General features: G+C 70.1%; 43 protein-coding genes and 2 pseudogenes (1 of these 45 running past the window's edge). 21 read left to right on the top strand and 24 right to left on the bottom strand.

Annotation, left to right across the window (positions count from 1 at the left end; genetic code table 11):
- Positions 1-1035, top strand: partial view of a type I glutamate--ammonia ligase gene (gene glnA / locus ACFVYE_RS27445; protein WP_361447595.1) — the 3' portion only. 327 nt of this gene lie to the left of the window's left edge; the window shows 1035 of its 1362 coding nt (coding positions 328-1362); the start codon falls outside the window, past its left edge; it ends in the stop codon at positions 1033-1035.
- 82 nt (positions 1036-1117) lie between these two features.
- Here glnA and ACFVYE_RS27440 read toward each other — a convergent pair whose 3' ends face one another.
- The gene (locus ACFVYE_RS27440) at positions 1118-1708 is read right to left on the bottom strand and encodes a TetR family transcriptional regulator (RefSeq protein WP_383973483.1); all 591 of its coding nucleotides are present in this window, start codon (positions 1706-1708) and stop codon (positions 1118-1120) included.
- 410 nt (positions 1709-2118) lie between these two features.
- Between ACFVYE_RS27440 and ACFVYE_RS27435 the strand changes: the two genes are divergently transcribed.
- Positions 2119-2928, top strand: a complete 810-nt coding sequence (locus tag ACFVYE_RS27435) for a putative protein N(5)-glutamine methyltransferase (RefSeq protein WP_383973485.1) — start codon at positions 2119-2121, stop codon at positions 2926-2928.
- 96 nt (positions 2929-3024) lie between these two features.
- On the opposite strand, the gene ACFVYE_RS27430 is transcribed toward ACFVYE_RS27435, so the two are convergent.
- Positions 3025-3537: a pyridoxamine 5'-phosphate oxidase family protein gene (locus tag ACFVYE_RS27430; RefSeq protein WP_389607538.1), complete on the bottom strand. Its 513-nt coding sequence runs from the start codon at positions 3535-3537 to the stop codon at positions 3025-3027.
- Positions 3538-3671: 134 nt separating this feature from the next.
- On the opposite strand from ACFVYE_RS27430, the gene ACFVYE_RS27425 reads away from it, so the two are divergent.
- Positions 3672-6662 (top strand): bifunctional [glutamine synthetase] adenylyltransferase/[glutamine synthetase]-adenylyl-L-tyrosine phosphorylase, encoded by a 2991-nt coding sequence (locus ACFVYE_RS27425; RefSeq protein WP_383973488.1) that lies wholly within the window; start codon positions 3672-3674, stop codon positions 6660-6662.
- A 106-nt stretch (positions 6663-6768) separates the two neighbouring features.
- On the opposite strand, the gene ACFVYE_RS27420 is transcribed toward ACFVYE_RS27425, so the two are convergent.
- Complete coding sequence (locus ACFVYE_RS27420; protein WP_389607537.1) at positions 6769-7401, bottom strand: TetR/AcrR family transcriptional regulator C-terminal domain-containing protein; 633 nt, start codon at positions 7399-7401, stop codon at positions 6769-6771.
- 152 nt (positions 7402-7553) lie between these two features.
- Here ACFVYE_RS27420 and ACFVYE_RS27415 point away from each other — a divergent pair, with 152 nt between their 5' ends.
- Together ACFVYE_RS27415 and ACFVYE_RS27410 are read left to right on the top strand one after the other, a co-directional pair.
- A complete protein-coding gene (locus tag ACFVYE_RS27415) occupies positions 7554-9026 on the top strand; it encodes an APC family permease (RefSeq protein ID WP_389607536.1) in 1473 nt (490 codons plus the stop codon).
- Between the two features lie 11 nt (positions 9027-9037).
- Positions 9038-10636: an amidohydrolase gene (locus tag ACFVYE_RS27410; protein ID WP_389607535.1), complete on the top strand. Its 1599-nt coding sequence runs from the start codon at positions 9038-9040 to the stop codon at positions 10634-10636.
- A 135-nt stretch (positions 10637-10771) separates the two neighbouring features.
- On the opposite strand, the gene ACFVYE_RS27405 is transcribed toward ACFVYE_RS27410, so the two are convergent.
- Together ACFVYE_RS27405 and ACFVYE_RS27400 are read right to left on the bottom strand one after the other, a co-directional pair.
- A complete protein-coding gene (locus ACFVYE_RS27405; RefSeq protein WP_383973496.1) occupies positions 10772-11746 on the bottom strand; it encodes a phosphatase PAP2 family protein in 975 nt (324 codons plus the stop codon).
- An 87-nt stretch (positions 11747-11833) separates the two neighbouring features.
- Positions 11834-12901: a LacI family DNA-binding transcriptional regulator gene (locus ACFVYE_RS27400; protein ID WP_382947706.1), complete on the bottom strand. Its 1068-nt coding sequence runs from the start codon at positions 12899-12901 to the stop codon at positions 11834-11836.
- Positions 12902-13257: 356 nt separating this feature from the next.
- On the opposite strand from ACFVYE_RS27400, the gene ACFVYE_RS27395 reads away from it, so the two are divergent.
- From ACFVYE_RS27395 to ACFVYE_RS27355, 9 genes and pseudogenes are all read left to right on the top strand, one after another.
- Positions 13258-14532 carry an extracellular solute-binding protein gene (locus tag ACFVYE_RS27395; protein WP_383973498.1) on the top strand — a complete coding sequence of 425 codons (1275 nt, stop codon included), beginning with the start codon at positions 13258-13260 and terminating at the stop codon, positions 14530-14532.
- A gap of 19 nt (positions 14533-14551) precedes the next feature.
- Positions 14552-15568, top strand: coding sequence for a carbohydrate ABC transporter permease (locus ACFVYE_RS27390; protein ID WP_389607534.1), 1017 nt, complete (start codon positions 14552-14554; stop codon positions 15566-15568).
- Entirely contained in the window at positions 15565-16458 is an 894-nt protein-coding gene (locus tag ACFVYE_RS27385) for a sugar ABC transporter permease (protein WP_383974490.1), read from the top strand. Before ACFVYE_RS27390 ends, ACFVYE_RS27385 begins: the two co-directional genes overlap by 4 nt.
- A gap of 100 nt (positions 16459-16558) precedes the next feature.
- On the top strand, positions 16559-18235 hold the full coding sequence (locus ACFVYE_RS27380; protein WP_383974492.1) for a glycoside hydrolase family 13 protein: 1677 nt from the start codon (positions 16559-16561) through the stop codon (positions 18233-18235).
- Positions 18220-19278 (top strand): LacI family DNA-binding transcriptional regulator, encoded by a 1059-nt coding sequence (locus ACFVYE_RS27375; protein WP_383974495.1) that lies wholly within the window; start codon positions 18220-18222, stop codon positions 19276-19278. Before ACFVYE_RS27380 ends, ACFVYE_RS27375 begins: the two co-directional genes overlap by 16 nt.
- A gap of 412 nt (positions 19279-19690) precedes the next feature.
- Positions 19691-21130, top strand: a pseudogene (locus ACFVYE_RS27370) (alpha-amylase family protein); the annotation flags it as partial.
- Between the two features lie 325 nt (positions 21131-21455).
- Entirely contained in the window at positions 21456-26768 is a 5313-nt protein-coding gene (gene pulA / locus ACFVYE_RS27365; RefSeq protein ID WP_383974497.1) for a pullulanase-type alpha-1,6-glucosidase, read from the top strand.
- Positions 26769-26959: 191 nt separating this feature from the next.
- Positions 26960-28996: an ATP-binding protein gene (locus ACFVYE_RS27360; protein WP_383974499.1), complete on the top strand. Its 2037-nt coding sequence runs from the start codon at positions 26960-26962 to the stop codon at positions 28994-28996.
- Between the two features lie 124 nt (positions 28997-29120).
- The gene (locus ACFVYE_RS27355) at positions 29121-29471 is read left to right on the top strand and encodes a 5-carboxymethyl-2-hydroxymuconate Delta-isomerase (RefSeq protein WP_383974511.1); all 351 of its coding nucleotides are present in this window, start codon (positions 29121-29123) and stop codon (positions 29469-29471) included.
- Between the two features lie 12 nt (positions 29472-29483).
- Here the strand turns inward: ACFVYE_RS27355 and ACFVYE_RS27350 are convergent, their stop codons facing one another.
- The 6 genes from ACFVYE_RS27350 to ACFVYE_RS27325 form a co-directional block, all read right to left on the bottom strand.
- A complete protein-coding gene (locus ACFVYE_RS27350) occupies positions 29484-30206 on the bottom strand; it encodes a TetR/AcrR family transcriptional regulator (RefSeq protein ID WP_383974502.1) in 723 nt (240 codons plus the stop codon).
- An 86-nt stretch (positions 30207-30292) separates the two neighbouring features.
- Positions 30293-31375 (bottom strand): PDR/VanB family oxidoreductase, encoded by a 1083-nt coding sequence (locus ACFVYE_RS27345; protein WP_383974505.1) that lies wholly within the window; start codon positions 31373-31375, stop codon positions 30293-30295.
- A 2-nt stretch (positions 31376-31377) separates the two neighbouring features.
- A complete protein-coding gene (locus ACFVYE_RS27340; protein ID WP_383974508.1) occupies positions 31378-32283 on the bottom strand; it encodes a metal-dependent hydrolase in 906 nt (301 codons plus the stop codon).
- Between the two features lie 196 nt (positions 32284-32479).
- On the bottom strand, positions 32480-32806 hold the full coding sequence (locus ACFVYE_RS27335) for a hypothetical protein (protein ID WP_383975572.1): 327 nt from the start codon (positions 32804-32806) through the stop codon (positions 32480-32482).
- Between the two features lie 561 nt (positions 32807-33367).
- Positions 33368-35317: a hypothetical protein gene (locus tag ACFVYE_RS27330; RefSeq protein ID WP_389607533.1), complete on the bottom strand. Its 1950-nt coding sequence runs from the start codon at positions 35315-35317 to the stop codon at positions 33368-33370.
- A gap of 71 nt (positions 35318-35388) precedes the next feature.
- On the bottom strand, positions 35389-38514 hold the full coding sequence (locus ACFVYE_RS27325; protein WP_389607532.1) for an alpha-N-acetylglucosaminidase TIM-barrel domain-containing protein: 3126 nt from the start codon (positions 38512-38514) through the stop codon (positions 35389-35391).
- 164 nt (positions 38515-38678) lie between these two features.
- On the opposite strand from ACFVYE_RS27325, the gene ACFVYE_RS27320 reads away from it, so the two are divergent.
- Complete coding sequence (locus ACFVYE_RS27320; RefSeq protein WP_383975563.1) at positions 38679-39149, top strand: hypothetical protein; 471 nt, start codon at positions 38679-38681, stop codon at positions 39147-39149.
- A gap of 43 nt (positions 39150-39192) precedes the next feature.
- Here ACFVYE_RS27320 and ACFVYE_RS27315 read toward each other — a convergent pair whose 3' ends face one another.
- Together ACFVYE_RS27315 and ACFVYE_RS27310 are read right to left on the bottom strand one after the other, a co-directional pair.
- The gene (locus ACFVYE_RS27315; protein WP_383975560.1) at positions 39193-40671 is read right to left on the bottom strand and encodes a DUF1996 domain-containing protein; all 1479 of its coding nucleotides are present in this window, start codon (positions 40669-40671) and stop codon (positions 39193-39195) included.
- A 129-nt stretch (positions 40672-40800) separates the two neighbouring features.
- Positions 40801-41352 carry a carboxymuconolactone decarboxylase family protein gene (locus tag ACFVYE_RS27310; RefSeq protein WP_389607531.1) on the bottom strand — a complete coding sequence of 184 codons (552 nt, stop codon included), beginning with the start codon at positions 41350-41352 and terminating at the stop codon, positions 40801-40803.
- 81 nt (positions 41353-41433) lie between these two features.
- Here ACFVYE_RS27310 and ACFVYE_RS27305 point away from each other — a divergent pair, with 81 nt between their 5' ends.
- Positions 41434-41937 (top strand): MarR family winged helix-turn-helix transcriptional regulator, encoded by a 504-nt coding sequence (locus tag ACFVYE_RS27305; RefSeq protein WP_383975555.1) that lies wholly within the window; start codon positions 41434-41436, stop codon positions 41935-41937.
- Positions 41938-42153: 216 nt separating this feature from the next.
- Here the strand turns inward: ACFVYE_RS27305 and ACFVYE_RS27300 are convergent, their stop codons facing one another.
- Both ACFVYE_RS27300 and ACFVYE_RS27295 read right to left on the bottom strand, forming a co-directional pair.
- Entirely contained in the window at positions 42154-42801 is a 648-nt protein-coding gene (locus ACFVYE_RS27300) for a LuxR C-terminal-related transcriptional regulator (protein WP_383975552.1), read from the bottom strand.
- Positions 42786-44054 (bottom strand): sensor histidine kinase, encoded by a 1269-nt coding sequence (locus ACFVYE_RS27295; protein WP_383975549.1) that lies wholly within the window; start codon positions 44052-44054, stop codon positions 42786-42788. Before ACFVYE_RS27295 ends, ACFVYE_RS27300 begins: the two co-directional genes overlap by 16 nt.
- A 286-nt stretch (positions 44055-44340) precedes the next feature.
- Here ACFVYE_RS27295 and ACFVYE_RS27290 point away from each other — a divergent pair, with 286 nt between their 5' ends.
- Complete coding sequence (locus ACFVYE_RS27290) at positions 44341-46497, top strand: MMPL family transporter (RefSeq protein WP_383975546.1); 2157 nt, start codon at positions 44341-44343, stop codon at positions 46495-46497.
- A gap of 70 nt (positions 46498-46567) precedes the next feature.
- Here ACFVYE_RS27290 and ACFVYE_RS27285 read toward each other — a convergent pair whose 3' ends face one another.
- The 5 genes and pseudogenes from ACFVYE_RS27285 to ACFVYE_RS27265 all read right to left on the bottom strand — a co-directional run bounded on the left by ACFVYE_RS27285 (position 46568) and on the right by ACFVYE_RS27265 (position 51617).
- Entirely contained in the window at positions 46568-47188 is a 621-nt protein-coding gene (locus ACFVYE_RS27285) for a winged helix-turn-helix domain-containing protein (protein ID WP_383975544.1), read from the bottom strand.
- A gap of 343 nt (positions 47189-47531) precedes the next feature.
- A pseudogene (locus ACFVYE_RS27280) lies at positions 47532-47690 on the bottom strand (DUF6891 domain-containing protein); the annotation flags it as partial.
- A 123-nt stretch (positions 47691-47813) separates the two neighbouring features.
- Entirely contained in the window at positions 47814-48848 is a 1035-nt protein-coding gene (glnII, locus tag ACFVYE_RS27275) for a glutamine synthetase (protein ID WP_383976868.1), read from the bottom strand.
- Positions 48849-48996: 148 nt separating this feature from the next.
- On the bottom strand, positions 48997-50130 hold the full coding sequence (locus ACFVYE_RS27270; protein ID WP_383976866.1) for a hypothetical protein: 1134 nt from the start codon (positions 50128-50130) through the stop codon (positions 48997-48999).
- Positions 50127-51617: a hypothetical protein gene (locus ACFVYE_RS27265; protein ID WP_383976865.1), complete on the bottom strand. Its 1491-nt coding sequence runs from the start codon at positions 51615-51617 to the stop codon at positions 50127-50129. The genes ACFVYE_RS27270 and ACFVYE_RS27265 overlap by 4 nt, the downstream gene beginning before the upstream one ends.
- Positions 51618-51826: 209 nt before the next feature.
- On the opposite strand from ACFVYE_RS27265, the gene ACFVYE_RS27260 reads away from it, so the two are divergent.
- Positions 51827-52738: a Gfo/Idh/MocA family protein gene (locus ACFVYE_RS27260; RefSeq protein ID WP_383976863.1), complete on the top strand. Its 912-nt coding sequence runs from the start codon at positions 51827-51829 to the stop codon at positions 52736-52738.
- A gap of 111 nt (positions 52739-52849) precedes the next feature.
- On the opposite strand, the gene ACFVYE_RS27255 is transcribed toward ACFVYE_RS27260, so the two are convergent.
- The gene (locus tag ACFVYE_RS27255) at positions 52850-53299 is read right to left on the bottom strand and encodes a MarR family transcriptional regulator (RefSeq protein ID WP_383976862.1); all 450 of its coding nucleotides are present in this window, start codon (positions 53297-53299) and stop codon (positions 52850-52852) included.
- Positions 53300-53381: 82 nt separating this feature from the next.
- Between ACFVYE_RS27255 and ACFVYE_RS27250 the strand changes: the two genes are divergently transcribed.
- A complete protein-coding gene (locus ACFVYE_RS27250) occupies positions 53382-54236 on the top strand; it encodes an alpha/beta fold hydrolase (protein WP_383976860.1) in 855 nt (284 codons plus the stop codon).
- Between the two features lie 16 nt (positions 54237-54252).
- Here the strand turns inward: ACFVYE_RS27250 and ACFVYE_RS27245 are convergent, their stop codons facing one another.
- Entirely contained in the window at positions 54253-54612 is a 360-nt protein-coding gene (locus ACFVYE_RS27245; protein WP_383976858.1) for an arsenate reductase family protein, read from the bottom strand.
- Between the two features lie 120 nt (positions 54613-54732).
- Here ACFVYE_RS27245 and ACFVYE_RS27240 point away from each other — a divergent pair, with 120 nt between their 5' ends.
- A complete protein-coding gene (locus tag ACFVYE_RS27240; protein ID WP_093897585.1) occupies positions 54733-55002 on the top strand; it encodes a hypothetical protein in 270 nt (89 codons plus the stop codon).
- A 97-nt stretch (positions 55003-55099) separates the two neighbouring features.
- Here ACFVYE_RS27240 and ACFVYE_RS27235 read toward each other — a convergent pair whose 3' ends face one another.
- A complete protein-coding gene (locus tag ACFVYE_RS27235) occupies positions 55100-55558 on the bottom strand; it encodes a hypothetical protein (protein ID WP_383976856.1) in 459 nt (152 codons plus the stop codon).
- Between the two features lie 167 nt (positions 55559-55725).
- On the opposite strand from ACFVYE_RS27235, the gene ACFVYE_RS27230 reads away from it, so the two are divergent.
- The gene (locus tag ACFVYE_RS27230; RefSeq protein ID WP_383976855.1) at positions 55726-56211 is read left to right on the top strand and encodes a hypothetical protein; all 486 of its coding nucleotides are present in this window, start codon (positions 55726-55728) and stop codon (positions 56209-56211) included.
- A gap of 130 nt (positions 56212-56341) precedes the next feature.
- Here the strand turns inward: ACFVYE_RS27230 and ACFVYE_RS27225 are convergent, their stop codons facing one another.
- Entirely contained in the window at positions 56342-57247 is a 906-nt protein-coding gene (locus ACFVYE_RS27225) for a helix-turn-helix transcriptional regulator (RefSeq protein WP_383976853.1), read from the bottom strand.
- Between the last annotated feature and the right edge of the window lie 424 nt (positions 57248-57671).

The raw sequence follows: 57671 nt of genomic DNA, 5'->3' as shown, positions 1-57671 counted from the left end.
GTCCTCAAGCGCATCCTCGCCAAGACCTCCGACCTGGGCTTCACCTTCTACACCCACCCGGAGATCGAGTTCTTCCTGCTGAAGAACAAGCCGGTCGACGGCAGCCGTCCCACCCCCGCCGACAGCTCCGGCTATTTCGACCACACCCCGCAGAACGTCGGCATGGACTTCCGCCGCCAGGCGATCACCATGCTCGAATCGATGGGTATCTCGGTCGAGTTCAGCCATCACGAGGGCGCCCCCGGCCAGCAGGAGATCGACCTGCGGTACGCGGACGCGCTCTCCACCGCCGACAACATCATGACCTTCCGCCTGGTGATGAAGCAGGTCGCGCTGGAGCAGGGCGTGCAGGCGACGTTCATGCCGAAGCCGTTCTCCGAGTACCCCGGCTCGGGCATGCACACCCATCTCTCCCTCTTCGAGGGCGACCGCAACGCCTTCTACGAGTCGGGCGCCGAGTACCAGCTGTCCAAGGTCGGCCGCTCCTTCATCGCCGGTCTGCTCACCCACGCCGCGGAGATCTCCGCCGTGACGAACCAGTGGGTCAACTCCTACAAGCGCATCTGGGGCGGCTCCTCCCGCGCCGCGGGCGCCGGCGGTGAGGCCCCCTCGTACATCTGCTGGGGCCACAACAACCGCTCCGCGCTCATCCGTGTCCCGATGTACAAGCCCGGCAAGACCGGCTCCGCCCGCGTCGAGGTCCGCTCCATCGACTCCGGCGCCAACCCCTACCTGACGTACGCGGTGCTGCTCGCCGCAGGCCTCAAGGGCATAGAGGAGGGCTACGAACTCCCGGCCGGCGCCGACGACGACGTCTGGGCCCTGTCCGACGCCGAGCGCCGCGCGATGGGCATCGAACCCCTGCCGCAGAACCTCGGCGAGGCGATCTCGCTGATGGAGAAGAGCGAACTGGTCGCCGAGACGCTCGGCGAGCACGTCTTCGACTTCTTTCTGCGCAACAAGAAGCAGGAGTGGGAGGAGTACCGCAGCGAGGTCACCGCCTTCGAGCTGAAGGCACTGCTGCCGGTGCTGTAACCGCGGGCCGGCGCTGTCCGGGCGAACGCAAATGGCTTCGGGCCGACGGTCTCGCACCGTCGGCCCGAAGCCGTGTCCCGGCTCAGTCGAACCGGCAGGCCATCTCGTCCAGGATCTCGTCGATCACCTCGGCGGGCTCCCGGGCCAGGTCCTCCTCGATCCACATGCGCATGGCGATCCGCAGCGAGGAGAGGAACGCCGCGGCCAGGACCAGGGGGCGGATCGGGTTCTTTGACGGGCCCTGGCGGGACGCCACGGCCTCGGCCAAGTCCCGTTCCAGGGCTGCGTGGTTGGCGAGCTGCCGGGCGAGCAGTGAGGGGTGCTGCATCGCCAGCCTGGTCCGCAGGGCCCACTCGCGTTCCGGTGGTGCGACCCGTTCGGCGAACTGTGTCATGGCCGCCCGCAGCGCCGCCCATGCGGTCTCCTCGGCGGGCCGGTCGCGCACGGTCCGGACGAGATCCCTGATCTGCTGCTCCTCACCGTGGAGGAGGGCGTCCTCCTTGCCCGTGAAGTAGTTGGAGAACGTTCTGCGGGAGATCCCGGCCGCGTCCGCGACCGCCTCCACCGTGACGTGATCGAAGCCGTGCTCGACGGTCAGCCGCAATGTCGCCTCGTGCACGGCCTGCCTGGTGGCTTCTTTCTTGCGTTCCCGCAGTCCCACAGAGCTCTCCATGGGTTCATTATCGCTGCGACGAGAATAATTGCGCAGTGAGCAAAATTGTTCAGCCGTGCCCGCCGTGCCGCCACCTATGCCGCGACCGCCGCCACCCACGCCGCACGCACCATGGACGAGTCCGCGGCCGCCCCCGGGTATCAGGTGACCTCCACCCGGGCCACGGCGGCGGAACGCCACTGGCAGTGCCGGCGCCTCCCCGAGACATTTCCAGCAAGTGGCCTTCCCGGCCGAAGCATCGCCCGAGGCGCGGCTGGGGTAGTGTGACCCATCCCAACACGGGGACCGACCAAGGAGGTGAGACCCATTACCGCTGTATCAGGCTGGGTGCTCACCCCTCACGATCGCGTGGTCGACCCGACATAATCGACCGCGGAGCGCCCATCGGCTTTCCCGAAAGGCTCCGCTTCATGTCGGTTTCCGCTTCACCGCTCGCCGTTTCCTCCATCGTCACCACACTCCGCGCCGCCGGCTGCGTATTCGCCGAGGACGAGGCGGAGTTGATCGTCTCCACGGCCGCCGGCCACACCGAACTCGCGGCCATGGTCGAACGGCGGGCCGCCGGACTGCCCCTCGAACACGTCCTCGGCTGGGCCGAGTTCAGCGGTCTTCGGATCGCCGTGGACCCCGGCGTCTTCGTACCCCGTCGCCGCACCGAGTTCCTGGTCCGGCAGGCCGCCGCCCTCGCCGGGCCCGGGGCGGTCGTCGTCGACCTCTGCTGCGGTTCGGGAGCCCTGGGCACCGCGCTCGCCGCAACGCTCGACCGGATCGAACTGCACGCCGCCGACGTCGAACCCGCAGCCGTACGGTGCGCCCGCCGCAACATCGGCGACGCGGGCCGGGTGTACGAGGGCGACCTCTTCGAGCCGCTGCCCGGCTCACTGCACGGCCGGGTGGAGATTCTGCTCGCCAATGTGCCGTACGTACCGACGCAGGACGTCGAGCTGCTCCCCCCGGAAGCCCGTATCCATGAGCCGCGCGTCGCACTCGACGGCGGCCGGGACGGCCTCGACGTCCTGCGGCGGGTCACCGCCGAGGCCCCGCGATGGCTGGCGCCGGGCGGGCATCTGCTGGTCGAGACGAGCGAACGGCAGGCGGCACGGGCCGAGGAGACCGTCGCCCGCAGCGGCCTGATCCCGCGCGTCGTCACCTCCGCCGAGCTGTACGCGACCGTCGTCATCGCGACCAGGCCGGGACCTTCGGCCCCTTCCAGGGGCTGAGACGCCGTGCTGCCCGGGCGTTGCGAGCGCACCGCCCGGGCACCGTCGTCGTGCCGGAACCGTTCCATGGGCGTGAGGGTGAACGGGCCCCGCCGATCAGCTGAACCGCCACCGCGTCTGGCTGTACGTGGCGCCCTTGCCGAAGCCGAAGACCGTACGCGGTGACACCTCGAAAACCAACGCCGCACGGCCCGCGTGCCGGAACGTGCCGTCCTGGACGTCGAAGTGCCATTCGGGGCCGTACTTCGACTCCCAGGCCGCGGCCAGCCGGTTCAGCCGGTCTCTGTCCGTCACACGCTCCGCCCGGCCCTCGACCACCACGTCGATCCCCTCCGACAGGGTGTTGTCACCGGTGGTCAGTACCACTTCCGGGTTGGCGGCGAGATTCCGGCCCTTGCGTTCCGACGCGCCCGTGCAGAAGTACAGCGCGCCCTTTGACCACACCCCGATCAGCGGGGTCACATGCGGGCGGCCGTCCGGACGGACCGTGCTCAGCCAGTACATCTCCGCCCTGGTCAGAAGCTCCTTCGCCGCCGACCACGGGCTGGCCGTCGCGCTCTCGTGGCTGTAACGGGTATCCAGCTCGGCGAAGGGTTCGAATCCGGACATGAGGGCCTCCCGGTCGGGTCCTTGAAGCGATCGTGCCCCCGAAGTGCGGACGGCGCACCCGCTACGAATTCATCGGTACGAGGCTAGGCTCGGAACGCTGGAGTGTGTGTGGACGGCGAGCAGGAGAGCACGGAATGACGACGGTGCCGGGGCGCAGGAGCAGTACATTCACCCGACTGCTGCGGCACGGTTTCATCGACCCCTCCGCCGCCGAGCGGCTCCTCGACCTGCCCGAGCTGTCGTCCGTACGCTCCGATCCGGTGCTGCTCGACGCCCTCGGGGCCACCGCCGACCCCGATCTGGCGCTGCGCGGCGTCGTCCGGCTGGTGGAGGCGGAGGAGCCGGACGAACGGCAGGTCCTCCTGGACACCCTCGTCACCGCCAAACCGCTGCGGGACCGGCTGCTCGGGGTGCTCGGGGCGTCCGAGGCGCTCGGTGACCATCTCGCCCGCCACCCCCGCGACTGGCATGCGCTCGTCACCTACGAGGCCACCGATCTGCACCCCGGGGTGGCCGAATTCGAGCAGGGGCTCGCCGGGGCCGACGACCCCGACTCGCTGCGCGTCGCCTACCGCAGGTGCCTGCTGGCCATAGCGGCCCGCGACGTGTGCGGTACGACGGACGTCGCCGAGGCCGCCGCCGAACTGGCCGACCTGGCCACGGCGACCCTGCGGGCGGCGCTCGCCATCGCCCGTACGGCCGCACCCTCCGACGCCGCCCAGTGCCGGCTCGCCGTCATCGCGATGGGCAAGTGCGGTGGGCACGAGCTGAACTATGTCTCCGACGTCGACGTCATCTTCGTCGCGGAACCGGTCGACGGCTACGAGGAGAGCGCAGCCGTGCAGGCCGCCACCCGGCTGGCCGCGCACATGATGCGGATCTGCTCCGACACGACCGTCGAGGGCACCATCTGGCCCGTCGACGCCAACCTCCGTCCCGAGGGCCGCAACGGGCCCCTCGTACGGACGCTGTCCTCGCACCTCGCGTACTACCAGCGCTGGGCCAAGACCTGGGAGTTCCAGGCGCTCCTCAAGGCCCGGCCGGTGGCCGGCGACCCCGAACTGGGCGCGGAGTACGTCGAGGCCGTCTCGCCGCTCGTATGGCAGGCCGCGGACCGCGAGAACTTCGTCGCCGACGTACAGAAGATGCGCCGCCGAGTCGTCGACAACATCCCCGCCGACCGCGTCGACCGCGAGATCAAGCTCGGTCCCGGCGGGCTGCGGGACGTCGAATTCGCCGTACAGCTGCTCCAGCTGGTGCACGGCCGCAGTGACGCCACCCTGCGCAGCGGCACCACCCTGGAGGCCCTTCGGGCGCTCGCCGCGGGCGGCTACGTGGGGCGGGTGGACGCCGCGCAGCTGGACGACGCGTACCGCTTCCTGCGCGCCATGGAGCACCGGATCCAGCTCTACCGGCTGCGCCGCACCCATCTGGTCCCGGAGGACGAGGCCGATCTGCGGCGGCTCGGGCGCTCCCTCGGGATGCGTACGGACCCGCTCACCGAACTCAACCAGGCGTGGAAGCGGCACGCCTCCGTGGTGCGGCGGCTGCACGAGAAACTGTTCTACCGGCCGCTGCTCGACGCCGTCGCCCAGCTCGCGCCCGGCGAGTCCAGGCTCAGCGCGAAAGCGGCGGGGCACCGGCTCGAAGCGCTCGGCTACGCCGATCCGGCCGCCGCGCTGCGGCACCTGGAGGCACTGTCGTCCGGGGTGTCCCGCAAGGCCGCCATCCAGCGCACCCTGCTGCCGGTGCTGCTCGGGTGGTTCGCGGACTCCGCCGATCCGGACGCCGGGCTGCTCGGCTTCCGCAAGGTGTCCGACGCACTCGGCAAGACCCCCTGGTACCTGCGGCTGCTGAGGGACGAGGGCGCGGCCGCGGAGAACCTCGCCCGGGTGCTCTCGGCCGGCCGGCTCGCCCCCGACCTGCTGCTCCGTGCGCCCGAGGCGGTGGCGATCCTCGGCGATCCGCAGGGGCTGAAGCCGCGCAGCCGGGAGCACCTGGAGCAGGAGGTGCTGGCCGCGGTGGGGCGTGCGGAGGGTGCCGAATCCGCCGTCTCCGTGGTCCGTGGGGTGCGTCGGCGCGAGCTGTTCCGGACCACGGCCGCGGACCTCATCGGCTCGTACGGCACGGAGGAGAGCCCCGCCGAGGAGGACCCCGGGGCCCTCGTCGACCGGGTCGGCAACGCTGTCACCGATCTCAACGCCGTCACGATCGCGGGCGCCTTGCGCGCCGTCGTACGCGAACAGTGGGGGGACACCCTTCCCACCCGGTTCGCCGTGATCGGCATGGGCCGTTTCGGCGGACACGAGCTCGGATACGGCTCCGACGCCGATGTGCTGTTCGTCCACTCACCGCGCGAGGGCGTCGACGAGCAGGAGGCGGGCCGGGCCGCGAACCAGGTGGTGTCCGAGATGCGGAGACTGCTGCAACTGCCCACCGCCGACCCGCCGTTGATCATCGACGCGGATCTGCGGCCGGAGGGCAAGAGCGGGCCGCTGGTGCGTACGCTGAGGTCGTACGAGGCCTATTACCGGCGATGGTCGCTGGTCTGGGAGAGCCAGGCACTGCTGCGCGCCGAGCCGATGGCCGGTGACGAGGAACTCGGCCGTGACTTCATCGAGTTGATCGATCTGCTGCGCTACCCGATGGAGGGCCTCGGGGAGGACGCGGTCCGCGAGATCCGCCGCCTGAAGGCCCGGATGGAGTCCGAACGGCTGCCGCGCGGCGCCGACCCGACGCTCCACACCAAGCTGGGGCGCGGCGGGCTGAGCGATGTCGAGTGGACGGTCCAGCTGATGCAGATGCAGCACGGCTGGGTGGAACCGGGGCTGCGGACGACCCGTACCCGCGAGGCGCTGGCCGCGGCGCGCGCGGCGGAGCTGATCTCGGGCGAGGACGCGCAGACGCTGGACGAGGCGTGGGTGCTGGCGACGCGGGTCCGCAATGCGGTGATGCTGGTGCGGGGGCGGCCGGGCGACACGTTTCCGTCGGGGCCGCGTGAACTCACGGCGGTGGGGCGGTACTTGGGGTATGAGCCGGGGCATGTCGGGGACATGCTGGACGACTACCGGCGGATTACGCGGCGGGCGCGCGCAGTGGTGGAGGAGCGGTTCTACGGGGCGTGAGGGGTGGCCGCTGCGGCGCGGGGCCCTTCTCGGGGCTTCCGCCCCGGGCCCCGGTCATCGAGCGCCGGACCGGCTCGGCTCTGCCCGGCGCGCTGAAAAGGCGTCCTCAAGCGCCGGATCGGCTTGATGCGTCCTCCGCGTCCAGGAGTGTGCGGCAATGTCCGATGAACGCGCCCAGCGCCAGTTCGAACGCCGCGTCCGCCCGGCCCGTGCCCACCGCGGCCAGGGCCTCCGCGAGGCGGGGTGTCGTGATGTCGTCGGGGAGTTCCCACATCGTCTCCGGGGCCGCCAGGTCCAGCGCCGAGCCCAGGACCAGATTCTCCAGGGCGATGATCACCGTCATCACCTCGGTCATGGCGAAGCCGACGCCCAGCAGCAGCCGTACCGCGCGCTCGTACTGCTCCAGGACCTTCGGGGCGCGCACCGGTGACGTCGTCAGCAGTGGGATCACGTGCGGGTGGGCTGCGAACGCGGCGCGGTAGGAGCGGGCCCAGGCCGTCATGGCCGCATCCCACGGCTCCAGGTCGAGGGTCGCGGAGTCGATCGCCGCGCAGACGCGTTCCCGGACGAGCTCGACGACCCCGCCCCTTCCGTCCACATGGTGGTAGAGCGACCCGGTCTGTACCCCGAGCCGTCGGGCTATCTGCGGGACGCTGAACCGGCCCTGCTCGTCGATGAGTTCGAGCGCCGTGGTGGTGATGCGCTCCCGGTCGAGCAGCGCCGTGCGCGGCCGTCCCATGTGCGGTTCTCCTGACGTAGGTCTGCACGCAAGTCTGCCGAGAGGTCTTCCCGGATGCCCTGGGGCGAGGCTACATTGCGCAAACCGAAAGCCTTTAGGTTTCTGGTTCACGGTCCCTGCCCCGCCAGTCGCAGAAGGGCTCCCCTTTTCGTATGTCTGCGCCCACCCTCAGGAGAGGCACCCTCGGCACCGCCGACATCGCCTTCTTCGTCATCTCGGCCGCCGCCCCGCTCACGGTGATGGCCGGAGTCGCTCCCATCGCCATCCTGCTCGGCGGCATCGGTGCCCCCGTCGGCTATCTGCTGGCGGGCATCACCCTCGCGGTCTTCGCCGTCGGGTTCACCACGATGAGCCGCCATGTCCGCAGCGGCGGCGCGTTCTACGCGTACATCACCCGGGGGATGGGCCGCCCCATCGGCATCGCCGCCGCCCTGCTCGCGATGCTCGGCTACAACGGCATGGAGATCGGCGTCTACGGGCTCCTCGGATCGGCCACCGCCGACACCGCCCAGGCCCTGTGGGGCATCGACCTTCCGTGGCTGCCGATCTCCCTCGCCGGGCTGCTGCTCATCTGGTACGGAGGCTTCCGCTCCATCGACTTCGGCGCAAAGGTCCTCGGGGTGCTGCTCGTCGCCGAGACCGGCATCCTCGTCCTGCTCGCGGGCGGTGTGCTGCTGGACGGCGGAGCCGACGGGATCTCGCTCGCCTCGTTCGCGCCCGGCAATGTCCTCGTACCCGGCATGGCGGCCGTACTGGCCTGCGCCTTCGCCGCGTTCACCGGCTTCGAGTCCACGGTGATCTACCGGCGCGAGGCACGGAACCCGGACCGCACCGTCCCGCGCGCCACCTATATCGCCGTCGCGTTCCTCGGACTCTTCTACTCGTTCGTCGTCTGGACCGTCATCCAGGCATTCGGCGACGCACAGGTCGTCAAGGCCGCCGCCACCGACCCGGGCGGACTGTTCTTCTCCGCCATCACCCACTACGTCGGCGGCTGGGCCGCGGACCTGATGCACATCCTCATCGTCACCAGCGTGCTCGCCTCGCTGCTCGCCTTCCACAACGCCATCAACCGGTACGGGCTCTCGCTCGCCGAGGAGGGTGTGCTGCCCGCCGCCCTCGGCCGCATCCACCCCCGGCACCGTTCTCCGTACGTGGCCGGTCTCGCCCAGATCGCGCTCGGCGCCGTGATCGTCATCGGCTTCGCGGCGGCCGGCGCCGACCCGTACTCGCAGCTGCTGCTCTGGGTCAACACCCCGGGAATGATCGGCCTGATGGTGCTCCAGCTGCTCGCGGCGATCGCCGTGCCGCTGTTCTTCCGGCGGTTCGAGCACGGCGAGGGCAGGCTCCGTACCGTCGTCGCGCCGGTCGTCGCGGCCGTGCTGCTGGCCGCCGCGATCGTCCTGGTCACGGACAACGTCGATCTGTTCTCCGGGGCCTCGACCGGCGTCAACATCGTGCTCGTCTCGCTGGTGCCCGCGGTCTTCCTGATCGGGCTCGTGCTCGCGCACCGGCTGAAGCGCACCAGACCCGAGGTGTACGCCCGGTTCGCGGCCGAGCCGTCACCGCCGGAGGGGGCCGTGACCGTCCCCGGCCCCGCCACATCCGCCTCCACCACCCTTTAAGGAGTCCCACCGTGCCCGCAGCCGATCTCCTCCTCACCGGAGCCCGTGTCCGCACCCTCGACCCGGCCCGGCCCGAAGCCACCGCCGTGGCGGTCAAGGACGGGGTGATCACCGCCGTCGGAGACGAGGCCGAACTGCGCGAGTGGCACGGGACCGGCACGGAGAGAGTCGACCTGGCCGGGGCCACCCTCACGCCCGGCCTGGTCGATGCGCACAGCCACCCCGTCTGGGGCCTGGAGATGGCCACCGGCACGGACCTCACCGCCGTCCGCGACCTCGACCAACTGCGCGCCGCACTCGCCGGGGCCGAACGGACCGAGGGCTGGGTCATCGCCTGGGGCCTGGACCACAACGCCTTCGGCGGCCGGCCCGTCGACCGGGCCCTCATCGAGGACGCCATCGGTGGCGCACCCGCCTTCATCCGGCTCTACGACGGGCACTCCGCCCTGGTCAGCGGCGCGGCCCTGGAACGCGCCGGGATCGCGGGCCCCCGAACCTTCGCCCAGCGCTCCACCGTCGTCTGCGACCCCGACGGGCGTCCCACCGGCCATCTGATCGAGCACGCCGCGATGGATCTGGTCGCCGGACTGCTGCCCAGGCCCTCGTACGCCGAGCGACGCACCCGCCTCGTGGAACTCCTCTCCCGCATGGCCGCCACCGGTCTGACCGGGGCTCATGTGATGGACCTCGGCGACGGTTCCGTGCCCGAACTGCTGGCCGCGGTGGAGGAGGAGACGGATCTGCCGGTGCGGCTCCGGCTGGCCCCCTGGTGCATGCCGGGCGCCGGCAAGGAGGCTCTGGAGGAGCTGGTACGTGTGCAGAGCGAGGCGGGCCGGCTCTGGCGGGTCGGCGGCGTGAAGTTCTTCATGGACGGCACCGTCGAGGGCGGCACCGCGTGGCTGGAACACGCCGACTGCCACGGGGAGGGCACCGAGGCGTTCTGGCCGGACCCGCAGGTGTACACCGCCGCTGTTCACCATCTGCACCACGCCGGGGTGGGAACCGCCACGCACGCCATCGGGGACGCGGCCGTGCGGCATGTGCTGGACACGGTGGAGACGCTGGGGGAGAGCGGCCGGCTCCGCCACCGCATCGAGCACATCGAGACCGTGCCGCAGGGCCTGGCCGCCCGGTTCGCCTCGCTCGGGGTGATCGCCTCGATGCAGCCGACGCACACCGCGTACACCCGTGCCGACCACACCGACGAGTGGTCGAAACGGCTCGGCGACGAGCGGGCCGGCCGGGCCTGGCGCTGCCGGGACCTGCGCGACGCCGGGGCGTATCTGGCGCTGGGCTCGGACTGGCCGATCGCCCACTACGACGTACGACAGGTGCTGGCCACGGCCCGGCTGCGACGGCTGCCCGGGGCGTACGACACCGAGCCGGTCACTGCCGAGCAGGCGCTGACGGGGCTGATGGCACTGGAGGGATGCACATCGCACGCCGCGGTCGCTGTCGGGGAGCAGGGCGTCGCGGGGCGGATCGCCGTGGGATACCGGGCTGATCTGACGGCGCTCGGGGTGGACCCTGTGCTTGCCCCGGCGGACGAGGTGGGGGAGGCACCTGTGAGGGTCACGGTGTGCGGGGGGCGTGTGGTGCACAGGGGGTGAGGTGGGGCGGGGCGGCGTGGAGGGGGTGGGCGCCTGCGGCGGGCCTGTTCCCCTGCCCGCCCCTTCCCGGCAGCATCGATATGCGGCTCCGCCCGGACCCCGGTCCCCGATCGCCGGAAGGGCTGAAAGATGTCCTCAAACGCCGGACGGGCTCGAATTGCGCGCTGCCGCGTCCGTCGCCGGGCGTTGCGTCCGGATCGGCGTGCCCGCGGACAGGCCGGCCGGCCGCGACCTCCCCCGCAGCAGCGGAACCCGCTTCGGGAGGTGGTGCGGCAGCGAGCCGTACCAGGCGTACGAGATCGCGTAACCGAAGGCCAGACACGTCATGCCACCCAGCGCGTCCAGCCAGAAGTGGTTGGCTGTCGCCACGATCACCAGCAGGGTGACTGCCGGATAGAGCCCTCCCAGGATGCGCGCCCAGGGGGCGGAGGCCAGCGCGAAGACGGTCAGGCCGCACCAGAGCGACCAGCCGATGTGCATCGAGGGCATCGCCGCGTACTGGTTCGACATGTTCTTGAAGTTGCCCGAGGCCATCGATCCCCAGGTCTGATGGACCAGGACGGTGTCGATGAAGTGGCCGCCGTTCATCAGGCGGGGCGGTGCCAGTGGATAGAGGTAGTAGCCGAGCAGTGCTACGGCCGTGGTCGCGAACAGGGCCAGACGGGCCGCCGCGTAACGGCCGGGGTGACGGTGGAACAGCCACACCAGCACACAGACGGTGACGATGAAGTGCAGTGTCGCGTAGTAGTAGTTCATCGACACGATCAGCCATGTCGCGGAATTCACCGCATGGTTGACCGTCCGCTCCACGGCGATGCCCAGGTACGTCTCGACCGACCAGATCCAGTCGGCATTGTGCAGGGCCTCGGCCTGCTGCTCGGGGACGGCGTTGCGCACCAGCGAGTACACCCAGTAACTGGCTGCAATCAGCAGGATTTCGAACCAGATGCGCGGCCGGCGAGGGGATCGCAGGGAACGCAGTCTCGCCGGGCCGCCGTTGCGCCATCCGGCGTTCTGCCCAGCGTTCGCCGTGGGGGCCGCCTCGTCCACGATGGGTGACGGGGTGGCCTCCAACCGGCCTTCCTGTGACGTCACGCTCAATTCACCCATAGGCACAGAGTCTGCCAGAAATGTTCCTTCCGCCCGATCATCCTCCGATCGGTTCGGGGCTGCACATCCGACTGCTGGTACTGCGCGCTAGGAGCGGGCGTGCGATCCTGGAACGGCTCCGGCGGCGGAGGCCGGAGCGGGCCCGGGGCCTGCGGCCGTTGAACCGCGAACGACCAGTTCGGGCATGAAGACGAACTCGCTGTGCGGAGCGGGTGTGCCGCCGATCTCCTCCAGCAGGGTGCGCACGGCGGCCTGGCCCATTGCCGTGACCGGCTGACGGATCGTCGTCAATGGCGGATCGGTGAATGCTATGAGCGGCGAATCGTCGTAACCGACCACCGACAGATCGCGCGGCACCTCCATCGACAGCCGACGGGCGGCCCTGATCGCGCCGAGCGCCATCATGTCGCTCGCGCACACCACCGCCGTGCAACCCCGCTCCATCAGCGCCGACGCGGCGGCCTGCCCGCCCTCCAGGGTGAACAGCGAGTGCTGGATCAGCTCCTCCACCTCGTCCGGGGCGAGGTTCAACTGCTCCTGCACGGTGGAACGGAAGCCCTCGATCTTGCGCAGAACCGGCACGAACCGCTTGGGCCCTACCGCCAGGCCGATCCGCTGATGGCCCAGCGACACGAGATGGGTCACCGCGAGCCGCATCGCGGCCCGGTCGTCCGGCGAGATGAACGGCGCCTGCACCTTGGGCGAGAAGCCGTTGACCAGGACGAACGGGACGCCCTGGGCACGCAGTTGCTCGTAGCGCTGCATATCGGCCGAGGTGTCGGCGTGCAGTCCGGAGACGAAGATGATGCCCGAGACGCCGCGGTCGACCAGCATCTCGGTCAGCTCGTCCTCGGTGGAGCCGCCGGGGGTCTGGGTCGCCAGCACCGGGGTGTAGCCCTGCCGGGTCAGCGCCTGGCCGATGACCTGGGCCAGCGCCGGAAAGATGGGGTTCTCCAGCTCGGGCGTGATCAGCCCGACCAGTCCCGCGCTGCGCCTGCGCAGCCGTACGGGCCGTTCGTAGCCGAGAACGTCGAGCGCGGCGAGAACGGATTCGCGGGTGGCCGCTGCTACGCCGGGCTTGCCGTTCAGTACACGGCTGACCGTCGCTTCGCTGACCCCCGCCTGAGTTGCGATATCGGCAAGCCGTGCGGTCATGGAAGTGGACTGTACCGGGCGTATGTCGGATTGCCCACCATCCGCAGGAATCGGACGACCGTACCTGTGGGCTGGTCCGGGACGACACCGCGGCAAAGTCTTGCAAGGTCTTGCGAGCCCGGTTTGCGGACCGCAGTCGGATCGTCGCACTGCGGGTTCATGGGCTGTGGCCTGCACTGCCAGGGATCGGCGGCTCGCGTCAAGAGGCTTGACGGCAACCGTGCGGACACGCGAATGTAACGATCGCCGAAGCTTGCAGAAATCTTCCGCAAACTCTTTCGGCGTTCTTTCATCCTTGTTACGTTCACGTCGACCCGGCGCCGCGACGGAGCGGTACGGCAGTTGAAGGAGTTCAGATGCGACGTGGCATAACGGCCACCGCCCTGGTCGCGGCCCTGGCGCTTGCGGCGACCGCCTGCGGCAGCGACAGCGAGTCCGACGGCACGAGCAAGAGCTCGGGCGAGCTCTCCGGCACGGTGACGTGGTGGGACACCTCCACCGCGGGCAGCGAGGACAAGGTCTTCAAGAAGATCGCTGAGGACTTCACCAAGCAGCACCCGAAGGTCCACATCAAGTACGTCAACGTGCCCTTCGGTGACGCGCAGAACAAGTTCAAGAACGCGGCCCAGTCCGGCTCCGACGCCCCCGACGTCATCCGCTCCGAGGTCGCCTGGACCCCCGAGTTCGCCGACCTCGGCTACCTGGCCCCGCTCGACGGCACCGCCGCGCTGAAGAACCCGGACGACTTCCTGAAGCAGGCCGCCGCGTCCACCAAGTACAAGGACAAGACGTACGCGGTGCCGCAGGTCATCGACTCCATGGGCATCTTCTACAACAAGAAGATCTTCAAGGAGGCCGGCGTCGAGGTCCCCAAGACCGTCGGCGAGCTGAAGACCGTCTCCGAGAAGATCAAGGACAAGACCGGCAAGACCGGTATGTACCTGCGCGGCGATGACGCGTACTGGTTCCTCTCCTTCCTGTACGGCGAGGGCGGCGACATGGTCGACGCCTCCACCAAGTCCGTCACGATCGACAACCCCGAGGGCGTCAAGGCGATGAAGGTCGTCAAGGACCTCGTCGACTCCGGGGCTGCCAAGACCGATGCCACGGACGGCTGGGAGAACATGCAGGCGTCCTTCAAGGACGGCAAGGTCGCCATGATGATCAACGGCCCGTGGGCCGTCGCCGACACCTACGCCGGCAAGGAGTTCAAGGACAAGGCCAACCTGGGCATCGCCCCGGTCCCGGCCGGCTCCGCCGCGCAGGGCGCCCCGCAGGGCGGTCACAACCTGGCCGTCTACGCGGGCTCGAAGAACCTCGACGCCTCCTACGCGTTCGTCGACTACATGACGTCCGCCGACACCCAGGCCAAGGTCACCAAGGAGCTGAGCCTCCTGCCGACCCGTACCTCCGCCTACGCCAAGCAGGACGTCGTCGACAACGAGATCGTCGGCTTCTTCAAGCCCGTCGTCGAGACCGCCGTCGAGCGCCCCTGGATCCCGGAGACCGGCAGCCTCTTCGCGCCGCTCGTCACCGAGTACACCAAGGTCCTGACCGGCCAGACCACGCCGGAGAAGGCCGTCAAGACGACCGGCGACTCCTACCGCAAGCTCCTCAAGGGCTGGAAGTAACAGGAAGGCAGGCCGGCTGATGGCTGTCCACACCAGCCAGTCGGTGGCGAAGGCCGCGGGCGACGACGTCGCCCGCGGCCGGAGCCGCGGTACTGGCACCCCTCCGCCGCCGAGCAGGCTCCGGCGGGCTCTGTCGACCCACTGGTACGCCTGGACCATGGTCGCCCCGGTCGTCGTCGTGATCGGCGTGATCATCGGCTATCCGCTGGTCCGCGGCATCTACCTGTCGATGACCGATGCCAATGAGCGCAACGTCGAGCGGTCCATCGGTGTCAACCACATGCCCGCCACGTACAAGTTCGTGGGCCTGGACAACTACGCCGACGCCCTCACCGGCAATCAGTTTCTCGGCACGCTCGGGTGGACCCTGGTGTGGACGGTCTCCTGTGTGACCATCACCTTCTGTCTCGGCATGGCCCTCGCCAACATCCTCAACCGCAGGATCGCCGGACGCTCCGCGTACCGGATGGCGCTCATCCTGCCCTGGGCCATCCCCGGCTTCGTCTCCGTCTTCGCCTGGCGCTTCCTCTACAACGAGGACCGCGGGCTGCTCAACAAGATCCTCTCCGGTGGCGGAATCGACGGCATACCGTGGCTGAACGACCCCACCTGGGCCAAGCTCTCCGTCATCGCCGTCAACGTCTGGCTCGGTGTGCCGTTCATGATGGTCGCCCTGCTCGGCGGACTGCAGTCGATCCCCAGCGAGCAGTACGAGGCCGCGGAGATGGACGGCGCCACCGCCTGGCAGCGGTTCCGCCACATCACGCTGCCCGGACTGCGGCCGGTCTCCACCACGGTGATCCTGCTCTCCACCATCTGGACCTTCAACATGTTCCCGGTGATCTACCTGCTGACCCGCGGCGGACCCGGTGAAGCCACCCAGATCCTGGTCACCCAGGCGTACAAGTTCTCCTTCGAGATCAGCCCGCGCGACTTCGCGCAGTCCTCCACCTGGGGCGTGCTGATCCTCGTACTCCTGATGATCTTCGCCGCCGTTTACCGGCGAGTCCTCCGCACACAGGGAGACGACTGGTGACCACCGCCCCCGCAACCACCGTCCCGGCGACCTCCGCACGGCACTCCGCGCGCAAGGTCCGGCTGCGCGGCGAGCGTTCGCCGATCGCCTCCGTCGGGCTGCACCTCACGCTCGTCGTCGCGTCCGTGATCGCCGTCTTCCCCGTGCTGTGGGTCCTGCTCACCTCGCTGAAGCCCGCCGCGTACGCGACCACCACGGACTTCTTCAAAGAGACCACGTTCGAGAACTACACGAACCTGATCCAGAACACGAAGTTCCTCACCTGGTTCGGCAACTCCCTGCTCGTCGCGGGGCTCACCACGCTTCTCGGCGTCATCATCTCCGCCTCCACCGGCTATGCCGTCAGCCGCTTCCGCTTCCCGGGCAAGCGCGGGCTGATGTGGACGCTGCTGGTCACCCAGATGTTCCCGGTCGCCGTCCTCATCGTGCCGATCTACAACATCATGGCGGGCATGGGGCTGCTGAATCAGCCCGCCGGCCTCGTCATCACCTACCTCACCATCTCGGTGCCGTTCTGTGCCTGGATGATGAAGGGCTTCTTCGACACCATCCCGCGCGAGATCGACGAGTCCGGACAGGTCGACGGCCTCACCCCGTTCGGCACGTTCTGGCGGCTCATCCTGCCGCTCGCCAAGCCCGGCCTCGCCGTCACCGCGTTCTACTCCTTCATCACCGCGTGGGGCGAAGTGGCGTACGCCTCCGCCTTCATGGTCGGCGAGGACAACCTCACCCTCGCGGGCGGACTGCAGCTCTTCGTCAACCAGTACGGAGCACAGTGGGGGCCGATGACCGCCGCGTCCGTGCTGATCGCGATACCCGCGGCCCTGGTCTTCCTCTTCGCCCAGCGTCATCTGGTCACCGGCATGTCCGCCGGAGCCGTCAAGGGCTGACGCAGCACGCCCCGTACGACCCGCACGCACCAAGTCACGGCGTCGCCGGAATCCCGACCCGGTCCCGGCGACGCTCCCCACCAGACACCCCAGGGACGACATGACCCAGCACCTCGCTGCCCCCTCCACCGGCACGTCCGACGACGCTCCGGGCCACCGCACCGGCTGGTGGCAGGACGCGGTGATCTACCAGGTCTATCCGCGGAGCTTCGCCGACGGCAACGGCGACGGCATGGGCGATCTCGCAGGCGTACGGGAGAGACTTCCGTATCTCAAGGACCTCGGCGTCGACGCGGTCTGGCTCAGCCCGTTCTACGCGTCCCCGCAGGCCGACGCGGGCTACGACGTCGCCGACTACCGTGCCATCGACCCGATGTTCGGCACCCTGCTGGACGCCGACGCGCTGATCCGGGACGCCCACGACCTGGGCCTGCGGATCATCGTGGACCTGGTGCCCAACCACTCCTCCGACCAGCACGAGTGGTTCAAGCGGGCCCTCGCCGAGGGCCCCGGCTCCGCGCTGCGCGAGCGCTACCACTTCCGCCCCGGCAAGGGCGCGGACGGTGAACTCCCGCCCAACGACTGGGAGTCCATCTTCGGCGGCCCCGCCTGGACCCGGACCGCCGACCCGGACGGCACCCCGGGCGACTGGTACCTCCACCTCTTCGCGCCCGAGCAGCCCGACTTCAACTGGGAACACCCGGCCGTCGCCGACGAGTTCCGCTCGATCCTGCGCTTCTGGCTCGACATGGGTGTCGACGGCTTCCGGGTCGACGTCGCCCACGGCCTCGTCAAGGCCGAGGGCCTGCCCGACCTCGGCACCCACGACCAGCTCAAGCTGCTCGGCAACGACGTCATGCCGTTCTTCGACCAGGACGGGGTCCACGAGATCTACCGCTCCTGGCGCACCATCCTCGACGAGTACCCCGGCGAACGCATCGCCGTCGCCGAGGCCTGGACCCCCACCGTCGAGCGCACCGCCAACTATGTGCGCCCCGACGAGATGCACCAGGCGTTCAACTTCCAGTACCTGTCCACCGCCTGGGACGCCACCGAGCTCCGCAAGGTCATCGACACCTCGCTGGACGCGATGCGGCCGGTGGGCGCCCCCACCACCTGGGTGCTCTCCAACCACGACGTGACCCGGCACACCACCCGGTTCGCCAACCCGCCCGGCCTCGGCACCCAGATCCGCACGGCCGGCGACCGCGAGCTGGGCCTGCGCCGGGCCCGTGCCGCCACCCTGCTGATGCTGGCGCTGCCCGGTTCCGCGTACGTCTACCAGGGCGAGGAGCTCGGCCTGCCCGACGTCACCGACCTGCCCGACGAGGCCCGCCAGGACCCGTCGTTCTTCCGCGCGGACGGCCAGGACGGTTTCCGCGACGGCTGCCGGGTGCCGATTCCGTGGACCCGCGACGGCAGCTCGTACGGCTTCGGCAGCGGCGGCAGCTGGCTGCCCCAGCCCGACAGCTGGAGTGGGCTGAGCGTCGAGGCGCAGACCGGCGAAGCGGGCTCCACGCTGGAGCTGTACCGGGCCGCGATCGCCGCCCGCCGGGTGCACCCGGGGCTCGGCGCCGGCACCGCGGTGGAGTGGCTCCAGGCCCCCGAGGGTCTGCTGATCTTCGCCCGCCCCGGCTTCGTCTGCACCGTCAACACGACAGGCCGTCCGGTACGCATCCCCGTACGCGGCACCGTCCTGCTGTCCAGCACCCCGGTCGCCGCCGACGGCGCCGAGATCGAGCTGCCCGCGGACACCACGGTGTGGTGGACGGTGTGACCGTCCCCCTGCCCAGGGCCGGTGGTGCTCCGAGGCTCTCGGACATCGCCGGCCAGGCAGCGGTCAGCGAGGCGACCGTCAGCCGGGTGCTCAACGGGAAACCGGGCGTCGCGGACACCACGCGTCAACGGGTGCTCGCCGCGCTGGACATCCTCGGCTACGAACGCCCCGTACGGCTGCGCCGGCGCAGCGCCGGGCTGATCGGACTGGTGACGCCCGAGCTCACCAACCCGATCTTCCCGGCGTTCGCGCAGTCCGTCGAACAGGTACTGGCCGGGCACGGCTACACGCCGGTGCTCTGCACCCAGCTGCCCGGCGGTGCCACCGAGGACGAACTCGTCGAGCAGCTCGTCGAACGGGGCGTCGGCGGGATCGTCTTCCTCTCCGGGCTGCACGCCGACATGTCGGCCGACCCGGCCAGGTACGCCGCGCTCACCGACCGCGGCGTGCCGTTCGTCCTGATCAACGGCTACAACGAACGGATCAGCGCCCCGTTCGTCTCGCCCGACGACTCCGCCGCCGTACGGATGGCCGTCGGACACCTCGCCGATCTCGGCCACCGCAGGGTCGGCCTGGCCATCGGGCCGCAGCGCTATGTGCCGGCCCGCCGCAAACGGGAGGGTTTCGTCGAGGCCGCCGTGAACCTGCTGGGCCTGGGCCGCGCCGAGGCCGAACTCCTCGTCTGTTCCACGCTGTTCAGCGTCGAGGGCGGCCAGGTCGCGGCCGGTGCGCTGCTCGACCGGGGGTGCACCGGCATCGTCTGCGGCAGCGACCTGATGGCGCTGGGTGTGGTGCGTGCGGCCCGGGAGCGCGGGCTCGGCGTACCGCGCGATGTGTCGGTGGTCGGCTTCGACGACTCGCAGCTGATCGCGTTCACCGATCCGCCGCTGACGACGGTGCGTCAGCCCGTACAGGCGATGGCGGCGGCCGCGGTGAGCGCCCTGCTGGAGGAGATCGGCGGCAGCCCCGTGCAGCGTACGGAGTATGTGTTCCAGCCGGAGCTTGTGGTACGGGGCTCCACCGCCGCGGTCCGCGGCGTCTGAGGCCCGGCCCGAAGGTGCCCGGGCGTACAGGAGAGGCACCGGGAGTCGGCCCTGAATGGGCCGGCGGGGAGTGAGCGACTCCAGGTGCCTCTCTTGTCCGTGACCGGCCCGGCCGGCCGGGCGCGTGGGGTCCGGGATCACCGGAACCCCCGGCCGACCGGACCGGAGTCGGAAGAAACGTAACAGCGCTGCAATGTTTTGCGTAAGACCTTGCAGGAAGAAAACTGCTGGATTTCGTGGATGTAAGCGGGCGGTGTCCAAAGGGTTGACCGAGGCCGGACGGGCTCGTACGGTCTCCACCGCGGCAAGGTTTGCATTCTTGCAGCAAGAACCTTCAGGAGCCTTGAGGGCAGGGCGCGTTGCCACGTGAGGCTGCACCGTCACCCGCATTTCCCCCACAGCAGGAGGAAACATGGCACGCAGACCACTGTCTGCAGCGCTCGCCCTGATAGCAGGCGCCGCCGCTCTCGTGGCCCCCGCCACGACCGCCCAGGCCTCCACCCCGGGCGACAAGGACGTCACCGCCGTTCTCTTCGAGTGGAAGTTCGACTCCGTGGCCAAGGCGTGCACGGACTCCCTCGGCCCGGCCGGCTACGGCTACGTGCAGGTCTCGCCGCCCCAGGAACACATCCAGGGCGGCCAGTGGTGGACCTCGTACCAGCCGGTCAGCTACAGGATCGCCGGACGGCTCGGCGACCGCGCCTCCTTCGCCAACATGATCAGCACCTGCCACAGCGCGGGTGTCAAGGTCGTCGCCGACTCCGTCATCAACCACATGTCGGCGGGATCGGGCACCGGTACCGGCGGCTCCTCGTACACCAAGTACAACTACCCCGGCGTGTACTCCGCGGCCGACCTGGACGACTGCACCGCGCAGATCAGCAACTACCAGGACCGGGCCAACGTCCAGAACTGCGAACTCGTCGGCCTTGCCGACCTGGACACCGGTGAGGACTACGTCCGCGGCAGGATCGCCGCATACCTCAACGACCTGCTCGCCCTCGGCGTCGACGGCCTGCGCATCGACGCCGCCAAACACATGCCCGCGGCCGACCTCGCCAACATCAAGTCGCGGCTGAGCAACCCCAACGCCTACTGGAAGCAGGAGGCGATCTACGGGGCGGGCGAGGCCGTCTCGCCCGACGAGTACACCGGTACGGGGGACGTCCAGGAGTTCCGCTACGCCCGCAGCCTCAAGCAGGTCTTCAACAACGAGAACCTCGCCTACCTGAAGAACTTCGGCGAGGGCTGGGGCTTCATGCCGTCGTCGAAGGCCGCGGTCTTCGTCGACAACCACGACACCGAGCGCGGCGGCGACACACTGAACTACAAGGACGGTGCCAACTACACCCTCGCCAGTGTCTTCATGCTGGCCTGGCCGTACGGCTCGCCCGACGTCCACTCCGGGTACGAGTGGACCGACAAGGACGCCGGTCCGCCGAGCGGTGGCACAGTGAACGCCTGTTACAGCGACGGCTGGAAGTGCCAGCACGCCTGGCGCGAGATCTCCTCCATGGTCGGCTTCCGCAACACCGCACGAGGTGAGTCCGTCACCGACTGGTGGGACAACGGCGGCGACCAGATCGCGTTCGGCCGCGGCTCCAAGGCGTATGTCGCGATCAACCACGAGGGCTCCTCGCTGACCCGTACGTTCCAGACATCACTGCCCGCCGGTGACTACTGCGACATCCAGTCCGGCAACGGCGTCACCGTCGACGGCTCCGGCCGGTTCACCGCGACGCTCGGCGCCAACACGGCTCTGGCGCTCCAGGTGAACGCCCGTACCTGCGCGGGCGGCGGCACCACGGCCCCGGGCACCAGCACCTCCGGTGCCTCGTTCGGCGTCGACGCCGCTCTCCTCGGGTGACGCGGACTCGTCCGAAACCGTGAGCGGACCGCCCCATTGCCGCGTCACCCTGCGGGGATCACCCCGAAACGCCCCCTCCCCGCGCACCGCCGCCTTCACGTGGGCGTCCGGCCCCGGGAGAGGGGTGCCCGGGGCGGGGGCGTACCAGGGCGATCCCCACGGGACGACGCAGCAGGAGGACGGCTCACCTGCGGTGCAGGACGAGTCCGCGTCGTTCGAGGAGACGCCCCGGTGGGCCCCGCGCCCGCCCCGCCACCCAACCGGTCCGCCCACCCCGAGAACCCCACCCGCACACAAGGAGACCCCGCCCGTGTCCCGTTCCACCCTGAGACGGGGAGTCGTCGCCGCACTCTGCGCGGCGCTCCTCCCCGTCGTCCCGGCGGCGTCCGCGTCCGCCGCGCCGAGACCTCCGGGCCCGCCCTCGGACGCCCGGCTGGCCGCCGAGCCCGCCCGCCACGATCTGACGCGTGAACAGTTCTACTTCGTCATGCCCGACCGGTTCGCGAACGGAGACACCTCCAACGACCGCGGCGGGCTCACCGGTTCACGGCTGGAGACCGGCTACGACCCCACGGACAAGGGGTTCTACCAGGGCGGCGACCTCAAGGGCCTGACCGAGCGGCTCGACTACATCAAGGGTCTCGGCACCACCGCCATCTGGCTCGCCCCGATCTTCAAGAACCGCCCCGTTCAGGGCACCGGAAAGGACGCATCGGCCGGTTACCACGGCTACTGGATCACCGACTTCACCCAGGTCGACCCGCACTTCGGCACCAACGCCGACCTGTCGAAACTGATCGACAGGGCCCACGGCAAGGGCATGAAGGTCTTCTTCGACGTCATCACCAACCACACCGCGGACACCGTCGACTACGCCGAGAAGACCTACGGCTACCGGCCGAAGGGCGCCTACCCGTACCTCGACAAGGACGGCCGCCCGTTCGACGACGGCAAGGGCCTGGCGAAGGTGGACGCGGACTCGTTCCCGTACACACCGAAGAACACGGGGAGCAAGGTCCCGGCCTGGCTCAACGACCCGACGATGTACCACAACCGCGGCGACTCGACCTACGCCGGTGAGTCCACCACGTACGGCGACTTCTCCGGCCTCGACGACCTGTGGACCGAGCGGCCCGAGGTCGTCTCCGGCATGGAGAAGATCTACGAGAAGTGGGTCCGGGACTTCGATATCGACGGCTTCCGGATCGACACCGTCAAACATGTCGACCTGGACTTCTGGACCCAGTGGGCGACCGCCCTCGACGACTACGCGGCCGACCACGGGCGCAAGGACTTCTTCATGTTCGGCGAGGTCTACTCCGCCGACACCGCCATCACCTCGCCCTACGTCACCCGGGGCCGGCTCGACGCGACGCTCGACTTCCCGTTCCAGGAAGCGGCCAGGCAGTACGCCTCGCAGGGCGCCCCGGCCTCGAAGCTCGCCGCCGTCCTCGGTGACGACTACCGGTACACCACCGACAAGGCCAACGCCTACGAGCAGGTCACCTTCCTCGGCAACCACGACATGGGACGCATCGGCTCGTTCCTGAAGCAGGACAACCCGAAGGCCGATGACGCGGAACTCGTCAAGCGCGCACAGCTCGCCGACGAGCTGATGTTCCTCAGTCGCGGCAACCCCGTCGTCTACTACGGCGACGAGCAGGGCTTCACCGGCGCGGGCGGCGACAAGGACGCCCGCCAGACCATGTTCGCCTCGAAGACCGCCGACTACCTCGACGACGACGAGCTGGGCACCGACCGCACCCACGCCTTCGACGCGTACGACACGAAGCACCCGCTCTACCGGAACATCGCCGCGCTCTCCGAGCTGACCAGGAAGAACCCGGCTCTGCGCAACGGCGTCCAGACCGAGCGCCTTGCGGAAGGGTCCGTGTACGCCTTCTCCCGTACGGACCCCGAGCAGGGACACGAGTACGTCGTAGCCACGAACAACGGCAGCGAGGCCAGGACGGTCGAGCTTCCGACGGCCTCGGAAGGGATGAACTTCCGTACGATCTACGGTGGTTCGGCCTCTACCCGTAGCGGTGCCGACAAGAGGATCACCGTCACCGTGCCCGCCCTCTCCAGCATCGTGCTGCGCGCCGGGAAAGCGATGGGCGAACCCGCCGCCAAGCCCTCGATCACCCTCAAGGCCCCGGCCGCCGGAGCCACCGGCACCGTCGAGATCTCCGCCGACGTCGACGGCGGACAGTTGAACCGGGTCGTCTTCGCCGCCCGGACCGGCAACGGGAAGTGGGTCACCCTCGGCTCCGCCGACCACGCCCCGTACAAGGTCACCCAGACCGTTGGCGACACGGTGGCCGCGGGAACCCCCTTGCGGTACAAGGCGGTTGTCGTCGACCGTGCCGGCCGCACCGCGAGTGCCCTCGCCTCCTCCACCGCGGGACAGGCACCCGCTGCCGAGAAGCCCGTCGCGGTCGAGCGCGACTACGCCGTCGTCCACTACAGGCGTACGGACGGCGACTACGACGGCTGGCGGATCCAGGCGGGCGACAAGTCGGCCGGGTTCACCGGGCGGGACGCCTACGGGGCCTTCGCCTGGATCAAGCTCGACGAGGGTGTCTCCTCCCTCCCGTACACCGTGGAGAAGTCCGGCACCGCCGACGGGCCGCAGCGCACCGTCGACCTCGCGAAGACCGGACAGGTCTGGATCGAGCAGGGCAAGGACGGCCAGGCCGACGAGGCCCCCGACGGCGCCTACCCGCCGCAGGACACCACAAAGGCAGTACTGCACTACTACCGGACCGACGGCGACTACGACGGCTGGGGGCTGCACACCTGGACCGGGGCCAAGGACCCCACAGACTGGGCCAAGCCGCTCCAGCCGGTGAAGAAGGACGCCTCCGGCGTCACCTTCGAAGTGCCGCTCACCGACGGCGCCACCTCGCTCAGCTACATCCTGCACAAGGGCGACGAGAAGGACCTCCCCAGCGACCAGTCGCTCGACATCGCCACCTACGGGCACGAGGTCTGGATGCTCGGCGGCACGCCCGGCTATCTGCTGCCGCAGGCCGGCGGCGTACCCACGCCCGACCTCACCAAGGCCGAGGCGCAGTGGATCGACTCCGACACCGTCGTGTGGAAGGTGAAGGCGACCGAAGCCACCAGCCAGCAGCTCGTCTACGCATCGGGCGGCGGCATCTCCGTCGTCGACGGGGCACTCTTTGCCGAGGGGCAGTGGCTGCGGCTCGCACCGTCCGCGCTGACCGACGCGCAGAAGGCGAAGTACCCGCACCTCAAGGACTATCCGGCGTTCACCATCGACGTCCGCGACCGGGACAGGGTGCGTGAGGCGCTGCGCGGCCAGCTGATCGCCACCCAGCGCGCCGCCAACGGCGCCCTGCTCGCCGCCACCGGCGTACAGAGCGCGGGAGTGCTCGACGACCTCTACGGCAAGAACGCGGCCACCGCCTCGCTCGGCCCGGTCTTCGACCACGGCCGCCCCACGCTGTCCGTCTGGGCGCCCACGGCCCGTACCGTCGCCCTCGAACTCGACGGCCGCAGCGTCCCGATGCGCCGCGACGACCGCACCGGCGTCTGGTCCGTCACGGGCACGGAGAAGTGGACGGGCAAGCCCTACCGTTACATCGTGAATGTCTGGGCGCCCACCGTCCAGAAGATCGTCACCAACAAGGTCACGGACCCCTACTCGACCGCCCTGACCACGGACTCCGCGCGCAGCCTCGTGATCGACCTCGACGGCCCCGGCCTCGCGCCGAAGGGCTGGTCCGGGCTGAGGAAGCCCGCCGCCGTCCCGCTGCGTGACGCCCAGATCCAGGAGCTGCACATCCGCGACTTCTCGATCGCGGACCCCACCTCGAAGCACCCCGGCGAATACCTCGCCTTCACCGACACCCGCTCCGACGGGATGAAGCACCTCAAGCAGCTCGCCGACTCCGGCACCAGCTACGTCCATCTGCTGCCCGCCTTCGACATCGGCACCGTCCCCGAGAAGAAGTCCGCCCAGCAGAAGCCGGCCTGCGATCTGTCCGTGTACGCCCCCGACTCCGAGGAGCAGCAGGCCTGCGTGGCGAAGGCCGCGGCGCAGGACGGGTTCAACTGGGGCTACGACCCGCTGCATTACACCGTCCCGGAGGGTTCGTACGCCTCCGACCCGAACGGCACACGGCGGACCGTCGAGTTCCGGCAGATGGTGCAGGGGCTGAACGGCGCGGGACTGCGGACCGTCATGGACGTCGTCTACAACCACACCGTGGCCTCCGGCCAGGACGACAAGTCCGTCCTCGACCGGATCGTGCCCGGCTACTACCAGCGGCTGCTGGAGGACGGCACCGTGGCCACCTCCACCTGCTGCGCCAACACCGCACCCGAGAACACCATGATGGGCAAGCTCGTGGTGGACTCGGTCGTCACCTGGGCCAAGGAGTACAAGGTCGACGGCTTCCGCTTCGACCTGATGGGCCACCACCCCAAGGCCAACATCCTTGCCGTCCGCAAGGCGCTCGACGCGCTGACCGTGGCCAAGGACGGCGTCGACGGCAAGAAGATCATCCTGTACGGGGAGGGCTGGAACTTCGGTGAGATCGCCGACGACGCCCGCTTCGTCCAGGCCACTCAGAAGAACATGGCCGGCACCGGCATCGCCACCTTCTCCGACCGGTCCCGCGACGCCGTCCGCGGCGGCAGCCCCTTCGACGAGGACCCGGGCGTGCAGGGCTTCGCCACCGGCCTCTACACCGACCCCAACGCCTCGGCCGCCAACGGCACGAAGGCCGAACAGAAGGCCCGGCTGCTCCACTACCAGGACCTGATCAAGGTCGGCCTCACCGGCAACCTCGCCGACTACACCTTCACCGACTCCTTCGGCAACACGGTCAAGGGCTCCGGCGTCGACTACAACGGCGCCCCGGCCGGATACGCAGCGGCTCCCGGTGACGCCCTCGCCTACGCCGACGCCCACGACAACGAGTCGCTGTACGACGCACTCGCGTTCAAGCTCCCGGCGGGCACATCAGCGGCGGACCGGGCCCGTATGCAGGTCCTGGCGATGGCGACGGCCACCCTCTCGCAGGGGCCCTCGCTCTCCCAGGCGGGCACCGATCTGCTGCGCTCCAAGTCCCTTGACCGCAACTCGTACGACAGCGGCGACTGGTTCAACGCCCTGCACTGGGACTGCCGCGACGGCAACGGCTTCGGCCGCGGACTGCCCCCGGCAGCCGACAACGGGTCCAAGTGGTCCTATGCCAGGCCGCTGCTGACCGGGGCCGCGCTCAGCCCCGGCTGCGCACAGATCAACGGCACGTCCGCCGCCTACCGGGACCTGCTCACCATCCGCTCCACGGAGAAGGACTTCGACCTCTCCACCACCGAGCAGGTCCAGTCCGCCCTGTCCTTCCCGCTCTCCGGGAAGGACGAGACACCGGGTGTGATCACCATGAGGCTCGGAAAGCTGGTGGTCGTCCTCAACGCGACCCCCGGCACCGAGAACCAGAAGATCGCCGGCCTGGCCGGGCAGCAGTACGTCCTGCATCCCGTCCAGGCTGCGGGCGCGGATTCTACTGTCAAGAAGTCGACGTACGAGAGGAGTTCGGGAAGCTTCACCGTCCCGGGACGCACGGTGGCGGTGTTTTCCCTGAGCTGAGCCGTACGGGACTACGTTGAGAGGCAGCAGCCGCCCGGGAGTGCCGCAGCACCGCACTCCCGGGCGTGCCTTCCTGCCCCTCCCGGCCGGTCCCGGCCCCTTTCCGGTACGCCAGGCGTCCTCCCATGCCTGCGAAGTACGGGAATCGGGGGCCGGGACCGGCCGGTCCACCTGTTTCAGCGACGGTGACCATGGCGAGCAACATCCCCGAGGAGACAACGAGCTTTGTCGGACGGAAAGCGGAACTTGCCAGGCTCGAACACAGCCTCGCCGCACACCGGCTGACCACACTCACGGGCAGCGGCGGTGTCGGCAAGACCAGGCTCGCGGTCCGCGCGGCCCGGCATGCGGCGGCCGGACACCGCGACGGCGCCCGGTGGGCGGATCTCTCACCGCTCCACGACGACGGACTGCTCATCGCGACCGTCTCCGACGCGGTCGGGCTCTCCGACCACACCCTGCGCATGCCCATCGACGCGCTGTGCGAATGGCTCGTCGACAAGGAACTGCTGCTGGTCCTCGACTCGTGCGAGCATCTGCGCTCCGCGTGCGCGCATCTGCTCGGCGAAATCCTCACCACGTCACCCGGCCTCACCGTGCTCACCACCAGCCGGCAGCCCCTGGGCATCAAGGGCGAGCGGCTCGTCGAGGTGGAACCGCTGCCCGTCGGGGGCGCGGCCGACGCACTGACACTGTTCCGGGACCGGGCAGCCGCGGCAGCCCCGGGGCTCGCCCTCGACGCGCCGGGCAACGCCGAGGCCGCCGCCGAGATCTGCCGCCGCCTCGAAGGCATTCCGCTCGCCATCGAACTCGCGGCGGGAGCCCTCTGCCGGGAAACCGTCGAGCAACTCGCCGTACGGATCGGCTCCCGCTTCGACGTACCGACCGATGAATCGCTCCGGCTGCCGCGCCACCGCACCCTGCGCACCGCCATCGGCTGGAGCCACGAGCTGTGCACACCGCTGGAACGGCTGCTCTGGGCCCGGCTGACCGTCCTGCGCGGCGACTTCGACGAGGCCGCGGCCCGCGAGATCTGCGCCGAAGGGCCGCTCACCGAGGACGGTGTGACCGAGGCACTGAACGGCCTGGTCGCCAAGTCGGTTGTCGGACGGGACGGCGTACGGCACCGCATGCTCGACACCATCCGCGAGTACGGACGGATGTGGCTTGCCGAGCTCGGCGAGGAACGGGCCGCCGCCGACCGGCACGCCGCCTGTTTCCTCAGCCTTGCACGCCACGCCCACGCGGGCTGGACCGGCGACGAACAGATCATCTGGTACCACCGCATCGCCGAGTCGCACGCCGACCTGTGTGCCGCCCTCGACCACCTGCTGGCCCATGACACCGGGGCCGCCCAGGAGATGGCGGGCCGGATCGGCTTCTTCTGGTGCTGCTGCGGCCATCTGCCGCAGACCCGTGAATACGCCCAGCGCGCCCTGGACGCCGGACCTGCCGAAGGACCCCACCGCACCCGCGCACTGTGGGTTCTGGGCATCACCGTCATGCTCCAGGGCGACTACCCGGCCGCCCGGCGCCTGGGCAGGGAGTGCACCAGGGCGGCGGCCCGCGACGGGGCCGACGAGGGCATCCTCGCCGCCGCCTATCTGTGCGGCCTCACCCATCTGATGACCGGCCGCCCCGAGGCGAGCCTGCGCCGGATCGACCGGGTACTGAGCACCACCGGCACCGCCACCCCGCTCGAAACGGCCTACCGGCTGCGCTGTCGGCTCATCACCGTCTTCGCCCTCACCGGCCTGGGACGGCTGGACGAGGCGGAGGCGGCGGCCCTGGACCTGCGCGCGGCCTGCGAGGCCCAGGACGAGTGCTGGACCCGTAGTTACGTCGACTACCAACTCGCCCTGATCGCCCTGCTGCAGGGCGACGCAGACGCCTCCGCCGCCCACGCCCGCTCGATGCTCGTGGGCAAACACCGCCTCCGGGACAGCTTCGGTATCGCGCTCGGCCTGGACATTCTGGCCGCGGCGATCGCCGCCCAGGGAGCGGGCGCCCGCGCCGCCCGGGTGTACGGCACGGGACAGGTCTACTGGCGCATGGTCGGCCACCCGCAACGCGGCACCCCGGAACTGGGCCCCCTGCGCGAGGCCTGCGAACGCCAGGCCCGCGCGGCCGTCGGCGACGCCGCCTACCAACGCGCCTTCGAAAGGGGCCGGGCGGACAACGCGGAGGTGGGCCTCGCGGCAGCGCTCCAGGGCGAACTGCTCACGTAGGGCCTGAGGACACCCGGAGCATCCGGATCAAGGAACGAATCCTCTTGTGCGGTCATGCCGATCAGCGTAAATCTGAGGTCCGGCAACCGGCCGTACCCGCTGTACCCGCACCCAGGAGCGCATGATGCCGCAGATCACCGTCGACTACTCCGCAGAGCTCGACGACAGCTTCGACCGCCGCGGCTTCGCACTCGCCCTGCACCCGCTGGTCGCCGAGACGGTCACCACGAAGATCGCCGCCTGCAAGACCCGCTTCCGGCGCGTCGAGGAATTCGTGGCGGGCGACACGGCCACCGGCGACGCGGTCCTGAACATTTCGATCGCCCTGCTGCCCGGCCGTGCCGAAGAGCTCAAGGCACAACTGACCGATTCCGTGCTGGAGCTGCTGGCCGCCCACCTCAAGCCCGTCGACGGTGTCACCGTCCACGCGTCGGCGGAGACCCGCGATCTGGACCCGTCCTACCGCAAGCGCTGAGCAGTAAGGCCGTTACGGCAGCCGCTGCACGGGAACGGCCGGCACGGCGGGCGCCAGAGCGGAGAGCCGGCTCAACAGCTCCCCGAACGGTCCGTCCGCCGGCTCCTGCGCGAAGACCCGTAACACGATGCCCGCCATCTCCGTGTCGTACGCGGCACTCACCGCGGCCAGCGCCGCGAAGTCGTGCACCAGCTGAATCTCCAGCTCCTCGCGCGGGATTCGCCGCCCGTCCAGCCAGATCAGCGCCGTCGACTCGGCCAGCGAAACCCACGACCGCACGACCAACTCCAGCCGCGCCGGGGGATCTTCGACCCCCAGATGGGCCAGGATCTGCTCGTAGGCCGCCTGCCGCACCCCGTCGATCATCGCGTTCGCCGTCGACGACCCGACCGCGGGCCCGCCCCGCATCAGCGCCGAGAACCCCGGACCGTGCTCCTCGACAAAGTCGAAGAACCGCCCCATCACCCTCAACAGCCGTGCCCCGAGCGACCCTTCACGCGGCTCCACGAACCGTGCCGCCAACTCGTCGGCCGCCCGCCGCAGCGCCGCCTCGTACAGGCTCTGCTTCCCCGGGAAGTAGTGATAGACCAACGGCCGCGAGATCCCCGCAGCGGCCGCGATCTCGTCGATCGACACCTCGTCCGGGGAGCGGTGACTGAACAACTCCAGCGCGACACCGATCAACTGCTGCTTGCGCTCCTCGACGCCCATCCTGCGCCGCACCCCGGTCGTCATGGTGGACAGGGTACCCAGTGGGGCCGTGGGGGAGGGGTGGTGGGCCGGGGCCGCTCAGGACGTGGGGCGCCGGCCTGCCCCACCCTTCAGAGATCCAGCACCAGCCGCTCGCCCCGGCAACGCGACACGCAGATCAGCATCGAGTCGTCCCGTTCCGAGTCCGTCAGCAATTCGTCGCGGTGGTCGATCTCGCCCTCCAGGACGCGCTGTTGGCATGTCCCGCAGAAGCCCTGTTCGCAGGAGTACGAGACGTACGGCAGCTCTTCGCGCACCGCGGCCAGTACCGACTGGCCCGCCGCCACCTGGACCGTGCGGCCGGAGCGGTGCAGTTCGACCTCGAAGGGGCCGGAGCCGGCCGAGCACGTGGTCGCTGCCGTGAAGCGTTCCAGATGCAGTGTGCGGCCGGGCGGGAGGGCGGCGGTGACCGCGTCCGTCAGGGGCTCCGGACCGCAGCAGTAGACCGCTGTGCCCTCCGCCGTGTCCGCCAGGGCCGCGGCCGTGTCCGGGTGGCCCGCCTCGTCCCCGGGGACGACTGTCACCCGGTCGCCCTCCGTGCCCAGCTTCTCGATCTCGTCCAGGAACGGCATCGTGGCGCGGGACCGTCCGCCGTACAGCAGCCGCCAGTCGGCGCCCGAGGCCGCGACGGAACGCAGCATCGGCAGGATCGGGGTGATGCCGATGCCGCCCGCGACGAAGAGGTACGCGGGGGCCTCGACGAGGGGGAATCGGTTGCGGGGGGCGCGGACCTCGATCTCCTCGCCCTCGTGGAGCCGGTCGTGGACCTCGCGGGAGCCGCCCCGGCCGTCCTCGACCAGGCGGGTCGCGATGGTGTACGTGTCGGGGTCGGCGGGGTTCCCGCAGAGGGAGTACTGGCGGACCAGCCCGGAGGGCAGCAGGAGGTCCAGGTGCGCGCCGGGCTGCCAGGCGGGCAGGCCGGGTCCCTCCAGGCGGAGTTGGACCACGCCGTCGGCGGGGGCGGTCCGCTCGGTGATGAGCAGACGGCGGGTGGTGGTGGAACGGCGCTCGGAGTGGCCCGAGACCGGATTCTCCAGGGCCGGCAGCGGCCAGAGCGGGGAGCTCTCGATGCGGTGGCGCATGGCCCGCTTCGCGAGCAGCGCGGCGCCGGCGACGAGGACGACGGTGCGCAGGCGGGGCAGGGGGAGGGGCATGGTCAGCTGCTTCCCGTCGTACGGGCCTCGGCGGCCGTGGCCGCGGGCGAGTGGGCGAGATAGTCGACTGCCTGGGCCGTACTGCCCTCCTGCGAGGGGTGGTAGGCGTGACTCAGATAGCGGGGTATGGAGCGCAGCAGATCACCGGTCGCGGGCAGGGTGCCGCGCCTTCCGCTGATGTAGAACTCCTTGAACGACGCCCTGCCGTGCAGCAGGCTCGGGTCGTTCTCCATGAAGAAGCGCGTACCGCGCTGCCAGAGGAAGAGCAGCGCGGCGAATGCCGCGGCCCAGGTCCGTACCCGCCGCCGGTAGCCGCCGTCGACATGCATGAACACATCGAAGGCGACCGAGCGGTGCTCGACCTCCTCCGCGCCGTGCCAGCGCAGCAGATCCAGCATCGTCGGATCGGCGCCGCGCCGGTCCAACTCATCGGCGTTCAGCACCCAGTCGCCGAGGAACGCGGTGTAGTGCTCGATCGCCGCGATCGTCGCCACCCGCTCCATCAGCCACCACTTCCGCGCCCGGCCGGGCGGCAGCGTCCGGTCGCCGAGGAGCTTCTCGAAGAACCAGTCGACCTGTGCGGTGTACGGCGTCGGGTCCAGACCGAGCTGCTTCAGACGGGGCAGGACGTCGTCGTGGGCCTGGGAGTGCACGGCCTCCTGGCCGATGAACCCGATGACGTCCTGGCGCAGTTGCTCGTCGTGGATGTACGGCAGCACCTGTCGGTACACATGGATGAACCAGCGCTCCCCGGCGGGCAGCAGCAGATGGAGCACGTTGATGGTGTGCGTGGCGAACGGGTCGCCCGGTACCCAGTGCAGAGGCGTCTTCTCCCAGGCGAAGGAGACCTTGCGGGCCTTGAGCTGCGTCCGTTCCGAAGCGACCGGCGCCGGCTGCGTGTTAGACATGTTGTCAATGTACTGATGGGTACGTGGGGGGAACAGGGGCGTGCAGCGAATTCCTGCACCGCTGATCGGTGGTCGGGTTCCCGTCTGCCGTGCCGGATTCCCGGCCCGGCCGATCCGGGGCGCACGCGTCGGGCCCGTGGCGGTCCCCCTCGGTGGGGGCGCCACGGGCCCGGGTCATACAGCGGTTCGGACCGGATCAGTGGGAACGGTGCTCCCAGTACCGGTCGTTGTCGTGGTGCCGGCGTCCGTGGTCGCGGTAGCGGTCCTCGTTGTGGCCCCAGCGTCCGTGGTCGCGGTGGCGGTTCTTGCCGTGGCCCCAGCGTCCGTGGTCGCGGTAACGGTCGTTGTCGTGGCCCCAGCGTCCGTGGTCGCGGTGGTCGCGATCCCCGTGCCGGCCGTCCTGGGCCTGCACGGAGTGGGCACCGACAGCGGCGCCGGGGGCGGCGGCCTGGGCCGCGCCGGCTCCGCCCAGCCCGACGATGGCTGCCACACAGACTGCGGCAGCCAAGCGGGAAACATGCATAACGATCTCCTGTCGCAGCAGGCGCCGAAGCGCCTGCTCGGATTGGTCATGGCAACCGTCGCCCCCCGACCACCGCCGATGACTGCACCACGCTCGCCAGGACACCCGATCTGCTGGAATGTCGTTGATCGTGGAACCAACCCTTGTAGGCAGACCGTGGACCTCGCCCAACCCTCCGTTCCATCCCGCGACTTTCGCCCCCGCTCCTCGGCGCACCGCCCCACCTGCCGGTCCTCCACCGAGGTACCGGGGCACGCGTGCCTGGCGGCGACTCCGCGTCCGGATCCACGAGCACGCCGGAAGGCCGGCTCGCTGGGCGCCATGAGGGGGCCGAGTGGCGGATCACGGCGCGCACGGACGCCCACCGGACAAGCTGAACGAGAAGGTGCAGATCTCGGTGATGACGACCGAGCTGCTGCTGCCCGGACGCGCCTCGTGCCCCGGCGGAACATGGATCGGCAGGCCGATTGCGACGATGCCGACACCGACGTCGGACCGCACCGGCCGGGACGGCCACCCGACAAGAAGTACGGGAAACGGCACGGCGGTACGGAAACAAGGTCAGCGCAGGGCGCCCACCCGACTGCCGTCCGTCAGCGTCCCGTTCAGCCGTGCCCGGTCGCCCGCCCTGGCCGGTACGGCGAGGAGACGGCTGTCGGACCGCCCCTCCACCCCGCCCGAGGTGGTCAGCGAGGCGAACTGCTCGCTGCCCGCGGCCAGTACGTACCAGCGTCCGCCGTGCGACTTCCACAGCACCCCGGCCAGCACCCGTGGATCGCGCATCCCGCAGGCCGGTGTGTCCTCGGCCCGGGCCGCGACCGCCCCGGGCGGGCCGCCTGTTGCGACGGACGGAGCCGACGGGGCCTGGAACTGGGCGAGGACCCGGCTTCCGGTGCCGCGCCAGGTCTCCGCCCTGGTGCAGAGCCAGTGCGCGGAGCCGTTGTCCTCGGGCAGCAACTGCTCGGCGAACTGCCAGGAGTTCACCGACCGTACGCCGTGCGAACGGACCGAGAGCAGCAGGCAGGCGGTCCGCGCCCAGCTGTCCCGCTCCGCCCGTCCGGAGACATCGTGCGCCGCTGACGGCGGGCCCGACGTCAGCCGGGCGGGGGTCAGCTCGCCGAGGTCCGTCATCAGACGCGTCGCCGAGCCGTCGCGCAGCTCGATCGCTTCCCAGGCGCGGCAGCTCGCGGCCGTCGCCGGGCTGGTCAGCGCGGCGGTCACGCCGTCGGGGGTGCGGCGCAGCAGCCGCGGGGCGCTGCCCGGCGCGAGCAGATTCCGTACGGAGACCGCATGCACCCAGGGCGCGGTGAGGTAGCGGACCCGGTCGCGCGTACGGCCCGCGATCAGGGCGCCCGCCGAGGCCATGTCCGCACCGTCGACCCGGGCGAAGTCGAGCGCCACGCCCCCGGCCGGAGAGGCGTCACGCGGCTCCGCGTACCGCACGATGCGCAGCCCGTCGTAGAACAGCACCACCGTCGCCCGGTCCACCGATCCCGCGTACAGCAGCTGCGGCGCACCCATCGGCGGGCCGACAGGTGTCCTCGGAGTCGCCGACGCACGCACCGCGCCGTCCGGATGCGCCCATACGGTGAGCGCTCGGCGCAGCAGCCGGGTATCTCCGGCGCGGTCGCCACGGGTGGGCCAGGAGGTGAAATCGGTACGGGGCGAGCGCCGCCAGAACGTCGCCGACACCCGGTGCAACGCACCTGGATCCAGGGCCTGTTCGGCGGCGGCGTTACGGGTGTACGGCGATACGGGCGGAGTGCCGCGCCCCCAGCCGTTGCCCGCCCAGCCGTTGCCGGGCAGCCCCAGCAGCGCCCCGCACACCAGCAGCGCCGCGACGGCCGCCACCGCCGCCTTCGCGTGCTGTCGGCGGCGCAGCAGATCCGGTGGGCGGGCCTGGAGCGAACAGGGGTCGAACTCCGGGGAGTCGAGCAGCGCGTACGGAGCCGAAACGCCCTCCGCCTCCGCGAGTGCCGCATGCGGGTCCGTCACCCCGGCAGCGACGAGCGCCCGCCGCACCTCCGCATCGGGCAGCCGCTCCAGCCCGCGCAGCACGCAGGCGGCGCGGGCGGGAGCGGAGAGGGCCGACAGCACCTGTTCCAGGGCGAGTTCATCCGAACCGCCGGAATGCGGGAACAGCCGCAGCCCCCACACCAGCGGGAGGAGGAGTGTCACCCGGACGCGGCGCAGCGGACGGCTCGCCTCCAGCGCCCCACGCAGCACCCTCCCGCGGACATACGCATAGGACGGATCCACCACCACCGCGCCGGCGGAACTGCGCGGTGGTGGGACGCCGCCCCCGGCCACGCACCCCGCCCTGCGCCCCGACAGCAGTGCCCGCTGGGCCAGGGCGTGCGCCGTCAGAACACGGCGATGGCAGCCGAGGGACGGCGGCAGTACGAGATAGCCGAGCCGGACCAGTCGCGGATAGTGCTCGACGAGCGCGGCCCCGGCCTGCTCCACATCGGCCGGGCCGGCTGCGGAAGATACCTCTGATAGTGGACGCACGTTCAACAGAACGAGCGAATCGTGCGATGGTCACCCCGGTGCGCTCATGTGCGATGCACCGGGGCACCCCCTCACGACAGCTGCCATCCGCTGAACTCGACAGTGCCGCGCAACCCGCTTCCGCCATTCGTCGCGCTCATGAAGATCCCCACGTCCGAGGCCGCCGCCGCGCACGGCACAAGGACCGTGGCCACCACCCGCCAGGTCACCCCGCCGTCGGTGGAGCAGGAACCGGTGCAGTTGCTCCCGGTCCGGGCCAGCCGCAGCAGTACCGGGGCCTTGATACCGGTGATCCGCTGGTACGTGTCCAGCGTGCCGTCGCCATTCGTGTCGTACGACAGCACCACACCGTTGGACGGTGTCACCGCAAGGTTCAGGAACCCGGCGGAGCCCGGGGCCGCGAGGCTGTTGCGCACCACGATGCCCGACCGCGCCCAGCCCCCGGTGTTCTCCTGCGCGTCCACCCTCACCGTCGCGCTCGACCCGTCGGCCCACGCCCCCTCCCGGTACGCCGTGCCGAACTGGGTGGTGCCCTTCCACAGGTCCTGGCCCGCCCCGTTGATCGCGTACCGCTCGCCGAGCTGTCCGAAGACCGCCGCGTTGCTCGTGTACGTACGCCAGCCGGGCGCCGGAGGCGCAGCCATGTACACCGCGCTGCGCTGCAGATCCGTCACCCGTTCCGCGCCGCGCGGTCCGTACGCGGTGCGCAGCTCGTACGGCATCGGCCGCAGAGGTGCGGTCAGCGGCTCGGACGGGGCGGTGACCCGCCAGCTCACCGAGCCCGTACCGCCGGCCGCGACCTCCTCGATGGCGGCGTCGCCCGTCGCGGTGGCGTCGAGGCCCGTGAGCGCGAAGTCGATCCTTCCGGTGGACCGCAGACCGTTCAGGTTGCGGAAGGAGGCCGTCACCGTGCCGGTGCTGCCGGGCGTGAACGCCACCGGATCGGCCAGGACCGTGACGGTGCCCTGGTACGGGGCGGTGGACAGGGTCTCGAACACGCGCTGTGCCGTGCGATGGGCATCGCCCGTCGCGCGTACCGGGAAGCTCGTGGTCCGCCGGGTCCACTCCTCCTCGCCCACGTACCAGTCGAACGGCTTCGCCGCCCTGCCGGCGTCGAGTGCGTCGGTCAGCTCGTCCAAGTACGCCTGCCACTGCGGGAGATGGACCTCGCCCATCAGCCCCTGCCAGTCGCGGTTGGCGTAGTTGCTGAGATTGTCGGCGGCCGTCCGGTCCGCCCAGGTGGTGATCAGGGTGCGCGCCGTCCACTCCAGCCGCACCGCTTCCGCCGGGCTCGTCGCCAGCCGTTTGGCATCCTCCAGCCACGGCCCCAGCAGAAAGGCCCGGTGACAGCCCGACATCGCCTCCGTCAGCCGCATCAGCTTCAGCCAGAGAGCGGCGAGCGTACGGAATCTGTCCCCGTCCTTGTCGGCGTAGGCGGCCCGGAGCTGTGGCTGAAGAATCCGGGAGCGGTTGGCGAGCGCCTGCCGGGCCAGGTCGGTGAGGTCGTAGCGGTAGGTGTCCGAATCGCGAAGGGACGGGCGTACGTCGAGGAGCGCCGCGAACGCCCGGTCGAAACCGGCCGGGTCGAAGGCGAAGTTGACCGAGGAGGTGATGCTGGGGCGACGGGAGAAGAGGGAGTCGACGGGGCGGCCGTCGGTGCTCGTCAGCCGGTACGCGGTGGCGGCAAGCGCGGCGAAGGCCGCCTCGGCCGACCGGTCGCGGCCGCCGTAACGGACCTGCGGGTAATCCCGGAACCATGCAGTCCGGTCGATCTTCTCGGTCCGCCAGGCCAGTTCGCCGAACAGCTCGAACGCGGCCGGATCGCGCTCCGCCGCCTCCGGCATGTACGCCGTGCCGACCAGGGCGCTGCCCGGCTTGTCGCGCCAGGCCGTGAACTTCTCAGTCCAGCGGTCGGTGTTGGCGCCGATCGTCGTACGGCCGCCGAAGTTCGGGATGGTGCCGAAGGCGTACGGAGCTCCGCCCCAGTCCTTCTCCCGGTCGGTGACCGTGTCCAGATCGGAGAGGCCGTCGACGATCAGGATCCGGTCGGTGTCGACCGCCTCCAGCAGGGCCGGTCGCGGATTGGCCTGCCAGCCGAGGATCACCCAGGTCGCGTCCGGGTGCGCGGCATGCAGGGTGGACTCGACGGCACGGGCGGCGTCCGGCACGGGGACGTCACCGGCGGTGCCGCCCTCGTGCAGCAGATCCATCTTGAAGTGGGCCGCCGGGCCGAACAGCTCTTCCTGATGCCGGTAGAAGGCGGCGGCCACCTCGGCGAAGACGGGGGTGCGCGGGTCGAGCCAGTCGGGGCGGCGCAGTCCGTTCCAGGTGCCCTGCGGGACGACCCGCGCCCCCGGGTTACGAGCGACGAAGCCGTCCGGGACCGTGCCGAAGTAGCCGGGGAACACCGGTGCCATGCCCAGCTCCCGCATCCGGTCGGCGATGCGCCGGCCCAGCTCGGCGCGTCGGCCGATCAGCTCGGGGCCGAGCGGACCGCCGTATCCGCTCATGTTCTGGAGCAGCCACCACGGCTGGTGGGAGGGGGCGGGCAGCCAGGTGCGGGCCTCGGTTTCGGTGTAGCCGAAGTCCTGGAGCAGCCGGTGGTAGACCGCCTCCTGCCCGGCGGTGACCAGGACCTCGTTGCAGCCGTGCAGGGCCAGGACGTCGAGCATCCGCTCCCAGCGCGGCCAGTCGGCGTACGGGGCGGTGTAGCCGTCGTGGGTGTCGTTGAAGGCGAACCGGTGCGCGACGGTCGCGGACCGCTCGACGGGGGTGCGGGGTGCCGGCAGCCGGCGGGGGAGGTCGGTGCGGCTTCCGGACCATGAAATGACCCTGTGACAGGTGTACTTGAGGTACCAGTGCGCTCCGGTCAGGGCGGCGGCCGGGGTGGTGGCGGCGATCTCGACCCGCCCGGTGGTGCCGGTGACGCGGAAGCGGTCGGGGGCGTCGCCGCCGGAGAGGGCGCGGATACGGAACTGGTCCGCGTGGTCCGGCAGCAGACGGCGCAGTGCCTCGCTCGCGGGGGTGAGGTCCTGGGGCGGGCGGGGAGGAGCGGACGGTACGGCGGTGGCCTGTGCCGGTGCGGCGACGCCGGCTGCGGCAGCGGCGCCGATGGCTCCGGCGGTGCCCAGCAGCGTACGTCGTGAGAGCCGGGAGCAGTTTCGGGAGGAGCTGAAGGGCAGGGAAGGTTCCGTCATGGTCCGCACTCCTCGGTGTTGTTCATGGTGGTGCATGTGACAACAGGTGTGTGCGGTGCGCACGTTAATGACGGGTGAGGGGGCGGGCAATGGGGCGTACGGCGGTTTGTTCCGATCCAGCCGTTCGGCCGCCGCAACCGGGTGGGAAGGGGCACGATGGCCGGATGGTGACGCAGCGGGAGATGCGACGCGGGCATGGATCCGGGGTGCCGGCCGCCCTGGCCGTATGCGTGGCCGGTGTGATGCTGCTCGCCGGGTGCGCAGGGGGAGAGGAAGTTCCGCCGACCGCGACCGGCACCCTGGAGCAGCTGGCCTCGAAGGCACACTGCAGGCCGAGCATCCGGACCGATGCCGAGGAACTCCGGCAGGCCAACTGCTCGACGGACGACGGGCGTTATGTGCTGGCGACCTTCGCGAGCGATCGCGGGCAGCGGGAGTGGATCAACGAAGCCAACGACTACGGCGGCTCGTACCTGGTCGGCCGGAAGTGGGTGGCCGTCGGGGATCCGCAGGTGGTCGCGGCACTGCGCGGCCGGCTCGGGGGGACGGTGGAGACCGCCTCGCCGCACCACTCGTCGGGGAGGGATTCCGGCGGGGGCGGCGAGGCGGGGCACTCCGGTCACCACGGGAGCTGACCGCGCAGGTCCGAAAGGGGCAGGCTTTGCTGCCGGGGCCGTCTCAGCGGCACTTGCGACCACCGTTGATGCAGCGAACCACCCTCTGCATCAGGTTGTCGTCGAAGACATTGATGAAGTCGCCGTGATCGGTGACGGGCTTGTGCAGCTGCTCCGGGAACGAGTCGACGGCGAAGCCGGGGCCCGGCGGAACGTCGTACACAATGCGCTGGACCAGCTGGGGAATGGCCCGGAAGCCGTTCGGGCAGCGGCCGTCGTCCTGCGCGAAGGAGACATGGGTGCGGTGATTCGCACTGTCGATGTTCCGGCCGTCCCAGCAGCTCTGGAATGCGAAGGAACGGACCACCTGGCTGCCCGCGGGGCAGATCGGGTATTTGTCCTTCAGCTGCCGGTCCTCGAATCCGGTGCAGCTCCATGAGGCATTGGCGTTGGCGTCCCCGTTGGTGAATGCCTTGGCGTCACCGGTGATGATCCGCAGAAAGCGCGGCATGGCCGTCACCTTCCCGGTGGGACTTCCGATGAATTTCAGTGTGACCTGGGACGGGGTCTGGATCTCCCCGATGTTCTGGTCCTTGCCGCCGCCGTCCGCATCCGCGTCGTTCTCGGCCTGACCGTTCTGCAGACGCAGCACGGGCCAGTAGTACGTGGATCTGTCGCCCTGGTTCCGGCAGCTGGTGTCGCCCTCGGCCAGGTCGTCGTCGCCGGCAAAGGCGTCGTTGGCCTGGTTGCCGACGTAATCGTGCATATGGTGAGCGCCATTGCTCACTCCGGGCGCGACGATGACATTGTCCGGGTTGAATTTGCCGTTCTCGTTGCGTCCGCATTCGGTGATGAACGCGCCACGCGAGGCACCACGGCGTTGACGAGGGGTGTCGGCATCGGGCTGGACGGACCGGATGTCGACGAAGTCGGAGTCCTCGGGACCATTGCCGGCCTGGGGCCGACCTGCCCGGTCCTGGCCGTCCTGGTCCTCACCTGTCTGGTCCTGGCCGTCCTGGTCCCCATCGCCCTGGCCTTGACCGTCCTGATTCCGGCCGTCCTGGTTCCCGTCGTCGGCGCGCAGGCTGCACGGGGCCAGCCCGTCCAGTTCCTTCGGGCGGTCCGCGTTGCGCTCGATGGCGGTGGCGATGCGGTCGATGCTCGCCGTCCGCCGGTCCTCCAGCGGACCGAGCACGGCATTCTCGGCGAGATCCGGATCCCTGGCGATCTCGGCCCTGCGGTCGGCGAATTGCTGATAGGCGTCGGTGATCTGGGTGTCCATCGCCGCGAGTTCGCGGTCGACCTCCCCGCGTGCCCGATCGGGCACGTCGGGAAGCTCGTTTCCCACGTCGGGGCAGTCGATGGTGGACATTTGGCGGCCTGTATTCAAGGACCGGTCGGGAGGCGAGCCGGAAGATCCCTCTCCCGCCGACGCATGGAAATCGAGCGCGACCAGCCCGCCCCCGCCCAGAACCAGTGCGGCCGAGGCGACAATCGCCCGGTTGGTCAGTGTCGAACGTTTCTTGCGCGATGTGCGTCCCATGGAAATCCTGAACTCCTCTGCTTCGAGGGGGAAGCGTGACGTCCCATACGATCCCGGTGTGCGGTCCGTTCAGTCGGTCGTGGAATTCGTGGGAAGCTCCATCCGTAAACCGGATGGAATGCCCAAGTCTCAGGCGAAGGCCGCCATTTGGGGATCCAGTGGTGCCCCGGTCATCCGGTTGCCCAGCGTCGACATCGTGTACGCGCCGATGCCCAGGACCACTTCCAGCGCGTTGCGGGCGGTGTACCCGTGCGCCAGGAACGCCTGGAGCGTCCTGTCGTCGACGGCTCCGGACGTCGCGATCACCGAAAGGGTGAACTGTCTGACGGATTCGAGACGTTCATCCGGCAGGGTGCGTGTCTCCGGCTCGCGCAGGGCCGTGATCAGCTCCGGTTCCGCACCGAGTGCGGTGAGCTTCGCGGTATGCATCGCCACGCAGACGTGACATTCGTTGCGGGTCGCCACCGTCATGATCAGGACCTCTCGGGAGAGCGGGTCCAGGGTGGAGGACTCGAAGATGGCGCTGATCTTCAGGAAGCCGTCGAGCAGCTCCGGTGATGCGGCGAGCCGGGCGACGGCGGCGGGCAGATGGCCCTGCTTCTTCGTCACCGCCTCCATGGAGCGACGGGCGGCGGCGGGTGCGGATTCGAGGGTGTGGTCGGGGAACGGGGATGCGGACATGGGTGACCCCTCCTGTGGATGCTCGCGCTAAAATCGACAACGTGATTGACGAAAAGGTAAACCACGTTGTCGAATCTTGCAATGGCTGAGCGAGGGGGCGAGTCGGGCGTGCGGTCGTCCGAGGGTGACGGGGCGGGCTTCGAGCTGCCCCTGTTGCTGTTCGCCGGATTTCGTTCGATCATCGACGAGTTGCACCGTGAGCTGGCCGAGCACGGTCACCCCGATGTGCGGCCCGCGTACGGTTTCGCGCTCCAGGCCGTCGGCCGTGAAGGTGCTACGGCCAGCGAGATCGGCCGACGACTCGGGGTCTCCAAGCAGGCCGCCGGGAAGACCGTCGAGAAGCTCGAAGGTCTCGGGTACGTGGAGCGTGTCGACGATCCCCGGGACGGCCGGCGCAAGCTGGTCCGGCTGACCGCGCGAGGCGTCGAGGTCCTGGTCAGATCGGCCGAGGGGTTCGACCGGCTGCGCGCCGAGTGGGTCCGGGCGCTCGGTGCCGATCGGGTGCGGGCGATGGAGGCCGATCTGCGTGCGATGGCGCCCGCGAGCGCCTTCCGGCTCGATGCGGCGGGGTGGTTCAACGACTGAGACGGCGTGGGGTTGCCCTCGGGCCTTGCGTTCAGGCTTGGACCAACCAGCTCTACGAACTCTTCACCCGGTACGGACCGATCGAGGTAAAGGTGCTTGAGTCCCGGGCCACACCGCATCTGGGGGCCACGACGCTGCACCTGAGCTCGGCTTCGTAACCCTTGTGGCCGCGCAACTCGCCGGGGTTGCGCGGCCACCGGCCGGAGGGAACCCGGCTCAGCCCCGGTCCAGATAGGCGAGCACCGCGAGAACGCGGCGGTTGTCGTCGTCGGACGGCGGCAGGCCGAGCTTCCCGAAGATGTTCGAGGTGTGCTTGGCCACCGCCCGCTCCGTGATCACCATCTGCGAGGCGATCGCCACGTTCGAACGGCCCTGTGCCATCAGCTCCATGACCTCCAGCTCACGCGGAGTCAGCCCGCCCATCGGCTTGTCCTGCGAGCGCCGCGACAGCAACTGCGAGATCACCTGCGGGTCCATCGCGGTGCCGCCCGCGGCGACCCTGCGTACCGCATCGATGAACTGCTCCGCGTCGAAGACCCGGTCCTTGAGCAGATAGCCGATGCCCCCGTTGCCGTCCGCCAGCAGCTCGCGCGCGTACAGCTGCTCCACATGCTGCGAGAGCACGAGCACCGGCAATCCCGGCCTGGCCTGCCGGGCCGCCAGGGCGCACTGCAGGCCCTCGTCCGTGTGGGACGGTGGAAGCCGGACGTCGACGACCGCGACGTCCGGCTCCAACTCGGCCAGGGCCCGGGTCAGTTCCGGTCCGGTTTCCACAGCTGCCGCGATCTCGAAGTCGTACGCCTCCAGCAGGCGGACCAGCCCGTCGCGCAGCAGGAAGAGATCTTCGGCTAGGACAACTCGCAAGGGATCTCCATGGTCACCATGGTGGGACCGCCCGCGGGGCTGCTGACGGCCATGATGCCGTCGAATGTACCGAGTCGGCGTTCGATTCCGCTCAGGCCCGAGCCGGATCCGACCGCCGCACCGCCCCTGCCGTTGTCCGTGACGCAGACCCGCAACATGGCGTCCGCGTGGTGGATGTCCACCCAGACGCGGTCGGCCCCCGAGTGCTTGGCGGCGTTCGTCAGCGTCTCGCTCACCGCGAAGTACGCGGCCGACTCGATCGCGGCGTCCGCCCGGCCGCGCAGCTCCACCTGGACCTCCGACTCGAAGGGCAGCCGCAGCGCCAACGCCCGGACCGCGTCCCCGAGTCCGCGTTCGGCGAGGACCGGCGGGTGGATGCCCCGGACCAGATCGCGCAGCTCCGTGAGGGCCTCGGCCGACGACTCCCGGGCCATGGCGAGGAGTTTCTTCGCCCGCGCCGGATCCTTCTCGATGAGCGCCTCCACGGTGCCCAGGCTCATGCCCATGGCGACCAGCCTGGCCTGCGCACCGTCGTGCAGGTCGCGCTCGATGCGCCGCAGTTCGAAGGCCGCGGTGTCCACGGCCTCGTGCCGGGTCTCGGTCAGGCGGTCGATGCGCCGGGCCAGCTCCTGCTCATGGGTGGGGGCCAGCACCGAGCGGGCGATCACGAAGTGCAGCCGCAGCAGCCGTTCACTGACCAGCACGCCGGTCGCGAAGAGCACCACACCGAGCGCGGCGGCGGCAAGCCCCGTCGCCTGGCTGTCGACCGGAACGAACGCGTACCAGTAGCGGTCGTCGGTGAAGACCCGCCACAGGCCCGCCGCCAGGACGAAACCCTCCACCGGGTAGAGCAGCAGTGCGCCGGCCACGATCGACACCACATAGCCGGCCGTCATGTCGACCAGCAGCCACCGGATGTCCCGCCAGGTCGCCGGGTCCTTCAGCATCAGCGTGGTCCGCTCCACCTGCCCGGTGAATCCGGTGCGCAGATCCTTCGGGAAGGGGCGGTACGGGACCGGGATGCGGACGTCGGACCAGGTGACCGCGAGCAGCCGGCGCTGGTTGGCGTGCTTGCGGACCAGCTCCAGTACGTAGGGGGTGGTGACCAGGCCGATCCCCAGCGGGATGAAGGAGATGGAGAGCACCGTCCATACGAAGAGGGTGATCGACCCGGCCAGACTGGCGATCGACAGCACGACTCCCCGCCCGGCGGCCAGCAGCGCCCCCCGTACCCGGGCCCGTATCGAGTTCATCTCGGTCCATCTCCCCTCGCCGGGCCCCGTGTCGGGCCCGTCCGCAGACAGTCTCACCCGGCGGGCTCCCCGGACGTCAGCCGTTTCGCCACCCGGGCGGGGTGTACCCAGCACCACCCTGCAGACCTGGCCCTACGGCTCCACGAGAGGGGGCTTCGGCGGCTGGGGCGGGAGGCGCCCCGCTCCTAGATTCATCGGCGGCGCATTCGACGTCGACTTCTTCGTACTTCCTCGCGCTTCTTCCACTTCCATCTGATTCCGTCTGACTTCTGGGGGCGAACACGCCATGAGGCGCAACCTCGCGGCACGCATCGGTGTGTGGAGCGCACACCACCGCAAGACCGCCATTCTTGGCTGGCTGCTCTTCGTCGTGCTCGCCACGGGCATCGGCGGCGCATCCGGTCTGATCGAGATGTCCGACTCGGAGAACGCCGCGGGTGATTCGGCGCGGGCCGAACAGATCCTCGACGACGCCGGGCTGGGGCAGCCCGCCGGCGAGCTGGTCATGGTGTCCACCGTGAAGGCGGGTGACTGGCAGGACGTCGCCCGTGAGATCTCCACCGCCATCGGGAAGACCGGCGAGGTGGCGAACCTCGCGGCGCCGATCCCTTCCGAGGACGGCAAGGACGCGCTGATCACCTTTGACATGAAGGGGGACGCGGCGACGGCGCCGGACAGGGTGCAGCCCGTGCTCGACGCCGTGTCCGCCGTCCGCGCGGACCACCCCGACGTCACCATCCAACAGTTCGGCGAAGCCAGCGCCGGGAAGTGGCTCGGCGATCTGCTCTCGGAGGACTTCAAAAAGGCCGAGTTCACCGCCGTTCCCCTGGCCCTGGGCATTCTGCTGGTCGCCTTCGGCGCAGTCGTTGCGGCGCTGCTTCCCGTCGGTCTGGCACTGACCGCGTGCATGGCCGCCTTCGGACTGCTGTCGCTCGCCAGCCACCAACTGCACCTGTTCCAGACCACGTACTCGGTGATGTTCCTGATGGGCTTCGCCGTCGGCGTCGACTACTGCCTCTTCTACCTGCGGCGCGAGCGCGACGAGCGGGCGGCGGGACGCGACGCCGAGACGGCGCTGCGGATCGCGGCGGCGACCAGCGGCCGGGCCGTGCTCGTCTCCGGGCTCACGGTCATGGTCGCGATGGCCGGCATGTTCCTGTCCGGACTGATGCTGTTCAAGGGCTTCGCCCTCGCCACGATCATCGTGGTCTTCATCGCGATGCTGGGCTCGGTGACGGTGCTGCCCGCGCTGCTGTCCTGGCTGGGCGACCGGATCGACGCGGGACGTGTGCCGTTCCTCAACCGGCGGGGGAGCCGACGCGACAACCGGCGCGCACACACCGGTGGCGGGCTCGCCGGCACGGTGCTGAAGCCCGTCCTGTCCAGGCCGAAGATCTTCGCGGTCGCCTCGGTCGTCGTGCTGCTCGCCCTGGCCGCGCCCGCCCTCGGTATGAAGACCGAACAGCTGGGCCTGGAGAAGCAGTTCGGTTCCAACTCGCAGTTGTCGGTCGCCTACCGGGAGATCGACGAGAGCTTCCCCGGCGGCCCCGCTCCGGCGCGGGTGGTGGTCAGGGCCGACAACATCGAGGCGCCCGCGCTGCGCAAGGCCTTCGACGGCTTCGACGAGGTGACCGTCCACAGGGCGCAGAATGTCGCGGAGATCGAGGTGCCGCTTCCCGACGGCGAGGCCGGCCTTTCCGAGCTGCGCAAGGAGCGGTTGCCCGCCGCGTTCGACGGGACCGGGGCCCAGGTGTACGTGACCGGGGAGATCGCCGGGTCCGTCGACTTCAACGACCAGCTGAAGCGCGGCATCGTCCCCGTCTTCGCGTTCATCACGGCGGTGACCTTCCTGCTGATGCTGTTCTGCTTCCGCTCGTACGTCATCGCCGTGACCTCGATCCTGCTCAACCTGCTCTCCGTGGCCGCCGCGTACGGAGTGATGGTCGCCGTCTTCCAGCACGGCTGGGGGGCCTCGCTGATCGGCTCGGAGGGGGTCGGTGCGATCGAGGCGTGGATTCCGCTGTTCGTCCTGGTCGTCCTGTTCGGACTCTCCATGGACTACCACGTGTTCGTGGTCTCCCGGATCCGTGAGGCCCGCGACCGCGGTCTGCACACCCGGGCCGCGATCGACGAGGGCATCCGGCGGACGGCGGGTGCGGTGACCGGCGCGGCCGTGATCATGGTCGCGGTGTTCGCGGTCTTCGGGACGCTGTCGATGCAGGACATGCAGCAGATGGGCGTCGGCCTCGCCGTCGCGGTGCTGCTGGACGCCACGATCGTACGGATGGTCCTGCTGCCCTCCGTGATGGCGCTGCTGGGGGAGCGGAACTGGCGGACCCCGCGCGGACTGACCCGACTGCCGGGCCTGGAGCACGGCGAGCCGGAGACGGGCATGGGGACGGGGCGGGCCGAGGCTCCGGTGGGGCCGGGGCTGCGTGGCTGACCCGGAACACGAAGCGGCCCCGGTCCGGTACGTACCGGACCAGGGCCGCTCTCATACGCCTTCGGTGCCGTCAGGGGGCGTACTTGTAGCCGACACGCCGCACCGTCTGGATCGACCGGCGGTGCTCGGCGCCCAGCTTGCGGCGCAGCCGGGCGACATGGACGTCCACGGTGCGTCCGTCGCCCACATGTCCGTAGCCCCAGACCGTGGTCACCAACTGGTCGCGGGTGTGCACCCGGTGCGGGTGCGCGACCAGATGGGCGAGCAGCTCGAACTCCAGGAAGGTGAGCTCGAGCGTGTTCCCGTCCACCGTCGCGGTGCGCTGTACGGGGTCGATGCGCACCGGACCCGCGGACGGGTCCTCCACCGGCGACGGCACCATGTACTGGGCGGCCGCAGCGGCAGCCGCGGTGACGGCCGGCTGCTGATCGGCCGGTACGAGCACCAGGTAGCCGATCATCGGCGGCCGGCCCGGCAGCGCCGGAACGGTGTGCTGGGGTGCGGGCAGCCAGGTGGCACCCGGCGGCAGGAACTCGGCCACATCGGCCAGCTGGACGACCTCATCGGGGTCGACGGCGCGCAGCCGGTGGCGGTTGGAGGAGAGGGAGCGGGCGGAGGTGGTGGCCGCAGCGGTCGCCGAAGGCGCCGCGGTGGCGGCGGCTGCGGCGGAGAAGGTACGAGTGTTCGCCATGAGGGTCAGCTCTTTCGCGCGAAGGAGTCGTCGATGGACGGACTTGCTTGCGTGCGCGCGGACCGAAGGCCGGGTGAGCGGCTTTAGAGGGCCTGCGCGTTCAACGCGCGGCAACACACCCGGTCGAAGTCGTGGTGCTGACGGGACGGCCAGAACGGTTCGAGGTCGCTGCGACCTGTCGAGGTGTACTGGATGCTGGCCATGCCCCCATTGAACCAGAGAACGCGACGGCGCAGCAGGCCTCTCTCACTCGTCGGTACGGACCCTTTGCGTTACGTTCCTCACCCCGGGCTGCCGCAACCGATGAGCCGCCGTCCCCTCGCCCCACAGACAGCCGCCCGCCTCAACCGACGAGCCGCTTGCGCCAGTCCAGGCCGGTCAGCTCGATCGCCCGGTCCGGCGAACCGTCCCACTCCACCGTCAGCCCCGCCTCGCCCAGCGCCGCCGCGACCTCCCGGCCCACGGCGGTGGTCGTCTGCGCCGACTGGTCGAACCCGCCGTATCGATCACATCCGACCACTGCCGCTGCTCCTCGACCCGGGCACAGTCCGGCATCCGTACCCGGGTACGCGCGAGGGCGCCCACCGGTGCGGGTGGGCGCCCTCGCGCGGACGACGGAACGGGATCAGACCTGGTCGGCCTTCTCCAGCGCGGTGCAGCAGGTGTCGACGATCAGCCGTGTGACGACGTACGGGTCGACGTTGGCGTTGGGGCGGCGGTCCTCGATGTAGCCCTTCTGGTCCTGCTCGACCTGCCACGGGATACGGACCGACGCGCCGCGGTTGGAGACGCCGTAGCTGTACTCGTTCCACGGGGCGGTCTCGTGCAGACCGGTCAGACGGTCGTCGATGCCCGCGCCGTAGTTCTTGACGTGGTCCATCGGCTTCGAGCCCTCGCCCAGCGACTCGCACGCGGTGATGATCGCGTCGTAGCCCTCGCGCATCGCCTTGGTGGAGAAGTTGGTGTGCGCACCCGCGCCGTTCCAGTCGCCCTTGACCGGCTTCGGGTCGAGGGTCGCGGAGACGTTGAAGTCCTCGGCGGTGCGGTACAGCAGCCAGCGGGCGATCCACAGCTGGTCGGAGACCTCCAGCGGGGACAGCGGGCCGACCTGGAACTCCCACTGGCCGGGCATGACCTCGGCGTTGATGCCGGAGATGCCGAGGCCGGCCTTCAGGCAGTTGTCGAGGTGCTTCTCGACGATCTCGCGGCCGAAGATCTCGTCGGCGCCGACACCGCAGTAGTAGCCACCCTGCGCGGCCGGGAAGCCGCCCTCGGGGAAGCCGAGCGGGCGGTGGCCGTCGAAGAAGGTGTACTCCTGCTCGATGCCGAAGATCGGCTCCTGGCCGGCGAACTGCTCGGCCACCGGACGCAGCACGGCACGGGTGTTGGACCCGTGCGGCGTCATGTCGATGTTGAAGACCTCGCACAGGACGAGAACGTCGTCGCCGCCGCGGATCGGGTCCGGACACGTGAAGACCGGCTTCAGCACCCGGTCGGAGGCGTGGCCCTCGGCCTGGTTGGTGCTCGAACCGTCGAAGCCCCAGATCGGCAGCTCCGCGACATCCTGCGACGGACTCCCGGCCATGATCTTCGTCTTCGAACGGAGCTTGGCGGTCGGCTCGGTGCCGTCGATCCAGATGTACTCAGCCTTGAACGTCACGGAAGCCATCCTTTGCGGGTGCTGCGGTGCTGCGGTCCGGTCTATGCAGCGCAGCTTCGCAAGACGCGATTTCCCGCCCGTTGCCCGAATGTGAACCCCGTGTTACCGAGGTTTCCCGCGTTGTGCGCGGGCCCTGAGCAGCGACCGTTCACGCACGGGCCCTGAGCAGCGACTCGAAACCGGCGGCCCGGATCCGGCGCACCAGTTCCTCCTCGGTGGTGCCCAGCGCCACGGCCGCCTGCGCGAGCCGCCAGTCCGCGTCGGAGAGCCGGTGCAGCAGATGACCACGCCTGATCTGGGCCTCGGACAGCCGGAACGTCTTCAGATACGCGACCTGCCCCTTGTGATCGGTGATCGTCTCACCGATGTGCTGGCCCTCCCCATTGCGCAGGAACGGCGGCAGGAACCGCCACAGTGTGAACGAGCCCATCCGGTACACCCGGTCGAAGGCGTACGAGGTGTCCAGCAGCTCACGTGCGAACAGGGTGTCGTGCGCCTCGGCCCACTCCCGCTCCTGCGCCCGCGCCGCCGCCCGAAGACCGGCGAGCGTCCGCAGATGCGGTCCATCGGAAATCCGCGCCGCGAACTCCGCCACCGGCGCGCCGTACAGCGCGTACTGGTGGACCAGTTCCCCGTACAGATCCTGTACGAGCGAAGGGTGCAGCAGACGGTAGTCGTCCGGGTGCGGCAGAACGAAGGCGGCAGCGAGCGCATCGGCCGCGTACACCATCACCCCGCACTGGCCGGGATGGATCTCGAAGGCCCGCAGCGCGTCGCCGAGCCCGCGCACCGACCACCCCATGTACGCGTCCTCGGCACGCGGCGAGAGCCCGTCGCGCAGCGCCTGCCGCGACCACTCCTCCCAGGCGACCGCGGGGCCACCGAAGTGCAGGGCGAGATAGCCCTCCATCGCGAGGTGCAGCGGCAGGAAGCGCAGCCGGTCGCCCGGCTGCCGCTTGGCCATGCGGTGGTGGCGGTTGCGCTGGAGCCGTGCGGTCCGGGGCGGCGGGCTCCCGGGCGAGGTGCCCGCGCCCAGCTGCGTACCGTACGCGGCGGACCGGGCGCCCTCACCGGACCAGTCGGCGACGAAACCGTGCGGGATGTACGAGGTGTAGTGCGTGCGCGGACCGACGTCCACGACGCCGCTCCCGTAACCCGTGTAGATCTCCCGGTGCAGCCGAAGCCCCCCGACCGGCTGCTCGCGCACCAGCGGCACCAGCCGGATGCCGCCCCACACCTGGGCGGGGCGGGTGGCGAGCCCGGCAAGTTCAAGCCTGTTCACGATGCGGCTCCCGCCTTCTCCCCACTCACGAAACGTGCCACCTGCCGGTCCAGATAGGCGTACAGGGCCGCCGGTCCCGTGCGTCCCTCGGCGAACTGTGCGATCTCCACCAGCGCCGGCAGATCCTCCGCGTCCCGGATCCCGGCTGTGGGCACGCTCTGCGCGAGGCGCCGCACATCGAAACCGTCCGCGTCGTATACGGGGTTCACATGCACCACAGCAGTTCGCCGGTCCGGATCGAGCCGGGTCCGCCACACCCGCAGCACCTCGCCCGCGAGTCCGGGCGGCGCGTTGTCCCAGCCGTCCGAGACGATGACCAGCCGGTCCGGGCCGTGCTCCAGGGCATCCAGTACGCGGGTGCCGAGCGGGGTCGGGCCCCAGGGCCTGACCAGCAGCGGATCCGTGCCGCCCGAGGTCCACAGCGGGATGTACGCGCCCGGCGCGGCCAGCCTCTCCAGCAGGAAGTGGCAGGCCAGCGCCACGGCCAGCGGACGGCGCCGCTTCTCGCCCGACCCGGACGACGAGTAGCTGTCGTCCAGCACGGCGGCGACCCGGCCCCAGCTCCCGGCGTGCGGGCCCGCCGCTCGGCGGGCGGCGGTCCGCAGGGCATGGGTCAGCTCCTTGCGGTGGAGCCCCCGCACCTCGAAACCGAGCGACAGGACGTACAGGGCGAGCCGGGTCAGCGGCATCACCGTCAGGTCGACGTCCGTGGGCAGCCGCACAGCGTTTTTGGCGCTGCGCTGCCCCTGGGTCCGCAGCCGCTCCAGGCGGGTCATCCGGGGCACCATCCGCTCCAGGAACACCTCGCGCTTCATCCCGTGCCGGGCGGCGAAGCCCTCGGCGACGGTGAACGGCAGCTCGTCGACGGCACCCTGCGCGTAGTGGGCGCGCCGCCATGCGTCGAGCAGCTGGTGCCGGTAGCGCGGCCGCCGCCCCGGCCGGAACAGGAAGTCCCCGGTCTCGCCGGGCTCACCGGGCCCGCCGAACCGGAGGTGGGCATGGCGGGCGGCGGTCTTCAGACCGGCGCGGTACTTCACGGCGTCGTGCGCCGGATCCGGCCGGGCGGCCAGCCAGTCGCGCATGATCGCGCGGGTGCGCCGGTTGTTCACCTTGGCCCCGCGCAGCGCCCGGAACAGCCGGTACACGCGCTGCGGCGGCAGCTTCGCCAGCCGGGCGGCGATCAGCCGGCCCTCGGTGCGCTTCTCCTCGGCGGTTGCGTCGGAAGCGCTCTCCAGCAGGCCCTGGACTATGCGCACGGCGTTGTGGTCGTTGATGTCGAGGGCGAGCGCGGCGGCGTACACCCGGCGGTAGTTGACCCGTACGTACTCATGGAGGAAGTCCAGCGAAAGCCGCTGCTGATACGCCGTCGAGCGGAACTCACGCTGTCCGGTGGCGGTGATCGCCGCATTGACGAAGAGGAGTACGTCCTCGGCCGCGACGAGGTCGGCACCGGTCCCGGTGCGAGTGGTCTCGGTGCTGGTCGTCATGGTTTCCCCCGTGGTGTCACGCGCCGCCGTACGCAGGGGCGGAGCGCCGGCCGGGGAATGGGGGCGCGAACAGCGAAATCACTGCTTCATAGGCAAGTCCCGGAAGTCGCGCCGGAGTCCCGCGGCCGGCACCGCAAACGTAGCCATTGAGGCTCACTCTTCGCCAGCTCAATACAGGAGCGGTCCGGCGAACCCGGCAGACTTGCCCCATGACGACACTTCCCGCGACCCCCTTGCGCATCGGCCTCGTCGGCACGGGCCCCTGGGCCCGGAACACCCAGGCCCCGGCCCTCGCCGCCCACCCCGGCGTCGCACTGAGCGGCGTGTGGGGCCGACGCCCCGAGGCCGCGAACGCGCTGGCCGCCGCCCACGGCACCACGGCGTACACCGATGAGGAGGGTATCGACGAGCTCTTCGCGGCCAGCGACGCCATCGCGTTCGCCGTGCCGCCGGACGTCCAGGCCCCGCTCGCCGCCCGCGCCGCGGCCACCGGCCGCCATCTGCTGATGGACAAGCCCGTAGCGACCACCGTCGCCGGAGCCCGCGAGGTCGCCCGTGCCGCCGAGGAGTCCGGGGCCGCATCCATCGTCTTCTGCACCCTGCGGTTCGCGGCCGAGACGTCCGCCTGGATCACCGAACAGGCCGCCCTGGACGGCTGGTTCACCGCCCGTGCCGAGTGGATCGGAGCGCTGTTCGCCCCCGGTACGACCAGCGAGTACGCCGCCTCGCCGTGGCGCCGCGAGAAGGGCGGCCTGTGGGACGTCGGCCCGCATGTCCTGTCGGTCCTGATCCCGGTACTGGGTGACGTGACACACCTGACCGCGGCCCCCGGCCCGTCCGACACCACCCACCTGATCCTTCGCCACACCTCCGGCGCATCCAGCACGGTGACGCTCGCACTGGGTGCCCCGGTGGGCGCGGTGGGCACGGAGATCGAACTCAAAGGCGAACAGGGAGTCGCCACGATGCCGCGGTGGGGCGACGCGGTCGGTTCATTCCGGGCGGCGGTGGACGCACTGATCGACTCGGTACGCACGGGGGAGCCGCACCCCTGCGACGTCCGGTTCGGACTACGCCTGACGGAACTGCTGGCCGAGGCGGAGAAGCAGGCGGGGGTGTAGGGAGACGGGGGCCGGGCCGGTACGGGCTCCGCAGCTGCATCAACCGTGTCCGGAGCCGCAGCCGGGCCTCCACCCCGGCCCTCGGTGCCACTCGCTGCGGCCGCCGGACAGTCAGGGAATGCTGGTGACCGCCTGGTGCGCGGCAGACAGGAAGCGCCGGACCGCGGCCGTCTCGCTCTCGTCGAATTCGCGCAGCACGGCCACCGTGTCGCCGATCAGCGGCCCGAAGAAGGACCGTCCCAGCTCCACCGCCCGTGGCGTCACGCCCAGCAGTACCCGTCGGCGGTCACGAGGATCACGCGTGCGTTCGAGATGACCCAGGCGCTCCAGGCGGTCGATGACCGAGGTGGTGCCCGCCGAGTTGAGGCCGAGCTGGGCGCCGAGCCACCCGGCGGTGGCGTCCGTACCGGCCCGCTCGGCGTCCAGCAGGCAGATCAGGGCCCGCACATCGGTGGAATGCATGTCGTGCCGGGCCGCGAATTCGGCCTGGCGCAGACCGAATTCGACCGTCACCTTGCGCAGCAGATGGACGATCTCCATTTCGGGGCCTTGGTCGATCACCCCTGTCCCTCCCTCTCGACTCGCCGATATTATCTCGCTGAGCGAGATAATATCGGAAGGCATCCAACCGGGGAGGCATCCCATGACCACCACCTCGTTCCTCGCTGCGTACGACGCAGTCCTGGCGGCCAAGTGGCCGGCCGGCACACGCAGCAGCCGGGTCCCCACCCCGTACGGCATCACCCACATCAACAGTTGCGGCCCCGAGGATGCTCCACCCCTGGTGCTGCTGGCCGGCGGTGGTTCCACCTCCACCGTCTGGTACGCGCAGGCCGCCCACCTGGGCCGCACCCATCGCGTCCACGCCGTCGACCTCATCGGTGACCCGGGGCGTAGCGTGGCGGGGGAGCGCCCGATCCGTACGGTGGAGGACCTGACGACGTGGCTCGACGCGGTGCTGGACGGCCTGGACGTCCGCCGCGGCGTGCTGTGCGGGCATTCGTACGGGGGCTGGATCGCCCTCCAGTACGCCCTGCACGCGCCGCCCCACCGCGTCCGGAAGCTGATACTCCTCGACCCGACCCAATGCTTCGCCGGCTTCCGGCCCGGCTATCTACTGCATGCGCTGCCGATGCTGCTCCGCCCCGGCGCGGAACGGACGCGCACCTTCCTGGAGTGGGAGACGGGCGGAGCGGCGCTCGACCCGGCGTGGCTGCAACTGCGCTGCGCGGCAGCCGGCTTCCCGTCCGTCCGTCCCGTCACCGGACCCCGTCCCGCACCCGAGGCCCTGGGCCGACTGGACGTACCGACCCTGATCCTGCTCGCCGGAGCCGGCCGCGCCCATGAGCCGGCCCGCGTCGCCGCCGCCGCCACCCGGCTGCTCCCGCACGCGCAGACGGCGACGATCCCCGGCGCGACGCACCACACCCTGCCGCTGCACGAGCCGACGGCCGGCGAACTGAACCGCAGGATGGAGGACTTCCTGATGACCCGATAGTTCCAGCGCGAGGTGCTCAGCGCTCCATGGCGTCCCGTACCGCCTCGTCCGTGCGCGCCACGACGGCGGTGCCGTCGTCCGCCGTGATGATCGGCCGCTGGATCAGCTTCGGATGCCCGGCGAGCGCCGAGATCCACCGCTCCCTCGAACCGGCCTCGCGCGGCCACTCCTTGAGTCCGAGATCCTTCGCGTCCGCTTCCTGCGTCCGCGTGATGTCCCACGGCTCCAGCCCGAGCCGGTCGAGCACGGCCCGGATCTCGTCCGGCGACGGCACATCCTCCAGATAGCGTCGGACGGTGTACTCGGCGCCCTCCGCATCGAGCAACTGCACCGCGCTGCGGCACTTGGAACAGGCGGGATTGATCCAGATCTCCATGGGGCCAACGATACGGGAGGGACGGTGCGAAAACCGGTCTGGCCAGCGGCGATTGTCAGTGGTGGGCCGTAAAATAGAGGCAGTTCGTGAGGGTTTCACGACCGTGCCAGGAGGTTGCCCATGGCCGTTGCCGCAGTCACGACCAAGCCGCTCCACAAGCCCCTGCAGAAGAAGCCGCTCCCCGCGGGCCGGCCCCGCGAGTGGTACGTCTCCCACAATCGCCGCCTGAAGGCCATGCGCCTGGCGATCGCCCTGCTCGACACGGGCGTCTACTACCCGTCGACCGCGACCAACGACAAGATACGTACGACTGCCGAGCGCATCGGCATCCACCCGCCGTCCGACACGACCTGCCGCATGGTCCGCGCCCTGATCCGCTACGGCCGCTGACCGTGACGGCTGACGGCTGACGATCGACTGCTCGCGCACGCGAAGCCTGTGCCTCCGGCAAACCCCGGGGGCACAGGCACGTACGACCGCAGCCGGCTCAGAACCCGCTGCAGGTGGCAGTGGCAAAGGCCCCGGACGCCGAGGCCGTCCGGACTGTCCCGTCGTCCACCGTCACGGCGCAGGCGACCTCGCCACCCGACTTCCCGAGCGTGACGGCGAAGGAGCCGCCCTTCATGAAGCCCTTGGTCTTCAGCTCCCCGGTCCACGGCAGCGTCCTCAGTGTCAGCCGTACGGTCAACAGGTCGCCGTCCTGCCAGGTGAGGTAGGTGACCATGACGTCCTCGGCGGTGCCGGTGACCTCGTACGTGATCCGCAGGGGCTTCGTTCCCTCCCTCGACAGCTCACCGGCGACCACCGCGACGGCCGCGGCACCACCGCACGCCAGTACCAGCACGACGACCAGCACCACCCAGGGCCACTGCCGCCGCCGACGGGGCTGTGGCCGTGGCCGGGTCCATGGCTGGTCCGGGACGCCGCCCGGGTCCTGGTCGCTCATGCCACCAGACTCGGCCGTCGCCCGGTACGCAGCGACTCCACGGGGCAGCCGCTCCCTGACGTACGACCTCCGCTCCGGCCCGGTCCATCACCCGTCCGGCGTACACGGCATGCGGCCCCGCCCGCTGCCCCTTTGACTGGGGCGATGGGCCAGTACTGGGAGGCACGATGACGAGGAAAGCCGCACAAGGTCTGTGGGCCGCACTGCTGACGACGGCCGTGATGTCGACGGCCGCCGCTTGTTCCGACGACGGCCACAACGCCTCCGGCGCGGCGTCCAAAGCCGCGTCCGCCGCGGCGTCGGTGGCATCCAGGGGTTCCGACGTGGTGGCCTCGGCGACAGCCGCCGCAGGCGAGAAGCTGAAGGGCTTCAAGAACGGCGTGAACGCCAAGAGCGACATCAAGCTGGGCACGCCGAGCACCGGCCACGACGGCCACGCCACCGCGAAGCTCACGGTGACGAACAGCGCCGACTCGGCGAAGTCGTACGCCGTGCAGATCAACTTCCGCGACCCGAGCGGCAATCTGCTCGACACGGTGGTGGTGACGGTCGACGACGTCGGCCCGAAGGCCTCCAAGGACGCCATGGCCCGCAGCAACCGCAAGCTGTCGGGCGACATCAAGGCCGACGTGGGAACCGCTCTGCGGCACTGATCGCAGATCACGCCACAACTGCCCGCATCTCGTGGGCAGTTGTCCTGCCGCTCCATGGATGCAACGACCGTCGCCATCGCGCCGGCGTTCATCGGCTACGCGGCAGTCCACTGGATCCCAGACAGCCCCGTCAGTGGTGGATGTTCCGCTGTTGTTCCCATGAGGCCGGCCCCCGAAGCGCGTACCACGGTGGAGTCCGCACCCGGTGCGGCCGGCAGGAAAGCGCCGTCAGCTTGTTCTCGGTGCCGGTGCCGGGTTGCGGGATCTCAAGAATGATCCGCCGATCCGAGCAGTCGTCGACAATGAGCGCGCTCTCCTCCAGCACCATACGGCCGACGAATGGATGGCTCACTTCCCGGGCGGTGACATGGCGCCTTTCGATTTCATGCTGCTGCCACCATTTGCGGAATTCCGGGCTGTTCTGGCTCAGCTCACCGACCAGTGTGGTGAACCAGGGTTCGTGGACGTACAATCCGGTGGCCGCGCGGAACTCGGCCAATACGGATCGGGCGCTCGGCTCCCAGTTCTGAATCAATTCACGCAGATATCCGCCGAAGAACAGCCACAGCATATGCCGGTGTTCAGGGGGTATTTTGGTGAGATCACCGTAGACATCGGTTCTTGCCTGGTTCCAGGCAAGAATGTTGAACCGGGGACCGAGGACGAATGCCGGATGCGGATGCTGGCTGTCCAGGATGCGCTGGAGAGCCGGAGACACGCCGTCCGCGGGAACGCTCGTGCTGGAACGGGCGTCCCTGTTCGCCAGGGCCAGGAGATAGTCGCGCTCTTCGGCGCTGAGGCGAAGGGCTTCGGCCAACGAATTGAGGACCTGGTCGGAGACCCGGATGTCCCGGGCCTGTTCGAGGCGGGCGTACCAGCAGGCGCTGATCCCTGCAAGGTCGGCGACGTCTTCCCGTCGCAGGCCCGGGGTACGCCGTGATGCTCGTGACGGAAGGCCGACCTCTTCCGGCTGAAGGGCCAGCCGTCGTGTTCTGAGGAAGTCCGCGAGCTCTGCTCGCCGTTGGTCGTAATTCATCCGTTGTTCCCTCTGCTGGGCGACTGGGGCGATTATTGCCCTACTGCGGATGGTTATTACCGGGGACCTCTACACCCAGGATAGTCGGTTTCCGGATGCGCGCTCTGCGACGTGTGTGGCCGCTGCTGGAAGCGGCGTCGGTTCAGTAGCGGCGCCCCGCTCGGCCGGTTTCCCAGCGGGCCTCGCCGCTGTTTCGGGAAGAACCGTTCTGTGGCGAGCGAGCCGGCTGGCACCGGCTCCGGGCGGATGGCCGGGGCCACAGCCGGCTCACCATCGCCTGCGTGCTGCAATGCCGCGGGGGCCCCGGGCCCCCCCCGGGGGGGGCCCCCCCGGCCCGGGTGGGGCGCCCCCCCCAACATGGGGCGGGCCCGCGCCGGCGGGGCCCCGCCGGTGAGGTGTTGGTTGGGGTGCGGGACCGCCGAGA

The organism is Streptomyces sp. NPDC058239 (assembly GCF_042882185.1).
Taxonomy (GTDB): domain Bacteria; phylum Actinomycetota; class Actinomycetes; order Streptomycetales; family Streptomycetaceae; genus Streptomyces.
This window is presented reverse-complemented; position numbering and strand designations above follow the sequence as displayed.

Coding starts and splice junctions, on each gene's coding strand:
- ACFVYE_RS27340 (WP_383974508.1), bottom strand. CDS start 32,283: ATGTCTAACACGCAGCCGGCGCCGGTCGCTTCGGAACGGACGCAGCTC.
- ACFVYE_RS27380 (WP_383974492.1), top strand. CDS start 16,559: ATGACCCAGCACCTCGCTGCCCCCTCCACCGGCACGTCCGACGACGCT.
- ACFVYE_RS27360 (WP_383974499.1), top strand. CDS start 26,960: ATGGCGAGCAACATCCCCGAGGAGACAACGAGCTTTGTCGGACGGAAA.
- ACFVYE_RS27345 (WP_383974505.1), bottom strand. CDS start 31,375: ATGCCCCTCCCCCTGCCCCGCCTGCGCACCGTCGTCCTCGTCGCCGGC.
- ACFVYE_RS27285 (WP_383975544.1), bottom strand. CDS start 47,188: ATGGCGAACACTCGTACCTTCTCCGCCGCAGCCGCCGCCACCGCGGCG.
- ACFVYE_RS27415 (WP_389607536.1), top strand. CDS start 7,554: ATGTCTGCGCCCACCCTCAGGAGAGGCACCCTCGGCACCGCCGACATC.
- ACFVYE_RS27325 (WP_389607532.1), bottom strand. CDS start 38,514: ATGACGGAACCTTCCCTGCCCTTCAGCTCCTCCCGAAACTGCTCCCGG.
- ACFVYE_RS27225 (WP_383976853.1), bottom strand. CDS start 57,247: ATGAATTACGACCAACGGCGAGCAGAGCTCGCGGACTTCCTCAGAACA.
- ACFVYE_RS27260 (WP_383976863.1), top strand. CDS start 51,827: ATGACGACACTTCCCGCGACCCCCTTGCGCATCGGCCTCGTCGGCACG.
- ACFVYE_RS27265 (WP_383976865.1), bottom strand. CDS start 51,617: ATGACGACCAGCACCGAGACCACTCGCACCGGGACCGGTGCCGACCTC.
- ACFVYE_RS27395 (WP_383973498.1), top strand. CDS start 13,258: ATGCGACGTGGCATAACGGCCACCGCCCTGGTCGCGGCCCTGGCGCTT.
- ACFVYE_RS27245 (WP_383976858.1), bottom strand. CDS start 54,612: ATGGAGATCTGGATCAATCCCGCCTGTTCCAAGTGCCGCAGCGCGGTG.
- ACFVYE_RS27315 (WP_383975560.1), bottom strand. CDS start 40,671: ATGGGACGCACATCGCGCAAGAAACGTTCGACACTGACCAACCGGGCG.
- ACFVYE_RS27320 (WP_383975563.1), top strand. CDS start 38,679: ATGGTGACGCAGCGGGAGATGCGACGCGGGCATGGATCCGGGGTGCCG.
- ACFVYE_RS27420 (WP_389607537.1), bottom strand. CDS start 7,401: ATGGGACGGCCGCGCACGGCGCTGCTCGACCGGGAGCGCATCACCACC.
- ACFVYE_RS27230 (WP_383976855.1), top strand. CDS start 55,726: ATGACGAGGAAAGCCGCACAAGGTCTGTGGGCCGCACTGCTGACGACG.
- ACFVYE_RS27305 (WP_383975555.1), top strand. CDS start 41,434: ATGGCTGAGCGAGGGGGCGAGTCGGGCGTGCGGTCGTCCGAGGGTGAC.
- ACFVYE_RS27405 (WP_383973496.1), bottom strand. CDS start 11,746: ATGGGTGAATTGAGCGTGACGTCACAGGAAGGCCGGTTGGAGGCCACC.
- ACFVYE_RS27400 (WP_382947706.1), bottom strand. CDS start 12,901: ATGACCGCACGGCTTGCCGATATCGCAACTCAGGCGGGGGTCAGCGAA.
- ACFVYE_RS27350 (WP_383974502.1), bottom strand. CDS start 30,206: ATGACGACCGGGGTGCGGCGCAGGATGGGCGTCGAGGAGCGCAAGCAG.
- ACFVYE_RS27235 (WP_383976856.1), bottom strand. CDS start 55,558: ATGAGCGACCAGGACCCGGGCGGCGTCCCGGACCAGCCATGGACCCGG.
- ACFVYE_RS27390 (WP_389607534.1), top strand. CDS start 14,552: ATGGCTGTCCACACCAGCCAGTCGGTGGCGAAGGCCGCGGGCGACGAC.
- ACFVYE_RS27240 (WP_093897585.1), top strand. CDS start 54,733: ATGGCCGTTGCCGCAGTCACGACCAAGCCGCTCCACAAGCCCCTGCAG.
- ACFVYE_RS27435 (WP_383973485.1), top strand. CDS start 2,119: ATGTCGGTTTCCGCTTCACCGCTCGCCGTTTCCTCCATCGTCACCACA.
- ACFVYE_RS27310 (WP_389607531.1), bottom strand. CDS start 41,352: ATGTCCGCATCCCCGTTCCCCGACCACACCCTCGAATCCGCACCCGCC.
- ACFVYE_RS27290 (WP_383975546.1), top strand. CDS start 44,341: ATGAGGCGCAACCTCGCGGCACGCATCGGTGTGTGGAGCGCACACCAC.
- ACFVYE_RS27295 (WP_383975549.1), bottom strand. CDS start 44,054: ATGAACTCGATACGGGCCCGGGTACGGGGGGCGCTGCTGGCCGCCGGG.
- ACFVYE_RS27440 (WP_383973483.1), bottom strand. CDS start 1,708: ATGGAGAGCTCTGTGGGACTGCGGGAACGCAAGAAAGAAGCCACCAGG.
- ACFVYE_RS27430 (WP_389607538.1), bottom strand. CDS start 3,537: ATGTCCGGATTCGAACCCTTCGCCGAGCTGGATACCCGTTACAGCCAC.
- ACFVYE_RS27250 (WP_383976860.1), top strand. CDS start 53,382: ATGACCACCACCTCGTTCCTCGCTGCGTACGACGCAGTCCTGGCGGCC.
- ACFVYE_RS27425 (WP_383973488.1), top strand. CDS start 3,672: ATGACGACGGTGCCGGGGCGCAGGAGCAGTACATTCACCCGACTGCTG.
- ACFVYE_RS27355 (WP_383974511.1), top strand. CDS start 29,121: ATGCCGCAGATCACCGTCGACTACTCCGCAGAGCTCGACGACAGCTTC.
- ACFVYE_RS27335 (WP_383975572.1), bottom strand. CDS start 32,806: ATGCATGTTTCCCGCTTGGCTGCCGCAGTCTGTGTGGCAGCCATCGTC.